This is a genomic window from Pseudomonas lurida, from assembly GCF_013522705.1.
GTDB classification, from domain to species: domain Bacteria; phylum Pseudomonadota; class Gammaproteobacteria; order Pseudomonadales; family Pseudomonadaceae; genus Aquipseudomonas; species Aquipseudomonas quebecensis.
Genome location: NZ_JAAMRE010000009.1, coordinates 57,123 through 113,381 on the forward strand (window position 1 = coordinate 57,123; position 56,259 = coordinate 113,381).

A 56,259-nucleotide genomic window follows, 5' to 3' on the forward strand; every position below is an offset into this window, starting at 1 on the left:
ATGAATGTGCTGCTGGAAGACCTGCTCGACACCTCCAAAATCGAGGCCGGGCGCTATGTGGTCAAGCCGGTGGCGCTGGATGTGAGCCAGATGTTCGAGGAGGCCTACTCCTTGCTTGCGCCGTTGGCCATGGAAAAAGGCATTGACCTGTCGTTCAACGCCGAGCCGGGCCTGCAGATCAATGGCGACCCGGAGCGTTTGTTCCAGGTGCTGTCTAACCTGATCGGCAACGCCATCAAATTCACCCCGCGCCAGGGCAATATCGGCATCAGTGCCATGAGCAACGGCGAGGAAATCGTATTTTCGGTGCGCGACTCCGGCGAAGGCATTGCCCCCGAACAGTTGCCTTATGTGTTCGATCGTTACTGGACACAGACCGAAAACAATCCCACCGGCAGCGGACTGGGGCTGTATATCACCCAGGGCATCGTCCAGGCCCACGGCGGCGAGATCGTGGCTGAAAGCGAAGTGGGGCGTGGCAGCGAGTTCCGGTTTACAGTGCCGAAAGTGATCGGCGATTCGCATACCTGAGCAAGCCAATGCGTGGGTTCAAGGGTGCGCAGTCACACTCTGCCACGAGGCGTTTATATATTTACCGCCTCGTCCCTCTCTAAGTTGGGTCCGGCTTCGCGATCGCGAAGCTCACCCACTGGCAGAAGGAGAGTGACTATGCTCGGCACCATTCATTCCACATTTGGCAACGCTCATTACCCCACCGCGCAGCAAGACGAGGCAGCAGCCCTGCCGCGTAAAAAACGCAGCCTGGATGAGCGCCTATCAACCCTTGTGCCTGAGGCGTGCGACGGCTCCTCACGCACCGCCCGACGCCGCCAGGGCACGCTGGACAGCCTGGGCAAGGGCAACCTGCTCTAAACCGGTGTACGCAGGGCAATATGCGGCCCTGCGTCCCCTCTGCTTTAACAAAACGCTGACATTTCCTGCGCTAACCTTGCCGGTTCAAGCCTGGCTGGAGTGTTTCCCTGGATGCTGCCCCCCGATAACCTGCCCGCCGTGCTCGCCGGCCCTTTACTGCGTCGCCTGGAGCCTCGGCGGCTGGTGCTGTGGCTGGCAGGCAGCCGCATGCTGGACCTGAGCCTGACGCTGCAGTGGGCCGACCAGGTCCTGCACATCCCGCTGGATCAAGGTCAGTGTCAGGTCGTGCCCATAGGGCGCCACGCCTTCGTCCACCTGATCGATGTGCCGCTGGACCAGGCGTTACCCCAGGACGTGGTCATCGACTACGACTTGCTGGTTGACGGCCTCGGCATCGCCCACTGGGCACCGCACCTGGTGTATGGCGAGGCACTATCGCCGAATTTCATCCTGCACAGCCGCCTCCACCAATTGGTGCATGGCTCCTGCCGTAAACCCCACCATCACGCCGACGACGGTTTGCTCTGCGTCGATCGCCTGCTTGCCGATGCGCGCGCACCGGATGAACGCCCGGCCCTGCTCATAATGAGCGGCGACCAGGTGTACGCCGACGACGTGGCCGGGCCAATGCTGCGGGCGATCCATGCCCTGACTGCGCGGCTGGGGTTGTTCGACGAGTATTTGGACGGTGCGGTGGTGGACGACAGCGCCAGCCTCTACGGGCATCGCGCCAGCTACTATCACCGCGCGGACCTGCTGCCGGCACTGGACAGCAACGAGACCCTGCGCGAGCGCTTTTTCGGCGGGGTGAAAAAACCGATTTTCACCAGCAGCAGCGCCGACAACCATCTGGTGACTTTCGCCGAAGTCATGGCCATGTACCTGCTGGTGTGGTCGCCTACGCCCTGGGGCCTGATCGCTTCCCAACCGCCGCAGTTAAGTGCGCACGACCTGGCGCGCTATGCCCGCGAACGCCTGCAGATCGAGCGATTTTGCAATGGCTTGCCTGGGGTTGCGCGGGTCCTCGCGCACTTGTCCACCCTGATGATCTTCGACGACAGTCCGAACGTATATTTGTTTACAGCCTAATCCGAGTACATCACATTATGGACAAGAGAGCGCGGATTCGGGTGAGCTGTGATGAATGGAAAACAGTTCAAGTGCAAAACAGGACAAGGGCGCTACGACTCAAAAGCCCGACGAATCCTCATTCCTGAGTTTCGTCAACTAAAACTCAATTTTCTCGAAACGCATATTGATGCCAACCCGGATGGACTACCAGATTATGGTTTTTCAACGGACTCAGATGGTTATCTTCCCAACTTTCCGATACTCATCCAAGGCAATAGCGAGCCTTGGACGATAGGCAACCATTACCTGACCTCAAAGGTCAAGTACGAAGCTAGGTATGAGTCGAGAACATTCAGAGGAATTGCAGACCACCTGCTGGACTATCTGCGATTTCTTGAAGACGAAGGCTTAGATTATTTGTATTTTCCAAAAAATAATCGCCTTAAGGTGACTTTTAGATACAGGAAACGATTGATTGACTTTGTGACTGATGGAGTTATTTCTATAAGCACAGCCAGCGCAAGGATCAATGCAGTCGTTAATTTCTACCGGTGCATTATGCGCTGGAATCTGATTAACCATGAGCCAATTGAAGGTGTGGCGTATGAAGAAATCACAAAATATATTAATGTAACTTCCGAAATTGGCATAACTCAGAACCTAAAGATCAACTCTCACAATCTCGCTATTTTGTCTCAAAAAAAACAAAGCCACACAGAGTACATCAATGATGGCGGTGATCTGCGCCCGCTAACCTTCAGGGAGCAATCGTGTGTACTGAAGGCGCTACTTGAGTCCTCTCGCGAATATCAGCTTATGTTCTATTTCTCCTTGTTCACAGGAGCTCGAGTTCAAAGTCTCGGGACGCTGCGTATCAAACATCTTCAGGGTGGCCTAGATAGCAACGGTTATCTACGTTTACCAATAGGGGCCGGTACACTGATCGATACGAAGCGTGGCAAACGTATGACGTTACTCGTGCCCGGATGGCTTGTTAAGGATATGCTGACTTATAGCAAAAGTTCGGAAGCAAAAAAGCGAAGAAGCCGTTCGTACTACGGGGAGACTGATGATAATTATTTATTCTTGAGCAAAAATGGCGTGCCGTACTACACCAGCAGAAAGGAGATTCTGGACAGGCAGGACAAACAGATTAGTAAAACTGCAGGGTTAATAGATAGAGTGAAAGACGCTACCATCCAAGATGGAGCCGCCTTAAGAACACATATTAAACAGATACTTTTGCCGCGTATTTACCTTACCAACCCAGACTTCCAAAAATTTACACTCCATGACCTACGGGCAACTTTTGGGATGAATTTGCTTGAAAGCCAGTTACGACACATGGGTGATCAAAATATTACTGCCGCGCTGGAATATGTCCAACAACGCATGGGACATAGTAACAAAGAGACAACCATGCAGTACCTGAACTACAAATCGCGCCTGAAATGGAAGTCATCCATCCAGCATGAATTTGAAGGAAAATTGTTTGAGCATGTAAACACCTCTATGGCAGCGGACAAACTTGTATGAACAATACTTTAATCCGCCGCCAGGTCGTGATTACTGACCTAACAGACACAAATATTGAGATCATTAATCCACAGTTTGCCGTCTTAATGTTTCCTAATCCTACTGACAAAGGCATGCGATATCTGGACATCGGCTCTTTTTGCTATATGCGTCGATCTACAGAAAGTCCTTACAAAGTAATTAGACCAGTTGACCTATCTACACTCGATAATTCACGACTGCGGTTCATCCAAGGTCTTATCGAGCATTTGAGGCAGAAACGCAACACTAGCGCACTGGACGACTTCTCAAAGATAAAGTTGTATTTGGACTGGATCGACGCTCAAAATGAGAACTACCATTTTGACGATACGCAGGCCATGAAGAAAGCCTATAGTGATTATACTAGACATCTGTTACATCGAATGAATAGCACTCGCGTCAATGGCCAGCCCATTAAGAAATCAAGTGCTTCAGTTCTGCAAGCCAGAGCGCGTACAGTGTTAATGTTGGCAACAGGTCTGAGTGAACCGGAGGCAAAAGCTATATCTAGCTACATTCCTAAAAAGGATGTTCAGGTCAGCCACCCAAATTTAAAACTTCCGAGTATAGATATTCAAGCTCGAACATTTGCATCACTGGTCAATTTCATTTACGAAGCACATAGGATTTTGGTGGAGGGTGGTAAATTTCCGTTACATCTAGTCTCTCCAGATGGGGATTCGTATTATCTGTATTCAATGATAGGCGAAAGTGAAAAATCCAAAACCGCTAGAATTAGCCTCGCACGAATGCTTGTTCAACATTCAACATTTCCTTCGTGGAGTCAGGTTAAAGAAAACTTTATGCTTGCAGACAATAGCGCAGCAACGCGAATTGAGAGAGCCAATTACGATGACAACAGGCGGCGCTTTCGCAATAACAATGAGGATATGCGATCATCTCTAAGGCGACAGATAGGAACGTGTGCCGGGGTGGCAGGCATGCTAGCTTTTATTGCTGCGACAGGCTCTAACCTCAGTATTGCTCAACGTCTTGAAGTCGACACTCTAGAGATTTTACCGAGTACGCAGGGAAATCGTTTTTCTGGAACAAAGGCCAGAGCGAATGGGAAAATCGTTTATCCAGAATTTGGTGCTCGCTTCGCTCCAGTATTTAAAAAATATCTCGAGTTGCGCCGGTGGATTCTTAATGGCGTAGAAAATTCCTTAGTCTTTCCGGTCGACGGCGCCAAAAGTAGCGGCGTTTCCCGGATAGGGGCGACATCCATTAATAGCTTAAAAAAGCTCATGGCCAGTGCGTTGCCCAACACTACTTGGGTAACTCCAACGCAATGGCGGAAAAATGTCAGCTACCAGTACGTAAAACACAGTGGCGGCGACATGGCTCTAACAGCAGAAAAGCTGAGCAATACTGAACAGACCGTACGGCAAAATTACAGTAGACCAGCACTGGATGACTTCGCAGCAGAGATGACTGAATTTTTTGATTCTATGCACCAAGCAGCGATTAATCGCACGCGCTCTGTAGAGCACATTTCAGTACGTATTTCGGACGAAAAAAGTCTCAACACCGTTACGGGTACGGGACTGTGTGAAAAAGGGCCTTTAGTCGAACCTAAGCGCGCCGTGGGGTTTACCGAAAGATCACCCATGCCCGCTTGTGGAGACCCGGAAACGTGTCTGTTCTGTGAATTTTATGCCGTCCATGCAGACGAGGAGGATATCCGTCGCCTTTTGTCGTTGCGTTATATAATTCAGGCAACTAAGGCTCAGCTGTCTGTTGAACATTGGGAAATTAAATTTGGCCCAACCAGCCACCGTATTGATGAAGTGCTGTCGGTCATACAAGACACCGACGAAAAAATCGATAAAACTATTAGACAGGTGCGTGAAGAGGTCGAGTTAGGTGCCCTAGATCCATTCTGGTCTATTCACTTTGACACATTGGTCACTGTGGGCGAGGTTTCATGAGTAACATTTCCAGTCTCCTACTCAATCAGTGGCAAGAAAATCAATTGCCCGACACCTACACCAGCGCAACTCAATATCTTGCAACTCATAAAGACTTTATTATTTCCGGCACGACATCAGGGACGGTCGTTTCCCGATACCAAGATGACGAATGGAATATGAAAATGTATGACGCGCAAGGCAGATGTGTCTACAACTTTGTGAGCTGGCTTCCAGATTCATTCCACCCGACAGCAAACACGATTGTCGGTGAGTTAAAAGAGATTCAGTTCGCGCGCCTGTATTGTTACCCCAAGCCCCGCAAGCCTAGCTCGGTCGGATTAATATCTTCTAGGAAGCTAGCTCGCCTGGCACTCAACAATAACATATCTTTACGCGAGTTATTCAATGAAGAAAACCTAAAAAAAGTGCTGTTACAGAGCTATGCAGCAATGCCAACAGGACAAATGTCCGAAATTTTAAAGCTTATAAAAGAACTATTTAGCATACGAGCAAAGCACCCCGACTTTATTTTCGCTCCAAATAATTATGAAATAATAGAGCGCATGCAATCCCTTTATAACCACCCAAATAATCAAAGACATAACTCACAGCAAACCAAAATAATTCCTTCCCGCTTGTACGCAGCGTTCATCACTGCGTTTAACGAGGAGTTAGATGCTTTCAATGCCAACGCGGACGCAATAGTCGAACTGTTTAGACTACGAAAAAACAACATACTATTCGGACTATCTACTTCGAGATTCTCCTCCTACAAAAATTCTGTTTCCTGGACTTATGCAGTTGCACATCAAGGGCTTTGTGCTTTTTTCGAAATACAATCTATTGCCAATTGGGTTGACTTGCGCGGATATATTGGTGAGATTCAATGCGCTGCAAAATACTGGATACATTTATTTTCCGGCATGCGAGACAATGAAGCTAGACTTTTGCCTGCTGACACCTATAAATCGATGAAAACTCGCGATGCGAATATTACGATTTTGCATGGCTATACTTCGAAGCTATCTGGGCAAAACCATACAGCAACATTTTGGATGACAGCCGGAATAATGGAGAAAGGCACTATTGCTGCCTGCCATGTGGGAACAATCGCTGCAATACTGAATGAGTATGATCAATCCGATTTAAGCCAATACCCGCTATTCCCTCCTCTAACGGCAGGTCCGGGGGGACAAGTTCAAGTCTACGAGGGCGCACCGGTTATCAGCACAAGCGGCAATGTTCATTCATTAAAGAGACTAACCGCTCGATGGCCTAAGCTGGTCGTTCAAGAAGAGGATATCCGAGAACTTGAGCAGTTTGACGGCTTTCGAGATTGGCGCAACGATGCCGATGTCAAATTGGGGACGCCGTGGCTGTTGGCGAGTCATCAATGCCGTCGTTCGCTCGCAGTTTATTGTGCCCGATCAGGTCTAGTCTCTATTGGCTCATTGGCGCTTCAATTCAAGCATCTAACCGAAGTAATGACGTCATATTATCGCAGAGGTAATGCCTTTGCTGTTAACTTCCTTCAGTCAGATGATGCTCAGGGATGGCTAGATGAGTTGGAGTACGAGCGTCAGAAAGTTCAGTATATAGAATACGAGAAAAATGTAATAAATACGTCTAGCCGCCTATGGGGAGGTGAGGGCAATCGCATCCAGGTGGCGCGAGACAAAGGCCATCCGCTGATTATAACGACGGATAGATCTGCGACAGAAATAAAGTTCATAAAGGGTGAAATGACCTATAAAACTAGCCCGATTGGTGGTTGTACGAATCTTGATCACTGCGACAAGATTTCCTTCACCAGCATTTTTGCCTGTATCGATTGCGAAAAATCAATTCTTGATGATGATCGCAGTCTAAAGAATATCAAACGAGGTCTAAATAACCTGAAGCGCGAGCAATCCCTATTTGTTGCTAAAAACCCACTACACCAGCAACTGGCGCTAGAGATCAGAGCGATATACGAAAAGCTGGAGAAACGCGGTCTGCTAGAGAAGATGGAGGCGATTTTATGAGTGCTCTTGAGAACTACAGGGCCGCGCTTTTTCGGTTGATTGAGGGAAAGCCGCACAATGTGCCGAAAGGCTCCGCGATCAACAAAGATACCGTTGCCCTTGAAGCAGGTCGCAAGCGAGGATCGATCAAAAAAAGCCGTGAAGAACATGCTGGGCTCATTAAATCAATTGAAGCCGCATCGACAGCACAGCAACAAAAATCAAAGCGACCTTTCACCCACGATGCCGAAAAGCAAAAGGCACTAAAGAAGGCCGCTCAGGAGCAGTTTGAAACCATTAAAGAAGATTACCATTTAGCTCTCACAAAGATCGTTTCATTAGTGCATGAGAACCACATTCTTAAAGAACGAATCAAGGAGTTTGCGCAAGCCAAGGAGCGAACAAATAAAATTTTTGCGATGGAAAGGCCGACGAAAGTTTGAACAGCTAACTTATCATTGGCAAATGTAGTAAGTGGGCTAAGCGGCACTCCGAAGCAACGTGCCGCTATATGTAAGTAATGGATGAAACCGGATATACCCAGACGCTGTCGGCACCATTTCTTTGACCCGTGAGTCGCGTTACGAATATAGTTCAAGCCATTCGAAATTGTATTTTCGTCTTTTTATTAAAGGCGCCGCTACTTTTCTCGGAATAAATTAAGAAAAAACAACACAAGCCTCAGCAGCCCAAAAAATTAATTATACCTATCGCACGTTGAGCGAGAGTAATTTTAGATCTACATCCTTGGGTCTTCGAATGGGATTTCATCGACGGAAAATTCGATTCCACCATGAAGACCTTTTATGTCCAGATCATACTCTTCGTTAATCAGTTCGCCGCCGTCATCTTCAAAGAACAAGTCCATTTCGACTGAAAACTCTTTTTCTTGCTCTTCTTCCCGCTCTATCGAATCAAATGTATAAAGTCTATCGTCTTCTCGGTCGTAATAGCTATTTTCGAAGTCCGGCCCCGATGCATCGACCTTAAACTTAACAACCATATCGAATTTTATACTGCAGCTTTCATCGTTGATTTTGATGATTTCAGGCTCGAAAGCCCCTATTTCAACAACTTCAAAACTATCTACTTCCGCATCTTCCCATGTTGAATAATTATAAGCTTCAGCCTCATTTAACTGTGCCTGCAGATTGAGCCTAATTTCATCTCTCTTGCTCTCAAGGAATTGCTCAACGAATTTTGCCCGTTTGTCATGCCTATTATAGATATCAAGCATTGCACTGAGGGTATCTACGCTTATGAACTTCTCATTTGCCGCGCAGAAAGCTTTGTGGTCAGGATCAGAAGACACAACATATGTCTTCTCATCAACCTTTAAGTGCTGACGGATAGATAAAAGAGTAAAGGCGTCTCTAAACTCGTTTGGTTTACTGGAGCTGAATGGTGTCACATGATCGAAAAACATGTTTATAATTTCATTACCATCAACACCAGACATATCCAAAACGGTCGCATTTGATTTAGTAATAAACCCTTCAAAAGTCCGCAATGCCATTGCTTCAACGTCAGGTTCATGAATCTCAGTAAAAAGGTTCTGGACGTTTTGATCGTGATACTCTTTCAGCACTGCCGCTTTGCGCTGAAAATTTTTAATCCCTTTTAGCGCTTCACGAATCTGACTGACAATTTTTCGCTGAACTTCTTTTACCACAATCGTGCTTGTGATGTGGTTCAGTTCGAGTCTTTGGCAAAGATCTTCAAAAGCTCGAATTGTCGTGGAATTGAAATCCAAATTTGCTTTGACAAAAAACTCTGTATCAATGAATACATTTCGTGTTTCAAGCGGCATTCCCTTTACCCCATTACGAATTTTGTTTTGCCCAAGATGTTTTTATAAACCAAATCATAAATTCTTTGCGCAATTTGTTTATCATACTCAATTCTAAAACCGACGATTGTTACCCCTTCCACCGACCAGCTACCGCCGTCCGAGGCATCAGAGTAAATCCACCAAATAGTCTTTCCCTTCTCTACCGCAAACCAGTTTGCGAAGCCGGATGGGAGCTTTTCGCACAGCAAGCCCATAGCTTCGCTCTCGCCAGCCTTAGCCCACGTGCGGAATCGTTCGACCTTTTCGCCGGTCTCGCGAATCAAATTCTGAATGCTGTTGCGGCTCTGCATTGCTACTCCTGCCGACTAATGATCAAGGCGTGAGAGTGACCTGCATTTCTTTATATTCCAATATGGGCGTGCCTAATTGAGGTAACGCTCAATTAAGGGAAAGGCGTAAAATCACCGGAATTAGAGCAATAATGGATACTATCCAGAATAAAAGGTAGTACCATATACTTGAAAAAAACCATACAACTCTAACTTTTCTTTCCTGACATGAGCTAATATTTTTGCTTATGAATTCCGGAGCCAACCTGCGTTCAGCAAGAAACAGCTGATCATCTAATGGAGCGTGGTTAACGTCATAGCGACTTTGGATTGCTTCATATTCATCTGATAGCTCACCGCATGCACTCCAGTTGCCTGGCACATCGTCCAACTTGAAAATCTCACGTTGAAGCCTACGCTGTAGGGCATTCAGTTCCTCAGCATTTTTGTGCAGCGCGTCCGCATTAGATCCATTTCGTGCTCCCCACTCCATCAGGGAAATAGCTAGCAAGAAAATGCCGGACAAAATCGAAAGAGCTGTCAGGTAATTATCAAGACTGGGAGATCGCAAAATCTCGGATGAGTATATTTTCTGGATTACGGCAAGGCATATCGTAATCACGGAGAAAAAAGTCAAACTAACTGTAGAGAATAGTTCTTTTCTTTTAAGGCGTCGCGCGGCGTTGTAACGAGCCCCGGCAGTTCGCCATATTGTAGTTCGTAGCTCAGCGAGATAGTCCTTCATCATGAAATCCTATAAAAAAGAGGGGAGTGCCTGAGTTTTCAGTCAGATCCACTTCCCACGCGACTGCCAAGACAGCCCGTGTGAAGGTATAACACCAGGTGTCACGCCTGTTTTAAGAGGCCCGGAGCACTTCCGCTTTCGCATAATCGCGAAAGGTACCGCATAGCGGTAGGCACTCCCCAAAGTCAATATACACAACCTGCTAATAAATTTCGCCTTCATCTTCATGCATGCGGGCTAAGCTCATCCGCACGTAATGCTCATAGCGCTCATTGATCTGAGCATCCGTCAATGCTATCTCTGGATCGACTCTGCCTCTATCTGCCAGAAAACTGAGCCTGTGTGCCGTAGTATCTATTACATCGTAGTCTCGTACGTACCCACCTCTGGGATTGAATTTCATCTCAAAGTAGGACTTGCTGAGCTTCTTCAGCCTAGGCACTCCCGAATCCACTAATTCTGGCACGCGGGAAAGCATCCCGAGAACAGCGTTATCCATTTTATGGAGCAGTTTTTCGTCATTTATCTCATTGAAGTAGGCAATCCATCCGTATCGTTTATTTTGGCTAATCGCTCCTGTGATTTTCTCATTAAGTTCAAGATAGAAAATCTGAATCAGACGAGCGTCGTCTAGGTATTTGAACTTTTCCAATCTCTTGGACCGATTGTGCTTGAAGTCACTTATTTTTGCTGCAATAGATTGCAAAAAGCGCTCCACCGTGGACTGTCTAACAGTGATAAGCGGTAGTTCAAAAATATAGCCCAAATAAGAAAAATTTTCGTTAATTAATCCAAATTTTGTTTTATCTGAACTCAGTCCATGGAGCTGCAAGCCTCGCCTTGATAGTCGGCCTTTAACAGATTTGAAAGCGGCTGAAACGATGCTTTTTTCACCATACATCAAAACATCATCCACGTATCTGTAGTAATGTAAACCCGAAATCTCCATCATGGATTTATCTACATCTGCCATATAAATTGCGGCAATTATATTAGATATTGCTAATCCTTGAGGCACCCCAGAGTCTTGCTGATACTGAGCATGTTTTTTGCGAGGCGTGTTTTTTGGTACTGTTGGTGTTCGCATAGCGTGCGCAACTAGATTTACAACTTTTTTCGATATTATTTTTCGGCTAAGCAGCGTCACCACACGTCGCTGATTGATTGAGTCATAAAACGTCTTAATATCTGTGCTGCACACCCATACAGAATTTCGATCCAAGTAACTGATATCTTCAGCCACTTCGCGGACATAGGTGCTCGCAACGTTTCTCGGTACTTGGTCGGGAAATACCAAAGCCAAATATTTTTGCAGCTGATGGAGCACTACCCTGTCTCTGACAATAGGTATGCTAATTACCCGTGGAGCTTTTCCTCGCCCTTTAAGCTTCAGCTTTTCAAGAAATGGTGCGAAACGGAAGGTACCGTCCATGCATTTTGCGGAAACAACTGCCAATTCGGCACCGGATCTGTCGGAAAACTGGAACCCATTTATCCTATCTATACCTTTGGCCAACGATGAATTGAACCGCTCCCTGAACACCCACTCTAGGGCATGTGCTGAGAACATTCTGCGGAACAGCTCGTCAGCTGTGATCCATCCTGCCTGAAACAATAACGCATCGTGTCCTTGAGTCATGGAGTTCTCCCTCGTGTTCGCAGGATTTTATCTGAAATCAGATCAGATGATCTGTCCAGGTCGAACGCTCATAAGGATCAGTTCCACTGCAATGTAATGCATGGAGCTACAGCGACAAGTGCTCACTCAGGTCTCAATTTTCAAGGGGTATTTATGCCATTGAAATACGGACATGGATGCACCGATGTCCACATCCAAGCCTTGTCCATATGGATTTTTTCGAAAACGTCTGAAGATCCCGTGAATCAAGGGTTAGAGGCGTTGTCCACACCTCTTTACAACTCGACGGCCTTGGTCACGACATCACCGACGACTGGAACCTCAGTGCCCAGTGGGAAGAGACCGCCTACGGGCACCCGTTTTCCAAGCGCATCATCGGCAATGCGCTGCTCGCTTACCTGCTGTGCCAGGGCTGGGGCAACCACCCGGATGCCTTCGCCGGCCTGTTGCAGCAAACCCGGAGCCTCGCCGCTGCGGTGCACGACAACCACCTCGATGCCACCGCGCAGGATGCCTTGCTCGCGCAGTTGTTCAACTTCCAACAATGGCATTACGTACTGCCCACCACGCCCGCCCTGATTGTGCTCGACACCCGCACCCGGCGTTGGCGCAGCGAGTTCACCCTCAAACAACCCTCCGGCCTGCTGGATTGGGAAGCCTTGAGCGAGCTGCAACAGGCATTGCTGGACCATCCCTCGGCGATCATCGTCTCGCCCGCGCCGATCTTCGGTGTGAAGTTGATCGAGACGGTGCAGAAAGTCTTCAGTTGGTGCGGCCACCCCTTGCTGGTGGACGCGGAAAACTGGATGGCACATCGGGGCGCGGCCCAAGTGATCCTCAATATTTTCCGCCACTCGCGCACGCCGGGTAACTACGTGATTCTGTCGGGCGATGTGCACTATTCGTTCGTGTATTCGGTGTTGATCCGTCATCGCAACGCCGGCCCGCGCATCTGGCAGATCACCAGCAGCGGCATCAAGAATGAATTTCCACCGCGCCTGCTGGAATGGTTCGACCGTCTCAACCGCTGGCTATACTCACCCCGCTCGCCGCTCAACGGGTTCACTCGTCGGCGCACCATGCAGGTGGTGCCCTATATTCCGGAACATGCCGAGGCCGGCGAACGGTTATGGAATTCGGCGGGCATAGGGCAGGTATTTTTCAACGAACAGGGCCAACCGGACGCGATCTTTCAACACAACGCGAACGGTAAGCCTCGCACCAGGATGGTGGCGCCTGAGCAGTAGCGCGCGGCCCCAGGCAAGGAGCAGCACGTGGACGACAGGTCAGGCGGCAACCCCCAGCATCAGGATTTCTCACACCTCAACGCCGATATGCTGCACACCATTCTGGAACTGGTCAGCGACGGGATATGGGACTGGAATGCCAACACCGGGTTCGTCTACCGCAGCCCAGGCTGGTACGAAATGCTCGGTCACCCACGCAACGCCTTGGAAAATACGCTGTTCACGTGGGAAAACGTGATCCACCCGGATGATTACGCCCAGGTGATGACCCTGTTCGATGACTACATCAACCGCCGGGCTCCCTACTATCAGGCCGAATACCGCTGCCGTCGAAAAGATGGCAGCTACCTGTGGATCGAGGACCGCGGCTATGTCATCGCCCGTAACGACGACGGCTCGGTGGCGCGGATGATCGGGGCGCATCGCGACATTCAGGCACGCAAGTATTCAGTCGTTCAACTGCAACAGCGCAACCAGTCTCTGGAAGCGCTGGTGGCCGAGCGCACGCAGGAGCTGTCGCGGGTCAATCAGCAACTGCAATTGCAGTTGGATGAAAACCGCGCCCTGGCCGAACGCGATGCCCTGACCCTGGTCGCCAACCGCTATCGCCTGGAAAAAACCCTGCTGCGCGAATGCGAGCGCGCCCAGCGTTTTCGCCGGCCGCTGTGCCTGATCGCAATGGACATCGACGGTTTCAAACCGATCAACGATCGCTATGGCCACAGCGTGGGCGACCAGACGCTGGTGCGCGTAGCTCAATGCCTGGAACGCTGCACCCGCCCCGGCGACCTGCTGGCTCGCTGGGGCGGCGATGAGTTCATGATGACCCTGCCCGACAGCACGCTGGTCACCGCCACGGCACAGGCCGAGCAGATCCGCCGCCAGGTGCGTGCGATCACGGCACCCGCCGACTTCGTCATCACCCTGAGCCTGGGCGTGGCCGAGCGTCAGCTGGATGAGTCGCCTGCGGCGCTGATGGAGCGTGCCGACCAGGCGTTGTATCGCGCCAAGGCGGCAGGGAAGGACGGGGTATCGACCTAACGCCGCCGCGCGGCAGGGCTCCTTCCGATTTGGAATGACCCGAAGACTTTATTTCGTTTGCGACAGACCCGGGCTGGCGGCTTAGATAAAAAACACCCGCCTTTGTCGAGTCCCGGATTCATGAGCCACGCCAGCATCAGCCAGTCGATTTCCATCGTCCACCCCATCAGCCTCAGCCACGGCAGGAACGCCGAAGTGTGGGACACCACGGGCAAACGCTATATCGACTTTGTCGGCGGTATCGGCGTGCTTAACCTCGGCCATTGCCACCCGCACGTGGTGGAGGCGATTCGCGAGCAGGCGACCAGACTCACGCACTACGCCTTCAACGCCGCGCCGCACACGCCTTACATTGAACTGATGGCGCGCCTGAGTGAGTTCATCCCGGTGAGCTACCCGGTCAGCGGCATGCTCACCAACAGCGGTGCGGAAGCTGCGGAGAACGCCTTGAAGATCGTGCGCGGAGCCACCGGCCGCAGCGCCGTGATCGCATTCGACGGGGCATTCCACGGCCGCACGCTGGCGACTTTGAACCTCAATGGCAAGGTGGCGCCCTACAAGCAAAAAGTCGGCGTATTGCCTGGCCCTGTGTATCACCTGCCCTACCCCAGCGCCGACAACGGCGTGACCTGCGCCGAAGCGCTGAAGGCCATGGACCGCCTGTTCAGCGTGGAAATCGACGTGGATGATGTCGCCTGTTTCATCATCGAGCCGGTGCAGGGCGAGGGTGGTTTCCTGGCTCTGGACCGCGAGTTCGCCCAGGCCCTGCGACGTTTCTGCGATGAGAAGCGGATTCTGTTGATCGCTGACGAAATCCAATCCGGGTTTGGCCGCACCGGCCAGCGCTTTGCCTTTACGCGCCTGGGCATCGAACCGGACCTGATCCTGCTGGGTAAAAGCATCGCCGGTGGCGTGCCGCTGGGGGCGGTGGTCGGGCGCAAGGCACTGATGGACAACCTGCCCAAGGGCGGCCTGGGCGGCACGTACTCCGGCAACCCCATCGCCTGCGCGGCGGCGCTCGCCACCCTGGAGGTGATGACGGACGCACATCTGCAGGCCTGGGGCGCGCAGCAGGAGGCGGCGATTGTGAGCCGCTACAGCGCCTGGCGTGCGCAAGCGCTGTCGCCCTACCTCGGGCGCCTGACCGGCATCGGCGCCATGCGCGGTATCGAACTGGCCAACGTCGACGGCACGCCGGCGCCCCGGCAATTGACGCAACTGCTCGGCCTGGCGCGGGACGCCGGGCTGCTGCTGATGCCCAGCGGCAAAGCGCGGCACATCATCCGCCTGCTGGCACCGCTGACCACTGAGCCGCACGTGCTGGAGGAAGGGCTGACTGTCCTTGAAGCCTGCTTCAAGCAATTGGATTGATCCCACACGGTCGGCAGCCTTTCGTCGCGATAACGGCGTTGTGCTGCCTTGACCTGACTCCCTCACCCCTTGAAAATGCGCGACGCTTTTTTGTCCTCGTTTATTGAAGTAGTGAAATTTTAATGTCCGATTCCTACACCGCAGAATCCGTGGCCGCCTTGGCCTCCAAAGCTGAATACGAAAACGCCATCAATCTTTCACAGCATGTGCCAGCGGCCAAATCCATCAGCGAGATGGTGCTGGATGCGTTCCACACCTCCAAGGAGAGCGACCAGATCCGCGAACTGCGCGTCGCCATCCGCCAGGCCCACGACGCGTTCGACGACGACAAGGCCTACGACCTGATGGGCCAGCTCAAGCAACTCAAGGACGCCGAAGCCGCCGACAACCTGGCCTTGGAAGACTTGAGCAGCAAGTTCTCCATCAGCCGCATCCTGTCCAGCTTCAAGGACGATCCCGAGTTCCAGGAGCTGGTCTACGGCCTGGCCCTCAAGGTGTTGAACCAGACGCACCAGGCCATCAGCAACCCGAGCGCCGGCAAGGGCAAGGCGGCACGCGCCAAGAAAGACGCCGACGTGTTCGTGATCAGCAAGGATGGCGCCAGCGTCACCCTGCCACTGCGAACGCCGCGCTCCAGGCTGAACGTGGACCGTGAAGCGTTCGAGTTCCTGGGGTTCAGCTTTGTGGGGGAAGGGGACGAGGCCGAGCTGCAAAGCGAGTCGTTCACCGACAACAACGGCGCCGAGTTGCCGGTCACCCGCAAAAACGTGGTGAGCGCCCTGCAGCAGAAGACGGCATTTGATGGGTACAGCATCGCGCAGCAATAACCCTTCACCTCAGTGAGGGAAGGAGCACCGCCCTTCCCTCGTGGGGCTTGCGCTAGACCCGCGCGGCAAACACCTCGCGAAAGCGCGCCATCTCCTGCTTGCTCCCCACCGTCACCCGCACCCATTGCGGCCAGTTCTGCCACACCCGGCCGATCAGCACGCCCTCGGCGGCGAGCTTTTCGATCACCTGCTGCGCGGGCTGCCTGACGTCGATCATGAAGCAGTTGCTCTGCGAGGCGGTGCAGGTGTAGCCACGGCCCTTGAGCCAAGCCACGGTTTCATCGCGCAACCGCGCATTGAGCGCCTTGCGCTGGGGCAGCACTTTGACGTCTTCCAGGCTGGCAAGGCCGCCAAGCAGCGAGGGACCCGCCGGCACATTGTCGCCGCCAAACACCGCCAGCCGCTCCAGCAGCGCCGGGTGGCCGATGGCCAGGCCCAGGCGTGCGCCGGCCATGCCGTAGATCTTCGAGAAGGTGCGCAGCACCAGCAGGTCGTCGTGGTCCTTGACCCAGCTGACCACGCTGGGGGCGTCGGCGAAGTCGATATAGGCTTCGTCCACTACCAGCACGCTGCCTTTGGGTTTATTCGCCAACGCGTCGCGGATGGCCTGGGTCGGGGTGAGGGTGCCGGTAGGGTTGTTGGGGTTGCACAGATAAAGCATGCCGGCCTGAGGGTCGGCGGCGAGCATGGCGCGGATATCGTGGGCATGATGGGCGTCGAGGTTCACCTCCCGCACCGGCGCCTTGTGCGCTTCGGCGGCCTGGCGTGGTACTTCATAGGACGGCGTGGCCATCACCAACCCACGGGTATCGCCGGTGAACGCCAGCACCGCATAACGCAACGCCGCCATGGAACCTGAGAACACCGCCACCTGTTCTTCGGCAATGCCCTGCTGCCGTGCGAACAGCGCCGCCAGGGCGTACATGTGGTTGTAGGGGTAGCGCCCGGTAGTGGCGATGCCACGCTGCATGGCTTCGCGGGCGGCCAGGGCCGGACCGTAGGGGCTTTCGTTGTAGTTGAGCCGGACCTTATCGGCCTTGGCCTGCGGCGTCGCGGCGAGCGCCCAGTCCAGGCGCCCCAGCAATGGCAGGGCGGCGCTCAAGGCGAGAAGGGATCGACGACTCACGCTGACCATGGTGACTACTCCTTGTAGGCGGGTGATGGATTCGCACAGTGCGTACAGAGGGGTATGACGAGATAAGCGTGGGCAGATTTAACCCGGCGCGCGATAACCGCGCATCACTGGGGGGGGGGCGCCGGTCGAGGGAGCCGTGGGCGCCCTCTCCCGCAACGGAGCCGGATCGGGCCTATTGGAGCTGTAACTTGTGCTTGAGGCTGTGCATGACCTGCGCCTTGTTCTGCAGGTAGTCATTCAAGCCCCTGGCGCGCAGATTGCAGGCATCACATTGGCCGCAGCCAGTGCCGATCACGCCGTTGTAGCAGGTCAGCGTCTGTTCGCGCACCAGCTCGAGTTGGTGGTGGTAATCGGCCAGGGCCCAGGTTTCGGCTTTGTTCAGCCACATCAGCGGGGTGTCCAGGCGTACGTCGTACTCCATGCCCAGCTTGAGCGCCTGATTCAGGGCTTTGACGAACTCATCGCGGCAGTCGGGGTAGCCCGAGAAGTCGGTTTCGCACACCCCGGTAATGACGGTCTCGGCCTTGACCTGATACGCGTAAATCGCCGCCAAAGTCAGGAACAGAATATTGCGCCCCGGCACAAAAGTGCTCGGCAGGCCATCGCCGGAGCTGTTCACGCTGGGCACCGGAATGTTGTCGCGGGTCAGGCTGCTGATGGCCAACTCGTTGAGCAAGGACACATCCATCACTTTGTGCACCGTGGCGCCCAATTGCGTGGCGAGCTGGCGGGCCACTTCGATTTCGGCGACATGGCGCTGGCCATAATCGAACGTAATGCAGTGCACTTCGTCATACAGCGCCATTGCCTGGATCAGGCAGGTCGTCGAGTCCTGCCCGCCGCTGAACACCATTACGGCTTTTTTACTCATCGCTGTGCTTCCTGGATGCGTGGAATGGGGGATAGTTTAAAGGCCATGCCATAAAAAACCCCGCGCTTCTTGCGAAGGCGGGGCCTTTTACTGCTCGGACCACTCAGTGGGCGTAGGTCAGCAACAGCTCTTTCGGCACTTGGAAATCCAGGGACATCATCACGCTCAGCGCGGTGATGGTGAAGATCGAGAACACGAACAGCTTGCGCGCCCAGACGGTGTCATCCACCGCCTTGTAGCCGGTCCAGGCCATGTACAACCAGTACATGCCCATGGCGGCGGCGACGGCGAGGTAGCTCATGCCGGCGTAGCCACTGAAGGTCAACATCAAGGTCGCCACAAGGAAGGCCAGGATGTAGAGCAGGATGTGTTTCTTGGCCACCTGGATGCCGCGTTTTACCGGCAGGACCGGAATCGACGCAGCCAGGTAGTCATTGAAGCGGAAAATCGCGATGGCGTAGGAATGCGGCATCTGCCACAGGCTGAACATCACCAGCAGCACCAGCGCGGCCATGTCGAAGCTATTGGTTACAGCCACATAACCAATCACCGGCGGCATCGCCCCCGATAGACTGCCCACCAGCGTGCCGTGAACCGACTTGCGCTTGAGGTACAGGCTGTAGAGGCCGACGTAGATGACAAAGCCGATCACGGCAAACAGCGCCGCCAACGGGTTGGCCACCTTGTACAGCAACACCACGCCCGCAACACCCAGGACGGTCGCGAAAATCAGCGCCAGCTTCAGGGAGATAAGGCCCTGGACCAGCACGCGATTCTTGGTGCGTTCCATCTTGATATCGATGTCACGGTCGATGCAGTTGTTGAACACACAACCGGAAGCTACCACCAGGGACGTGCCGATCATTGCAGCCAGGAAGATGGCCAGATCGACATGTCCCTTGGAGGCCAGGAAGAAACCGCCCGCCACAGAAAGCACGTTACCGAAAATGATCCCCGGTTTGGTGATTTGGATAAAGTGCTTAAGCGACATCGGGTCTTACCTCACTTCGCCATCATGTAGGTGTGGATGCTGAACATGATCCACAGCGACAGGCCAACCAGCAGAACGATCACCAGGCCGGCGAACACGAACGCAATCACGTTCTCGCGCTGGGCTTCGGAGCGGTCCAGGTGCAGGAAGTACACCAGGTGCACCAGCACCTGGATAACCGCGAACGCCAGGACAATCATCAACGTGATCGACTTCGGCAGGGTGGGGTACATCACCAGGCCGAACGGGATCAGGGTCAGGATGACCGACAGGATGAAGCCGATCGCGTAAGACTTTACGCTGCCGTGGCTTGCATCGTGGCTGTCATGGGAGTGTGCATTAGCCATTACAGAGTCCCCATCAAGTAGACGACGGTGAATACGCAGATCCAGACCACATCCAGGAAGTGCCAGAACAGGCTCAGGCAGCTCAGGCGAGTCTTGTTGGTGTTGGTCAGGCCGTGCTTATTGACCTGATACATCATCACCGCCATCCACAGCAGACCGGCCGAGACGTGCAGACCGTGGGTGCCGACCAGCGTGAAGAACGCCGACAGGAAACCGCTGCGGTGCGGACCGTAGCCTTCGGAGATCAGCAGGTGGAACTCGTTGATCTCCATGCCGATAAAGCCCAGGCCGAACAGGAAGGTCAGGGCCAACCAGCTCAGTACGCCTTTCTTGTTGCCCTTGTAGAAGGCCAACATGGCGAAGCCGTAGGTGATCGAACTGAACAACAGCAAGGCGGTTTCGCCGAGCACGTAAGGCAGTTCGAAGATGTCGTGGCCCGACGGGCCACCCGCTACGTTGTTTACCAGTACCGCGTACACCGCGAAGATCGACGCAAACAAGATGCAGTCGGTCATCAGGTAGAGCCAGAAACCGAAGACGGTCATTGGCCCCGAGTCGTGGTGATGGTCATCGTGCCCATGGTCATCGACATGGGCGTGTCCAGCATTGGTCACTAAGTTCGACATGGTTTAAGCCTGTTCCAACGAGGTTTCTACACGGTTGGCCGGGATTTTCTTCTCGGCGACCAGGCGAGCGTGCTGCTCGGCTTCGATGCGTTCGATCGTTTCGACCGGCACCATGTAGCCTTGATCATCACGTGCGGCGTGGACGATGAAGTAACCGATGGTACCCACCAGGCTCACGATCGCCAGCCACCAGATGTGCCAGATCATCGCGAAACCGAATACGGTCAACAGCCCACCCATCACCACGCCAGTGGCGGTGTTGCTTGGCATGTGGATCGGTTCGTAGTGCTTAGGCTTCTGGTACGCAGTACCGTCTTCCTTGGCTTCGGTGAACGCATCGATGGTGTTCGCAGTCGGGATCACGGCGAAGTTGTAGAACGGTGGTGGCGACGAGGTCGACCATTCCAGGGTGTGGCCGTTCCATGGGTCGCCGGATTCGCACATGTTCTGCTTGCGATCACGCACGCTGACATACAGCTGGATCAGCTGGCAGGCGATACCCACCGCAATCATCACCGCACCGAACATGGCGACGTACAGGTACGGCACCCACTCAGGGTTGGTGGTGGCGTTCAGACGACGGGTCATGCCCATGAAGCCCAGTGCATAGAGCGGCATGAACGCGACGAAGAAGCCCGAGATCCAGAACCAGAATGCAGCCTTGCCCCAACCTTCGTGCAGCTTGAAGCCGAACGCTTTCGGGAAGTAGAAGCTGAAACCGGCGATGTAACCGAATACCGCACCACCGATGATCACGTTGTGGAAGTGCGCGATCACGAACAGGCTGTTGTGCAGCACGAAGTCAGCACCCGGGATGGCCAGCAGTACGCCGGTCATGCCGCCGATGGCGAAGGTCACCATAAAGCCCAGGGTCCACAGAACCTGGCTGGTCATGCGCAGACGACCGTGGTAGATGGTGAACAGCCAGTTGAATAGCTTCACCCCCGTCGGGATGGAAATCAGCATCGTCGCCAGGCCGAAGAAGGCATTGACGCTGGCCCCCGAACCCATGGTGAAGAAGTGGTGCAGCCACACCATGAAGCCCAGTACCGAAATTGCGCCCGATGCGTAGACCATCGAGTGGTGACCGAACAGGCGCTTGCCGGTAAAGGTCGAGATCACTTCGGAGAAGATACCGAACGCCGGCAGGATCAGGATGTACACCTCAGGGTGGCCCCATGCCCAGAACAGGTTCACGTACATCATTGGATTGCCACCAAGTTCATTGGTGAAAATGTGGAAATCCAGGTAACGGTCAAGCGACAGCAGCGCCATGGTAGCGGCCAGGATCGGGAACGAAGCCACGATCAGGACGTTGGCCCAGGTGCAAGTCCAGGTGAAGATCGGCATGTCCATCAGTTTCATGCCAGGGGCGCGCATTTTCAGGACGGTGGCCAGGAAGTTGACCCCCGTCAGCGTCGTCCCGAGCCCTGATAACTGTAGCGCCCAGATGTAGTAGTCCACCCCCACGCCAGGGCTGTACTGAATGCCCGACAGCGGCGGATACGCAACCCAACCGGTCTTGGCGAATTCGCCGACGCCCAGGGACACGTTGATCAGCACCACGCCGGAAACCAGCAGCCAGAAGCTCAGGGAGTTCAGGAACGGGTAGGCCACGTCACGCGCGCCGATCTGCAGCGGCACTGCCAGGTTCATCAGGCCGGTGAAGAATGGCATCGCCATGAAGATGATCATGATCACACCGTGGGCGGTGAAGATCTGGTCATAGTGTTCAGGTGGCAGGTAGCCAGGCGAACCCTCGGTGGCCATGGCCAACTGGGTACGCATCATGATGGCGTCGGCAAAACCGCGCAGCAGCATGACCATGGCGACGATGATGTACATCACGCCGATTTTCTTGTGGTCGACCGAGGTCAACCACTCGGTCCACAGGTAGGTCCACTTCTTGAAGTAAGTGATACCCGCGAACAGTGCCAGACCACCCAGCGCGATCATGGCGATGGTCACCATTACGATCGGCTCGTGGAACGGGACCGCATCCCAACTTAATTTACCAAACATCGTTTACTCCTCTGCCCCAGCAGTTGAATGCGCGCCCGTCTCAGAACCTTCAACCACGGCCACTTCTTTCTTCTCGTGCTTGACCGGCTTGCCTGGCTTCATACCTTCGTACTTGTCGACGATTTTCTGAAACAGGTTCGGCTCGTACGAGGAGTACAGCGCGACAGGGTTGTTCTGGCTTGGTTTGGCCAGGGCGTCGTATTCAGCTTGATCAAGCTGTTTAGGTGCGGCCTTGACTTCGGCTACCCAGGCGTTGAAGTCTTCCTGGCTCGTCGAGATCGCTTTGAATTTCATGCCGGTAAAGCCAGCGCCGCTGTAGTTGGCGGAGATGCCTTCCATTTCAGCTTTCTGGTTGGCGATCAGGTGCAGCTTGGTCTGCATGCCTGCCATCGCGTAGATCTGGCCGCCCAGGGCTGGGATGAAGAACGAGTTCATCACGGCGTCGGAGGTGATCTTGAAGTTCAGCGGAGTGTGCTCCGGGAAGCGGATCTGGTTAACCGTGGCGATACCCAGGTCCGGGTAGATGAACAGCCACTTCCAGTCCAGCGCGACCACTTCGATATTGATCGGCTTGGCATCCGATTCCAGCGGACGGTACGGGTCCAGCGCGTGGGTGGACTTGTAGGTCACATAACCCAGGGCAATGATGATGAGGATCGGAACCAGCCACACCGCGATTTCGATCTTGGTGGAGTGCGACCACTTCGGCGCGTAGGTGGCGCTGGTGTTCGACGCGCGGTATTTCCAGGCGAAGGCGAAGGTCATGATGATCACAGGGACCACGACCAGCAGCATCAGCAGGGTGGCGGTGATGATCAGGTTTCGTTCATCCAGACCGACCTGTCCTTTTGGGTCGAGCAAGGTCCACTTGCAGCCTCCCAGCATTAACATCATGCCAAGCAGCGGCAAAAAGCCTAGTAATCGGGGGTACCTGTTTTTACTCATCTCACGACCTCTAAAGCAGCTTGCGCAATGCAGTTGGGTTTTGATCGCCAACACTTCACCCTGCCAAGGGTTGGCATTTCTCTTCGATTGAATAAGAGCCTGCTCGCACGCCATCACTGGACAATTTGCGAACCTGCGGTGAGTTCTTATTCGATTTCGTGGCTAAAGGCCTTGTTACAGACCAATTCCATTTGGTGCGGATAGTTGAAAGGCTGCCGGAACCTGGGGTCGCACAGAGCCATCCATCTGCCCCTCGACCGCTCCAATGCTCAAATATTGAACAGCACCGGACATTCAGTGCGGGCGATTGTAGTTAGCTAGCGATGTATAAACCATGTCTTATAAAGAAATAATTTTTATCGAAAGCAGCAATAATCCTTCACCAAAATTGCAAAGGTCGGGGATCTTATCGCGTTCAATTCGCCACAAAAACCACAAAAATTGCCGTGTTATAGGGCAAACCGCCATAGCCCTGACCCTGTGCAAGGGCTTGGTAAACCGTTGCAAGTCCCCATAAAACAAGGCATTCGGACATCATCCAATGCTGCGCGCCGCGCGTGATTCGTGGCGTCGGCCAAACGATGAAGTGACAGCACATTTTGGCCGTTTGGTGCAAATTTAAGCGAGGCTGTGGCGGGTCAGAAACGTCCTGCGGCGACTTCCGTGTGACAACATGTCGCACACTGTGCGCACCTAAAATTGTCCGACGTCACGTCGTCTTCACAAAAGGCCAGCTGCAAAAAAAGCCCCGGCCTTCGGTGAAGAAGAACGGGGCGTTTTCAACCATCGGTTCAGGCGTTGCGTCGACGATTGCGATAGATGCCCAGCGGCACCAGGATCACGGTCAGCACAAATGCCACCAGCGCCCATTGGGCCAGGGACAGACCCAGGATCGGCGGGTAAGGCGTGCTGCAGAAGCCATCGACCTGGAAGCCCAAGGGGAAAACCTTGGCCAGCGGCAGATCGTCGACAATCGGTTGCAGCACATCGACGCCGCAACTGACCTGCGGGAAGAACTGGGTGTACACATGATGCCCGGCGGCGGCCACCCCGCCCAAGGCGCTGAGGACCACCAGGCCTTCGAAAAACGTGATGGCGCCCTTGGTGCGCATGGCGGCGCCGATAAAGGCAAAGATCGCGATCAACAGCAAAGCGTAGCGCTGCAGAATGCACAGTGGGCACGGCGCCTCGCCGAGCACCACCTGCATGTACAGCGCCCCGCCGATCAACGCCAGGCAGATGATGCCCAGCAACACCAGAAAGCGCCGCTCCCTGCCTAAACGCAATTCGTCACTCATCCCGGTTTTCCCTTTGTTTGGTTGTGGCTCTGGCCGCAAGTTTACACACAGGGAGTGGTTTAAACAGAGACGGGTTAACGGCGGATTAATCGCGCGAAATGGAAAACCAAATGTGGGAAGGGGGCTGGCCCCGATGAGGGTGTGTCAGCTGGCTGATGCACCGCTATCGGGCGCAGAGGTATCGGCAGAGATATCTTCACATCTTCGCTGTAAACAGAAAGTGACGTTCTTGTAGTGAGCGGGCTTGCCCCGCGCTGGGGCGCGAAGCGGCCCCACTCCAGGCGATGTAATTTCACCTGACACACCGAGGTGCCTGGGTTTGGGGCCGCTTCGCAGCCCAGCGCGGGGCAAGCCCGCTCACCACGGCAGGCCCCTCCCACACTGTTGACCTTTAGGTCCTACTCCAAGGCAGCGGCCGGGCCGAAGAATTCGTAGCGGCTTTGTTTTTCGGGCACACCCAGGGCCTTGAGGTGACGCTTGATCGCGGCCATGAAGCCTTTCGGGCCGAGGAAGTAGGCGTCGATATCACGTTGCTCGGGCAACCACGCCGCCAGTTGGTCCTGACTGAGCAGGCCAACGTTGTCCGCTGCCGGGCTCACGCCGTCGTCTTCGGCATAGCAATAGAAGCGCTTGAGCTGCGGGTGCCTGGCCGCCAGGGCATCCACCCACTCGCGAAACGCGTGCACGCCGCCGTTGCGCGCGCAGTGAATGAAGTGCACCGGGCGCTCGGTGGCCAGGGCCGCTTCGAGCATCGGCAAGGTCGGCGTGATACCGACGCCGCCGCTGATCAGCACCAGCGGCTTGGCGCTGGCGGCCAGGGTGAACTCGCCCGCCGGCGGGAACAGGTCGATGGTGGCACCCACCTGCAATTGATCGTGCAGGTAATTGGACACCCGGCCGCCGGCTTCGCGCTTGACACTGATGCGGTACTGGCCGCCATCGCTCAGTGCCGAAAGGGAATAGTTGCGGCGTACCTCTTCGCCGTCCAGCACCAGCGTCATACCGATGTATTGGCCGGGCGCCGCCGCCAGGATCGGGCCGTTATCCACCGGGGCGAAATAAAAGGACGTAATCTCGGCGCTCTCCTCCGCCCGCTTGACCAGCGTGAACGGCCGCGCACCGCGCCAGCCGCCAGGGGCCTGGGCTTTCTCGTCATAGATGGCCGCTTCGGCGCCGATCAGGATATCCGCCAGTTGGCCGTAGGCCGCGCCCCAGGCATTCATCACCTGTGGCGTGGCGATCTCACTGCCCAGCACTTCGGAAATCGCCCGCAACAGGCAGGCGCCTACGATCGGGTAATGCTCCGGCAGGATCTGCAAGGCCACGTGTTTATTGATGATCCTGGCCACCAGATCGCCCAGTTGATCCAACTGGTCGATATGCCGCGCGTACATCAATACCCCATTGGCCAGGGCACGCGGCTGATCGCCGCTGGCCTGGTGGGCCTGGTTGAACAACGGGCGAACTTCCGGGTATTCGGACAGCATCATGCGGTAGAAATGGGTGATCAGCGCTTCACCGCCACTTTCCAGCAGGGGCACGGTGGATTTGACGATGGCACGGTCTTGGGCGCTAAGCATGAGAGCCTCCAGGGCTTCTTTAAAGTTAGCCTTGGACAGTCAGCATTCATGCCAACTTTAAAATCTTTAATTTTCAATGATTTAAAACTCAAGTAGTCAGTATGACTTCTTACAGGATAAAGTCACAAGGACTACAAGGAGTCATTATGACTGCACACTCGCTGCTCACCACCCTCCTGCCCCTGGTGGCCGATCTGTCCCGCGATCTGCCCGAGGGCGAGCGCTACCGGCGCCTGCTGCAAGCCATGCGCGCCCTGCTGCCCTGCGACGCCGCCGCCTTATTGCGCCTGGACGGTGAAGCGCTGGTGCCGCTGGCGGTGGACGGCCTGAGCACCGACACCCTGGGCCGACGTTTCAAGGTCAGCGAACACCCGCGTTTCGCGGCGCTGCTCGCCAGCCCCGGCCCGACCCGCTTCGACAGTGACAGCGAGTTGCCCGACCCTTACGACGGCCTGGTGGAAGGTCTGCACGGGCACCTGCAGGTGCATGACTGCATGGGCTGCCCGTTGTTTGTCGACGACCGCCCCTGGGGCCTGTTGACCCTTGACGCGCTGGACACCGAGCGCTTCGAACGCGTCGAACTGGACGCTCTGCAAGCCTTCGCCAGCCTGGCCGCTGCCACGGTCAACGTGGCCGAACGTATCGAACGCCTGGCCCTGCGCGCCGAAGACGCACACCAGCGCGCCGAAATCTATCGCCAGGCCAGCGGCCAGCAGCACAAGGAAATGATCGGCCAGAGCAAAAGCCACAAGCGTCTGGTGGAAGAAATCAAGCTGGTGGGCGGCAGCGACCTGACGGTGCTGATCACCGGCGAAACCGGGGTGGGCAAGGAATTGGTGGCCCAGGCGATTCACGCCGCCTCGCCGCGCGCCGACAAACCGCTGATCAGCCTCAACTGCGCGGCCCTGCCGGAAACGCTGGTGGAAAGCGAGCTGTTCGGCCACATACGCGGCGCCTTCACCGGCGCGCTGAACGAGCGCCGGGGCAAGTTCGAGCTGGCCGACGGCGGCACCTTGTTTCTCGATGAAGTGGGCGAACTGTCGCTGACGGTGCAGGCCAAACTGCTGCGCGTGCTGCAAAGCGGCCAGTTGCAGCGCCTGGGGTCGGACAAGGAACACCAAGTGGATGTGCGCCTGATCGCCGCTACTAACCGCGACCTCGCCGATGAGGTGCGCAACGGCCGCTACCGCGCCGACTTCTACCATCGACTGAGCGTTTACCCGTTGCAAGTGCCGGCGTTACGCGAGCGCGGCCGCGATGTACTGCTGCTGGCCGGTTTCTTCCTTGAACAGAACCGGTCACGCATGGGCCTGGGCAGCCTGCGCCTGACCAGCGATGCCCAGGCGGCCCTGCTGGCCTATAACTGGCCAGGCAACGTACGGGAGCTGGAACATTTGATCGGACGCAGCGCACTGAAAGCGCTTGGAAACTGTCGCGAGCGTCCGAAAATTCTCAGCCTGAGTGCCACCGACCTCGACCTGCCCACCGTCAGCGCACCACCGATTGAAACCCCGCCCGCACTGGCGCCCCTGACCGGCGACCTGCGCCACGCCACCGAAGACTATCAACGCCACCTCATCAGCGCCTGCCTGGAACGCCACCAGCACAACTGGGCCAGCACCGCCCGCGAACTGGGCCTCAACCGCGCCAACCTCGCCCGCCTGGCCAAGCGCCTTGGAATAAAATAACTCGGTGAAATGAGGGGGCAAGTCTTGATGCCAGTCAGATCCACCCCAGGCAATGACTATCAAATGTGGGAGGGGGCAAGCCCCCTCCCACATTTTGGTCCCGTCCAGGGCAGAAATTCACTCACTGATTCCTTCACTGATGGGCATTAGGACTTGCCGCCTGCCACCTGGTCAGACTGTTCTCGCCTTCAAGACCGGGCTTACACCCTTAGGCTTACGAAACACCAACACATTCCCCGCCATCACCAAGCCCAACCCCACCAACGCCGGCGCGGTCCACTGATAGCCCTCGGCAAACGCCGACACATTCAACGCCACCACCGGAAACAGCACCGTGCAATACGCCGCGCGCTCCGGCCCCATACGCCCCACCAACGTCAAATACGCCGTAAACCCAATCACCGACCCCGGAATCACCAGGTAAACCAAGGCACCGATATATCGCGCACTCCAGTCCATCTCGAACGGAACCCCTCGGACTACGCACCAGGTCGCCAGCATCGCCGCGCCATACGCCATGCCCCAGGCGTTAGTCGTCAGCGGCCTGAGACCGGCCTTCTGCTGCAGGCTCGACAACAGATTGCCGGCCGAGAAACACATCGTCCCCAGCAAGGCCAACCCCAAGCCCAGCAGGGTCTGCGGGCTGGCGGTGTGCCCCACCAGCTCCGGCCAGAACAATAACCCCAAACCCGCCAACCCAAGGCCACCGCCCATCAGCACATTGCGCGCCACGCGCTGGCCGAAAAATACCCGCGCGTTCAACGCGTTCCACAGCGTCGCCGTGGAAAACACCACCGCCACCAGCCCGCTGGGGATCCATTGGCTGGCCGTGAGAAAGCACATGAAGTTGACGCAAAACAGGCACAGCCCCTGGGCCAGGCAGATCAAGTGCCCGCGCCGGTTCATCACCTGCAGCTTGCGGCTGAGCAGCAGCAACGCAAACAACACCAACGCCGCCAGGCCGAAGCGATAAACGATGGACACGGGAATCGCTACCACGCCCAGTTGCCATTTGAGGGCGATCCAGGTGGTACCCCAGATCAGCACGGTGAGTAAATACAGAAAAAGGTTCATAACAGGCTCCATCGATTGAGCCTCAGTGTCCTCCCCAAACCACGCTGCGCTCTTGCACATTCTTGCGCTTTTGTCGGGCGAGCCGCGCACAGCACCGGCATCGCGGAGTACGATGCAGGGCGTCGGAGAGTACACGCCATGCCGGATCTGCAATCGCTGCAAGTCTTCCAAGCCCTTCACCGTTCGCCCCACGCGCGCCTGGAGGCCTGCGCCGAGCTGGGTGACGGCCTTGCCGCGGCCTTGTGGAGCAACCACCACGATTCCCAGGATTACCAGGCGCCAGGCCATCACACCCTGTCGTGCTATGTGGGCGGCGGCACCGGCACGTTTCGGCGCGACCGACCCGACACCAAGGGCGGCCCGGACAAGCTGTGCATCCTGCCCGCCGAGCATCAGTCCGGGTGGGTGATCAACGGCGAGATCCGCCTGGCCCATGTGTACTTCAGCCCGGAACAATTCGCCCTCGGCTGCGTGACCCTGCTCGACCGCGAACCGCGCACCTTGCAGTTGCAGGAGGGGACGTTCCTGGAGGACCCCAGCCAGGCGCGCCGCTTCCACCAGTTGATCGCTCTCGATTGGCAGGAGCCCGCCGAGCGTCTGCTGACCAGCAGCCTGGCCCATGAGCTGCTCAGCCACACTTTGCTCAACCAAGTGGGCCTGCGCGACGGTCTGCGCTTGAAAGGTGGGCTGGCGCCGCATCAGCGCCGCTTGTTGGTGGACTACATCGACTACCACCTGGAGGCGCCGCTGAGCCTGGGGCAATTGGCCGGGCTGTGTGCACTGTCGGAATACCACTTCGCGCGAATGTTCCGCCAAAGCTTCGGTCTGCCGCCCCATCAATACCTGCTGGCGCGCCGCCTGGCCCGAGCGCAAAGCCTGTTGCGTGGGGGCACCCTGCCCCTCGGCGAGATTGCACTGATGTGCGGTTTCTGCAGCGCCAGCCATTTTACCCGCCGCTTCGGCCAGGCCATGGGCGCCACGCCTGGAGAGTATCGTCAGGCCTTCTGCACCTAAGTCATCAACCCCAGGGTTTTGGCCTTGGCCACGGCCTGGGTGCGCCGCTCCACCCCGAGCTTGCTGTGGATGCGTCGCGCGTGGGTCTTGACGGTGTGCAGGGAGATAAACAGGCGATCGGCGATTTCCAGGTTGGAATTGCCCAGGGCTATCAACTGCAGCACTTCCAACTCGCGCTGGCTGAGCGGGTTTTGCACCGTGCCCGGCGTCGACGCCTGCGGCTCCAACCCCAACTCGCTCAGCAGCCCCGGCGAACGCAGGCGCAGTTCGCGAATGGCTTGCTGCACCTGGCAGCGCGCGGCCAGTTCCAATCCGGTCTGCAGTGAACGACGCGCCAGCCCGGCGTCGCCCAGTTGCCAGGCGACTTCACCCAGCACCAAGTGCAACTCGGTTTCCAGGCACAGCATGCCGCGCTGATGGGTGGCCTCCAGCAGCGCTTGCAGGCGCGCCAGCGGCTGTTCGGCGCAACCCAGTTTCACCTCGGCCAACACCAACAGATATTCAAGACGCGGGATCAGTTCCAGGGTGGCCGGCGGCGCTTGTTTGGCCTGGGGCCCGCGGAAGTGACGCAACACGCGGCGCAGCGCTTCGACGGTCAACTCGGCACGCCCCTGCTGCAACCAGAAATGCCCGCTGACCAGCAGCAACACTGCGCGGTACACGGTGTCCGGCACCTGGCGTTGCTGCATCAGCCGTTCCGCCTCGCGCAGTTGAATGAACGCCTGGGCGTAATCGCCACGGTTGGCCGCCAGCAGCGCCAGGCCCAGAAACCCATAAAGCACGCGCTTGTCCTGACTGTGCAGGCACATCGGCAAGCCTGTCTCGAAACACTCGGCGGCCAGCGCGTCCTGCCCCTGCCGCAGCGCCAGGTGCCCGCGCCGCAGGGCAATGCGCCCGACCAGCGGGCCGGCCTTGAGCCGCTGCTTGAGCAGCATCGCCTGCATATGTTCGAGCAGGCTCTGGGCCCGGTGCGGCGCGCCGCGCTGTTCGAGCAATTGGGCGTGATCCAGTTCCAGCAGCGCCTCCAGCAGCAATGAGCCATGGGCACGCGCCAGGCACAATGCTTCGCGGTTCAGGGTTTGCGCCACGTTCAGCTCACCACGCAACAGGGCTTGCTGGGTGAGCCCTGACAAGCACATCAGGCGCGAAGTCCAGGCACTGTCGGGCAAGGCTTGTAACGCTTCGAGGAAATGCGCGCGCGAACGCTCGGCGTCCCCTCCCAAGTGCAGCAACCAGCCCCATTGGGCCTGCCAGCGTGCCAACAAGTGCCGCTGCCGGGCCGCCGTCGGTTGCGGAGCGAAGCGTGCGAGTTGGTCGATGCACACGGCGGCCTGCTCGAAGCGCCCGGCAAACAGCAGGGCCGCCGTCACCAGCCCCACCAACTGGGCCGAACCGAGCATCAGGTCATCGCCATGCTCCGCGTGCAGGCGCAACAGCAGCAACGCGTTCTGCTGGCGGAACAGATCTTCGAAGCTGAAGTGCTGCAACAGGCTGACCGCCACCTCATATTCTTCGGCCAACAGCGCCTGTTCGAAGGCGGCTTGCCAGTCCTGCTCGGCGGTGAACCATTGGCAGGCGCGACGGTGCCACGAGCGCTTGGTCGGCCAGGGTTCGTCGCGCATCAGACGCGCCAGGGGCGGAAAAACCTGCAGCCAGTCGGTGTCTTCCCACGGCTGGATAAAGGCGCCAAGGGCCAGCAGATCGCGCAGGTACTGATCGCCGTCGCCGGCCCCGAACAGGTGTTCGCACAGCCCTGTATTGAAGCGCGGCAGATGGGCCAGCACGCGCCAGGCGTCGGCCAGTTCGGGCGGCAGCACGCTGAACAGTTCGTGTTGCAGGTAGTCGAGCAGGGTTTTGTCGGGGTGCCCGTCGCCCAGCAGCGCGATGCGTACACCGGCGCACCAGCCGGCGCTGAACTGCAGCACGTCCTCGACGGACTGCCCTGGCGCATGGCAGAGCAGCGCCTGGATTTCCCCGGCGCGCAACGCCAGTTCCGCACCGCATTCGAGCAATTCATCGTCGAGCAGCAACCGCGGCCAGTTGCACGCCGGCCGCCGCCGCGCGCCCAGCCACCAGGTCAGCGCCGGGCTGCCGGCGGTGAGCAGGCGGTCGAGCAAGGCATCGGTCTCGGGCATGGGCCAGCGGCAGAAATCATCAAGGAACAACCACGCCGGAGCCTGCCAGCGGCTCAAGTCCTGCAGCAGTGTGGCTTCATCGGTAAAGGGCATGCCAAGGGTATGCGCCAGGCGCTGGCACAATTGGAAGGGGCTGAGGGCCACGCCATTGAGGGGCAACCAGTACACCTGACACCCCACGGGCGCCTGCAACGCACATTCGGCGAGCAACGCGCTCTTGCCGCTGCCGCCAGGCGCACACAACAACCTGACCCGCGCCACAGACGCCAGCAACGGCTCGGCCAGGCGTGGGCGCAGCAGATGATGGGCGGACAGCCGAGGCATGAATCCAGGACGGTCCAGGCAGCGAGTCATGGCGGTCATTGCTGCATCCTGCGTTTTTATTGTTATGCAACCTGACGCTTACCCTAGACCTGTGACGGGCGATAGTTGAAGAAGTATTCAGCAGGGTGATTGAAGGCCATGCACAAAACCCAATGTGGGAGGGGGCTAGCCTCCTCCCACCTTTGATCAGGGATCAGCGCACGCCTTCCGCCCGCAACGCCGCCGGCGTGTAGTCCGCCGCCTTGGCCGCAAACCCGAACACGAAGCTGCTCTTCTCCTCGTTTTTCATCCCCAGCGCGATATAACGCCCGGCGATCAAGTCATACAGGGTCTCCACGGTGTACGCCGGCACCTGATGGTCGTAGTAGAACTGTGAATGGCCTTCGGCGACCCGCCACAGTTGGCCACGACCGTCATAGTGATCCACCAGCGCGACTTGCCAGCTGTCCTCGTCGATGTACATGTGGCGCTTGGCATAGATGTGCCGCTCGCTCGGTTTGACCGTGCCGACCACTTCCCACACGCGGTGCAGCTCGTAGCGGGTCAAATCCTGATTAATGTGGCCGGCCTTGATGATGTCGTCGTACTTGAGCGACGGCGAGTCGAGCTTGTAGCTGTTATAGGGGATGTACATCTCTTTCTTGCCCACCAGCTTCCAGTCATAACGGTCGGGCGCACCGGAGAACATGTCGAAGTTGTCGGTGGTGCGCAGGCCGTCCGACGCGGTGCCCGGCCCGTCATAGGACACCTGCGGGGCACGCCGTACGCGGCGCTGACCGGCGTTGTAGATCCACGCCAGGCGCGGCTCCTTCACCTGGTCGAGGGTTTCGTGCACCAGCAGCACGTTGCCCGCCAGGCGCGCCGGCGCGGTGACCGATTGCTTGAAGTAACTCAACACGTTGGCCGCCTTGGCCGGGTCAATATCCGGGATGGCCTGGGGCACCGCCACTTCTTCCTCGAAGCGGATCGGCGTGTAGCTGCCGTTGGTCTGTGGGGTGGCCTGGGTGATGATGCGGCGCAGGTTGCCGCCGTGGTAGCGGGTGATGTGGTTCCACAGCACTTCCACGCCGTTCTTGGGAATCGGGAATGCGTAGTAGCGATTGCCGGTGAAGTTCTCCAGGCCATTGCCGTCGTTGATCGCCTTGACGTTCAGCGCGCTGCGCTTGATTGACTCGTAGATATCCGGCGGCAGGTTGACCGTACGGTGGCTGGGGTAGACCGGGATCTTGTAGGTCTCGGGGTAGCGCTTGAACATCGCCACCTGGCCGTCGGAGAGTTTGTCCTTGTACTTGTCCACCGTGGCGGCGGTGATCACGAACAGCGGTTTTTCACTGGCGAATGGGTCGGCGAGGAAGCCTTTGCTGTCCACCGCGCCGGCGTTTTTAGGGATGCCGCCGGTCCAGGCGGGGATAGAGCCATCGGCGTTACCGGCCTTCTCGGCACCCACCGGGGTGAGGGTGGTACCAAGCTTGGCGGCCTCTTCCGGGGAAACCGCTGCCCATACGTTGGCGGCCAACAGGCTGAGGGCCAACACTGCAATTGTCTTACGCATACGTTCTTGTCCTTCTTTAAGCCAAATCAGAAGTTCACGCCGAAGCTGAGGGCGAGGAAGTCACGGTCGGTCAGGGTGTTGTAGTCGCCGCCGAAGAAGTCGGTGTAACTGAGGCTGGCGGTGTAGGTGCTGCGGTAGTCGGCATCGACGCCCACGCTGATGGCCTTGGCGCCTTTGTTGAACAGCCCGTTGGGGCCGTAGCCGGCAACGTCATGGGACCAGGACAGGTTGGGCTTGAGGTTCACCCCGGCGATCGCGTTGTTGTAGTCCAGGATTGCCCGCGCGCGGTACCCCCAGGACGTGGATGTAACGAAACCGTCGGTATCGCCCTGGAATCCGTAAGCGCCGTACACCGAGTCGCGGCCGTAACGCAGCTTGGATTTATCTTCCAGGCCGGCCACGTGGACAACAGCGGCTTCGCCCACTACGGTCAGCCGTTCGGCGCCCAGCACCTGGTCGAAGAACTGGGTCATGGAGCTCTGGATCTGGGTGATTTCCTTGCGACGGTAGCCGGTATTGTCATCCCCGAAGTTGCTGCGTATCGGCGAGGCCGCTTGCCCGGCGACCGGGTTGATCAAGGCCAGGGTCAGGTCGGTGGTGTTCAGTTGCACCGGCGCATTCGGTCGGTAGCTGATTTCCCCGGTCCAGGCCGTGCCGGTGGGCAAGGTCGTGGAGAAACTGGCACCGAACAGGCGGATGTCTTCCGGGTAGTCGAGGTAGTACTGGCCACGACCGAGCATCACGCTCTGCACCAGGCCTGCGCCTGAGCCGGGAGCCAGGCGATTGGCGGCGCCGGCGATGGCACCGAGGGTGGCCAGGCTGGTGTTGTTGGTGATAGTGCCCACGGTCGGCGTACGACTGTGGTAGTTCATGAAGTACAGGCCGTACTCGGTGTCGTCGCCCAGCCAGCGCAACGCGGCGCCGAACTGGCCGGAATCCCGCGCATCGCGGTCGCCGGCACGCCGCACGATCACGCCTTCGTTGACCACGCCAAAGCCTTGCCCGAACGCCGCCGCAACAGGTTGCAACGGGCGAATGGCGGGGTTGCCGACGGTGTAATTATTGGTGCAACCGTCCGCCGCCACGTCGCCGCCGAAGAAAGTGCCGCAGTTATCCAGCACGGTCTGGTCCCATTCCAGCTGATAGAAGCCTTCCACCGTGAGTTGATTGGTCAGGCTCTGGGAAGCGAACAGCATATTCACCGGGATCAGGCCTTCCTTGATCTCGGCGCCCGGCCGACGGAATGCCGAGACGTCGATCGGGTTGATGCTGTTGATGGAGTTGCCGATGAAAGTGCTTTCGCCCCAGCTGACCACCTGCTTGCCGGCGCGCACGGTACCCGGCAGGTCGCCCAGGGAATAGTTGTGGTAGACGAACGCGTCGAGGATCTCTGCGCCGCTGGATTTGGCGCCTTCCTTACGGTTGTGGTCGCTGATTGGCTTGAATTCGCGGTCTTCGTCCTTGAGCTCGAAGTCATACCAGTACTTGCCGCGCACGAACACGCCGGTATCGCCGTACTTCAGTTCGAGGTCGTGCAGCCCTTTGAAGATTTTGGAGAAGGTCTCGCCCTTCTTGAAATTGAGGCGTCCGTCATCCCCCGTGGAAGCCTGGCCCGTACCGCCGTTGACGGTGCCGACCAGTTTCTTGTCGGCGTCGCGCATACCCCAGCTCGACCCCACCGACAACGACGAATCGAATTGCCCTTCGATCTCGCCAATGTTGAACGAAACAGCCTGCGCGTGGGCACAGCAACCCAACGCAACCGCAGCGGCCAGCGCCTGTGGCGTGAAGATGGCGCGCATTGTTGTTTTTGTCATGCGTCTTCCCCGGTGAGTGACAGAAGGCCCCACCCTACTGCCGCGCGTCAGGAGCGATAAGCGCACCAAGGAGGGATTCGTGCTGTCGCTCGAAAGGATGACAGGCCGCTCTGGCTGGGGTGCGGGCGGGGGCATGCGCAGGGTGGATGGAGGGTTATCAAAAGCATGGATGGCGCCATGGACTGTTGCCGGATCGGTAACAGTCCTTGTCCTGAAGCGCTATTACTCATCTTGTTACAACCAGCTATTCTTGTCGGGCTTTCAGGGCAAACCGCCCGCTTCCAAGTTTGGAAGACAAGCTGAGCTTCAATGGATTGATGTGTTTTTTCAATCCGTTACCGGTGTTCACTGACGTTGATTTGTTGCTCCTTGATCAAACGTCTTACTTCGGCCGCTGCCTTTGCAGCGGCCTTTTTTATGCCTGAAATAAAACGGGGCGCCATCAGCGCCCCGTAGGATTGACCCGCGTTCAGACAACGATCACAGGCTGTATTTCTGCAAGTTAGCCATCATCTCCTTCAACGCCTCGATAGTGTCCTTGGGGTGGGCGGCGCCTTCGAAGTCGCAGATCTGCGCCCAATGCGCCGCCACGTCGTCCGGCGAAAACCCGACCTCGGGGTCGAAGCCCACGCCCAGGCTGCGCTCCCAGCGGGTCTTGCCGATCCAGCCGCCGCCGACTTCGAACAGCCCCGAGGTTTCCTGGCAGGCTTCACTGCCCAGGTACACCACCAGCGGACTGACCAGCTCCGGCTTGAGGCGCTCGAACACTTGCGGCGGAATCAGGCCTTCGGTCATGCGTGTGGCGCCAGTGGGGGCGATGGCGTTGACCAGGATGTTGTTCTTGCGGCCTTCCAGCGCCAGGGTGCGGGTCAGGCCGTAGAGGCCAAGCTTGGCCATGCCGTAGTTGGACTGACCGAAATTGCCGTAGATGCCCGAGGTGGACGCGGTGAAGATCACCCGGCCATAACTTTGCTCACGCAGATGAGGCCAGGCGGCGCGGGTGACTTTGTAGGCACCTTCGACATGCACCCGGTAAACCATGTCCCAGTCGCTGTCGTCCATTTTATGAAAGGTCTTGTCCCGCAGGATGCCGGCGTTGTTGACCACCACGTCGATACGGCCGAACGCATCGAGAGCGTTGTGCACGATCTTGTCACCGTCGGTGACAGAATCATGGTTGGCCTCGGCGATTCCGCCGGCCGCCCGGATCTCGGCCACTACGCGGTCAGCGGCCGACGCGCTGGCGCCCTCGCCCTGGGTGGAGCCGCCGAGATCGTTGACCAGCACCTTGGCGCCATGCCGGGCGAATAACAGCGCATGGGCACGGCCCAAGCCGCCGCCGGCACCGGTGACGATCACGACCTTATCCTGGAACTGCACTGACTCACTCATACCGAACTCCTAGGGCGACAATGGGAATGGCTGGAGTGTCAGGCACAGGGCCTTTGGTCACAATAACTACGGTCGCGGCTGAATGGTGCGCGATAAGGCACGGGGATAATCGCCGCGCGCCTGCGGCAACAAGCGATGCCGCTCAGGAATAAGCCACCTGCGACGCCGGCCGCCCGATTCGATCGCGAAACGCCAGGTAGTGCTTGAGCACCTGCACCGGCGCTTCGATCTGCGGGTAATGGCCGATATTGGCCAGCAGCACCGTGTCGGCATTCGGCACCAACTGCTGGTAGCGCGCCACCATATGGGCCCCGGAAATCGGGTCGATCTCGCCATCGATCACCCGCAGCGGCACGTCACCGCCCTGCATGGCCTGCACCCAGCGCTCGCGCAGGCGTCGGCGCTGGGGGATGTAGGAAATCAACTTGTGCAGGATGCGCGGGCCGTCGTTGCAACTGATCAGGCTCCAGAAGTCATCCAGGGCGCTTTCGCTGGGGCGGGTAGCGGGCCCGAAAATCTGGCTGAAGCTTTTGGACAAGGCATTGCGCCCGAAGGCCCGCCCGATCATCCAGCCCAGGGGGCTGAGCAACAGTTTTTGCACCAGCGCCGGGCGATGGGTTTCCGGGAACAGGCCGCCGTTGAGAAACACACAGCTGGCCATCTGGAACCGGCCTTCATAGTGCCGCGCCAACAATTCCTGAGCGACGCTGTCGCCATAGTCGTGGGCCAACACATGCACCGGCGGCTGCACACGCAGGTGTTCAAGCAGGGCCTGCTGCAAGTCCGCCTGTTCCAGCAGGCAGTAGCCATGGTCCAGGGGCTTGGCCGAATCGCCGAAACCGAGCATGTCGCAGGCAATCACCAGATAGCGCTGGGTCAGGGCTTGCCACAGGTAATGCCAGTCCCAGCTGGCCGTGGGAAAACCGTGGAGCAGCAACAGCGGTTCACCCTGGCCCGCTACCCAGTAACGGATGGTGTGGCCATGAAAGTCGAAATCCTGGCCACGCTTGCGCCAGGCTCGAAGCGGGATCTCGGCGATTGGCATCAGGTTTCATACCCAGGGTTTTGGTGGTCCAACTTACGCAGCAACGCCGGCCAGGCCAGCGCGCCGCCCATGCCTTGGGCACTTTTGGTAACAGCCGCGCCCATGGCCTTGGCTCCGGCGAGAATCTGCGGCTCGATGCTGATCAACTCGGCACCGCCGGTTTGCGCCAGCACCTGGATTTCACAGGCGCGCTGGAAGATAAACATCATCAGAAAAGTGTCGGCGATGCTGGCACCGCAGGTGAGCAGGCCATGGTTGTGCAGCAGGAGGAACTGGTTGTCGCCCAGGTCGGCCTGCAGGCGGGCCTTTTCCTCGTGGTTCAGCGCGACGCCCTCGTAAGCGTGGCAGGCCAGGCTGGAGAGCACAAAGATCGATTGCTGGCTGATGGGCAGCACGCCCTGCTTCTGCGCGGCCACCGCGACCCCGGCGGCAGTGTGAGTGTGCAGCACGCAGGTCACATCATGGCGCACTTCATGGATGGCGCTGTGGATGGTGTAGCCGGCCGGGTTGATCTCATGGGGGCTGTCCATCAGTTTGTTGCCGGCCTGGTCGACCTTGACCAGGCTCGACGCGGTGATCTCATGGAACATCAGGCCGTAGGGGTTGATCAGGAAATCGTCGGTGCCGGGCACTTTGGCTGAGATATGGGTGAAGATCAGATCGTCCCATCCATGCATCGCCACCAGGCGATAGCACGCGGCGAGGTCGACGCGTGCCTGCCACTCGGCAGCGCTGACCTGGGCCTGGACATTCTGTGGGGATACAACCGGGGCTAGGCTCACGGTGATGACCTCCTGGACGCACGTTCTTATTGTTCTAAGGGTTGGGCCAGTCTAGTCAGACACCCTGGCCGGCGGAGTCGCCTTGGCAGCCAGCTTGATGACTGTACGAGTCACGTACTGAGAATAGTAGAAATCCATACAAGCGCCCCCGGAACGATGGGCGCTTGGGTGTCGACCCGATCAACCGCGCAGGGCAGCGACCAACTCGGCCAGCCAGGGTTCGGCGTCGCTTTCGGGCGTCACGCTTTCGCTGGCGTCCAGGCGCAGCATCGGCAGCACTTCGCGCACGCCCAGCTCGACGAACAACTCACGCATCTGCTCGCCACCGGCGCAGAAGGTATCGCCGTAGCTGGCGTCGCCCAGGGCGATGACCGCGCCGGGCAAACCGCGCAAGGCGCCGGGCAGTTGCTCGCGCAGCGCGCAATACAGGGGCTGGAGGTTGTCGGGCAGTTCTCCCATGCCGGTGGTGGACGTTACCGCCACCAGTGCGTCAGGTGCATAAGCCTGCACGTCCGCCAGGGTGGCGCGAGGGTTGTGCCAGGCTTGTAAACCTGCGGCCTCGAGGATGACGACAGCGTGGCGAGCCACTTCTTCTGCGGTGCCGTACACCGAGCCGGAAAGGATGGCGACTTTCATCAATCTGATCCTGTAGTTGAGCGAAAGCGTGGGATATTAACAGCTGACGCAACTATTTCGCGGCGCCTGGTGCAAGATTCAACGGGTGCCATACACTCCTCTTTCCCACCACAAGCCATGGACCGCTCAATGATTAATGCCAAGCTGATGCAACTGGTGATCAACGCTTCCAACGACGGCATCGTCGTCGCCGAACGCGAAGGCAAGGACAAGCCGCTGATCTACGTCAACCCGGCGTTCGAACGGCTGACCGGCTACACGCCGGATGAAATCCTCTATCAGGACTGCCGTTTCCTGCAATCCGGCGACCGCGACCAGCCGGCGCTGATGGCCATTCGCGACGCTCTGGAAAGCGGCGGGGTGTGCCGTGAGATCCTGCGCAATTACCGCAAGGACGGCAGCCATTTCTGGAATGAATTATCGCTGTCGACGGTGTACAACGAGGCTGACCGGCAGACCTATTTTGTCGGCGTGCAAAAAGATGTGACCCTGCAGGTCAAGGCCCAGCAGCGCGTGGCCCAACTGGAGGCCGAACTGGCTGAGGTCAAGGCCGAACTTGCGACGCTTCGCGCGACAAGTGGCTCAAACAAAATTTAGAAACATCGGTCACTAAGGGGGATAATGGCCTTTTAGCACTTCTACTGAGCAAACGGCGATGCCACGCAACGCGCTTCTGACCCAGGATGAACTGGACTTCATTCAGAACATGCAGCACAACCCGCAGTTGAACCTGCGGGACGCTTCGTCGAGCCTGACGGTCAACGGCGGTGCGCAGATCCGCGACTTGCTCACCCGACTCGCCGCCCACGACCATGTCACCATCCAGGCCCAGTTCGACAACCAGCAACTGACGTTTCCCCTGCACTTGGTGGAGGACGAGTTCAACGCGGTGCATCTGCGCCTGGGGGTGCCGAGCATTTTCGAAGACGGCCCCATGATCCGCCCGTGGCGCCTGGTGCTGGAGACGCCGGTGGCCTTGGAAAATATCCGAGGCAACCCCGGCGCGCTGTGGGTGCATGAAGTGTCGTTCAAGGGTGTGCTGGTCGAGGGTCGTGGCCGCTTCAAGCCGCCGAAAACCTTCGCGCTGTGGTTCAGCCCTTCGGGCTACGAACGCATCGCCTTGCGTGGCACGTTGCAGCGGGTAACGGCGCGGGGCCTGTTTGCGTATCGCTTGAGCCAGAGCGATGCGGACGAAACCGAGCGACTGCGCCATTTCATCCTGCATCAGCACCGCCTGGCGCATCCGCACGTTCACGCTTGAGGTCAGGTATCGAGCGTGCCGCTCAGATACTGCTGCAAGCGGCGTTGCATCACGGGCCCGTCATTGCCCAGGCAACCGATGGAGGAGCCTGCCAGGTCGTGCTCGGCCAGGTCCGACGCAGCGCCGGCGATGAACAACGGGCAATCCAGGGTCTGCGCGAGACGATTCAAACGCACCGCCAGGTCTTGGTTATGTGAGTGGTTGGAGAACAGCACCAGCGCCTGGGGACGGGTCTTCTGGCACACCAGCGTCAACTCATCGAACGGCTGGCCCATGCCCAGCACCTTTACGACCAGGTCATCGCGCGCCAACAGGGCGGCCGCCACCAGCAGCTCCAACTTACGGCACTCGCCCGGCAACGCCGCCATCAAGACACGGGGAGCCGCGCCAAGGCTTGCCAACTGCAGGCGCTGCAGCACATGGGTCCTAAGGAATACATCGAAGAACAGCCATTCGCTGGCCTGGCCGAAGCGGCCCTGATGGCGCAACAGTTCGTTCCACAGCGGCATGCAGATGTCCTGGAACGCCACACTGATCGGATAGGTGGCTAGCACCTGGCCGTACAGGCTTTCCAGTTGCCGATCATCGAAGGCACTGACCGCTTGCCTCAGGCGCGCCTGCAATTGTGACCACTCAAAGGCCTGCAGCGCATCGCCCTCGGCACGCACTGCATCGGCCTGCTGCTGTTCGCGGGCGAGGATCCTGCCCACTTTGCTGACGGCCACCCCGCGCTCGATCCACTCGAGGATGCGACTGACCGTCTGGATATCGTCGCGGGTGTACAGCCGATGCCCACTTTCGGTGCGCTTGGGCTCGATCAAACCGTAGCGTCGCTCCCAGGCACGCAGGGTGACCGGGTTGATACCTGTCATTCTGGACACTTCACGGATCGGAAACAGCTCGTTGAAATCTATCGAGTCTGGTTGCGAAACACTATCAACGGGAGCATGGATCACGGGCATTGACGACCATAAAACCAACGGTAATTGAACGCGCATTTAACGCCTTTAAAGCTGTCCTTTTCAAGGTCCGCGATTTTCGGACCAATGCCGCTGGTGTATTCGGTGGATTCGGGAATAATCCTTGCCTGTTTTTTCTACGTCGCTGCCTCACCCCGCAGCCTCGTCTGCGCGCCGCCTACCCGGCCAACCGCGCCCGTTCATTTGGAGATACACAATGTCTACCTCCCCCGTTACCCTGATGGTTGCGCGCCGCGTGGCCAAGGGACGCTATGAAGAACTGATGGCCTGGCTGCGCGAAGGCGAGCAATTGGCCACCGATTTTCCCGGTTACCTGGGCTCCGGCGTACTGGCGCCGCCGCCCAATGACGATGAGTTCCAGATCATTTTCCGCTTTGCCGATGAGCAAACCCTGCACGCCTGGGAGTTTTCCGCCTCGCGCAGTGCCTGGCTGGGCCGCGGCAGCGAGCTGTTTGCCGACCCGTCGGAGCATCGCGTGCGCGGCATCGACGGCTGGTTCGGCGCAGCAGGTGCGCGCCCACCGCGCTGGAAGCAGGCAGTGGCTATCTGGCTGGCGTTTTTTCCGGTGTCGCTGTTGTTCAACTTTGGCCTGGGGCCGCTGCTCAACGAGCTGGCCCTGGTGCCGCGCGTGCTGGTCAGTACCCTGGCACTCACGCCCTTGATGGTTTACCTGTTCATTCCCTTGTCGACCCACCTGCTGGCGAACTGGCTGCACCCCAGCCCACCGCCGGGCAAGCCTACCGAAGCGGCGGCGTAGGTACAGGGGCGCCGCGTCGCTGGTATGATTCGAGCCTGCCAGCGACGCGAGCCTCCCATGTCTGCAACGAACGCCCCGATCCTGATCACCGGTGCCGGCCAGCGTGTCGGCCTGCATTGTGCCCATCGCCTGCTGGACGAGGGCCAGCCGGTGATATTCAGTTACCGCAGCGAACGCCCCGGCGTTCAAGCCCTTCGTGACCGCGGTGCGATCGGCCTGTTCGCTGATTTCTCCAGCGAGGCCGGGGTGCTGGCGTTTATCGCGCAGGTGAACACCCACACCCAAAGCCTGCGCGCGATCATTCACAACGCCTCGGCCTGGGTCGCCGAGACGCCGGGTGACGAGAGCCGCGCGTTTATCGACATGTTCAACGTGCACATGCTTGCGCCGTACTTGATCAACCTGCATTGTTCACCTTTGCTGCAACGTTCTTCACCGGCCGATATCGTGCATATCAGCGATGATGTGGTGCGCAAGGGCAGCCGCCAGCATATCGCCTATTGCGCCACCAAGGCCGGGCTCGACAGCCTCACGCTGTCGTTCGCCGCGCAGTTCGCGCCGCTGATCAAGGTCAACGGCATTGCGCCGGCGATGGTCATGTTCAACGAAGGTGACGATGCGGCCTACCGTGCCAGGGTGCTCGCCAAGTCGGCGCTGGGCATCGAACCCGGCCCCGACGTGATCTACCAGAGCGTGCGTTACCTGCTGGATAACCCTTATGTCACCGGTACCACCCTGACCGTCAACGGCGGGCGGCATATCAAGTAAGCCGTTTTGAGGATGTTGTATGACCTTTTCCCTGCCCCACCATTACCGCGAGATCCTCAAGGGCCTGGGCGAAGACCCGGAGCGCGAAGGCTTGCTCGACACCCCCAAGCGCGCCGCCAAAGCCATGCAATACCTGTGTCATGGCTACGAGCAGAACCTGGAAGAAATCGTCAACGGCGCGCTCTTCGCCTCCGACAACGACGAAATGGTGATCCTCAAGGACATCGAATTGTATTCGCTGTGCGAGCATCACCTGCTGCCCTTTATCGGTAAGGCCCATGTGGCGTATATCCCGACCGGCCGGGTGCTGGGCCTGTCAAAGCTGGCGCGCATCGTCGACATGTTCGCCCGGCGCCTGCAGATCCAGGAAAACCTCACGCGGCAAATCGCCGATGCGATCCAGGAGGTAACCCAGGCCGCCGGCGTGGCCGTGGTGATCGAGGCCAAGCATATGTGCATGATGATGCGCGGCGTGGAAAAACAGAATTCAACCATGAACACCTCGGTGATGCTCGGCGCGTTCCGCGAGTCGAACACCACGCGCACGGAGTTCCTGCAACTGATTGGACGGAGCAAGTAGCAATGCCACAACTTCAACCAGGCATGGCGCGCATCCGGGTCAAGGACCTGTGCCTGCGCACCTATATCGGCATCAATGAGGACGAAATCCTCAACAAGCAGGACGTGCTGATCAACCTGACCATCCTGTATGCGGCCCAGGAAGCGGTGCGCGACAATGACATCGACCATGCCTTGAACTACCGCACCATCACCAAGGCAATCATTGCCCACGTCGAGGGCAACCGCTTTGCCCTGCTCGAGCGCCTGACCCAGGAACTGCTGGACCTGGTGATGAGCAACGAATCGGTGTTGTACGCCGAGGTCGAAGTGGACAAGCCCCATGCGCTGCGCTTTGCCGAATCGGTGTCGATAACATTAGCTGCAAGCCGCTAGCTACAAGCTGCAGGCTAAAAGGCCAACCCTATTCCAACTTGCAGCTTGAAGCTTACCCGCTTGAAGCTGCCTCGAAGAGCCCCCTATGAACGATCAACAACGCCTCGAACTCGAAGCCGCCGCCTTCCGCCGCTTGGTAGCGCACCTGGACAGCCGCAAGGATGTGCAGAATATCGACCTGATGAACCTCGCCGGCTTCTGCCGCAACTGCCTGTCCAAGTGGTACAAGGCCGAGGCCGATGAGCGCCAGATCGAGCTGAGCCTCGATGACGCCCGTGAAGTGGTGTACGGCATGCCGTACGCCGAGTGGAAAGCTCAATACCAGAAAGAAGCCAGCGCCGAACAACAGGCGGCGTTCGCCAAAGGAAACTCACATGACTGATCTCAATACCCTGCGCGCCAGCTTGAACAGCGGCGAGCACGTTTTTGCCGATACCCTGGCGTTCGTCGCGGCCGGTTACGATTACCAGCCGCAGGCCTTCAACAATGGCGGGGTAGAAAATGCCGCCGGGCAGAACGAAGGCTCGTGCAAAACCTTGGGTTTGGCATTGCTGGAAGGCTTGAGCGACCAGCAAGCGCTGCTGGCGTTTGGGGAGCACTACCGCTCGGTGCTGGCGACGCCTGAGGGCAGTGACCATGCCAATATTCGCGCGTTGATTACCCATGGGTTGGCAGGCGTGAAATTTGCCGCACACCCCCTGACCCGCAAATCCTGAGTCAGTTGCAGGTGAAAATGAGTTAGCTTGCCCCCGATAGCGGTATGTCTGTCACCGATGCATTGACCGAACCACTGCCCTTGGGGCAAGTCTCTCCCACCTCTAAATGGCATCCATAAAAAAACCGGCCTCGCAGCCGGTTTTCTTATTTCAACGGTTTAGAACGCAGCATCCTTCAAACCGTCGAGGTAACGCTCGGCATCCAGAGCCGCCATGCAACCGGCGCCGGCCGAGGTGATGGCCTGGCGGTACACGTGGTCGGCCACATCGCCGGCAGCAAAGATGCCTTCGATGTTGGTGGCGGTGGCATTGCCTTCACGACCGCCCTTCACCACCAGGTAACCGTCCTTGGCTTCCAGCACGCCTTCGAACAGCGAGGTGTTCGGGGTGTGGCCGATAGCGATGAACACACCGTCGACTTTCAGCTCATCGAAGCTGCCGTCGTTGTTTTTCAAGCGAGCACCGGTCACGCCCATGTTGTCGCCCAGGACTTCGTCCAGGGTGGCGTTGAGCTTGAGGATGATCTTGCCTTCGGCGACACGGGCGTGCAGCTTGTCGATCAGGATCTTCTCGGCGCGGAACGTCTCACGGCGGTGGACCAGGGTCACAGTGCTGGCGATGTTGGCCAGGTACAGCGCCTCCTCCACGGCAGTGTTGCCGCCACCGACCACGGCGACCGGCTTGTTGCGGTAGAAGAAACCGTCGCAGGTGGCGCAGGCGGACACGCCTTTGCCCATGAACGCTTCTTCCGACGGCAGGCCCAGGTAGCGGGCGCTGGCGCCGGTAGCAATGATCAGCGCGTCACAGGTGTACACGCCGCTGTCGCCGGTCAGGCTGTAAGGTTTCTTGGAGAAGTCGACCTTGTTGATGTGATCAAACACGATCTCGGTTTCAAAGCGCTCGGCGTGCTCTTTCATACGTTCCATCAACGCCGGGCCGGTCAGACCGTGGACATCGCCAGGCCAGTTGTCGACTTCGGTGGTGGTGGTCAGCTGACCGCCCGCCTGCATGCCGGTGATCAGCAACGGCTTGAGGTTGGCACGGGCGGCATAGACGGCAGCGCTGTAACCGGCAGGGCCGGAACCGAGAATAATCACTCGCGAATGACGGGTATCAGACATGACTCGCTCCTATCGACCGCCCGGACAACAAGACGGCTGGAATAAAAAAGGACCGCGAAGCACTTGGGGAAGGCTTGAACTCGCGGATCCTGAAAAATAATGGGTGCAGCGTATAGAGGGGGGCAAGATTAAGGAAATACGCAATAACAATCCAGCTCATAGGCGGTCTCTATGCAGTCGACACCCTTGATCGACGCCTTTGTTACCTTTGATGTCGTCACACTGACCGTGCTTTCGCCATGCCGGCAAAGCCGGTAAGGTCGGCGCGTTCGTCATTCTGCTCGGAGTACCTCATGCCCGCCCCTGCTCTTTCCGGCCCGCAATACCTGCGAGAAGGCCTCAAACTGGTGCTGAGCCCCGGCCTGCGGCTGTTTGTGCTGCTGCCGCTGGCGATCAACCTCGTGCTGTTCGTCGGGCTGATTTATTTTGCCGGCCATCAGTTCAGCCTGTGGGTCGACCAGTTGATGCCGACCCTGCCCGGCTGGCTGAGTTTTCTCAATTACCTGCTGTGGCCGCTGTTTGTGGTGCTGGTTGTGCTGATGGTGTTTTTCACCTTCACCCTGCTCGCCAACATCATCGCAGCGCCGTTCAATGGTTTCCTGGCGGAAAAGGTCGAAGTGGTGGTGCGTGGCACCGATGACTTCCCGCCGTTCAGCTGGAGCGAGCTGGTCGCCATGATCCCCCGCACCCTGGCCCGGGAAATGCGCAAGCTGGGCTACTTCCTGCCACGCGCCATCGGCCTGTTTATTCTGTCGTTTATCCCGGTGGTCAACTTGATTGCCGCGCCGCTGTGGCTGTTGTTCGGCGTGTGGATGATGGCGATCCAGTACATCGACTACCCGGCGGACAACCACAAACTGGGCTGGAACGAAATGCTCGCCTGGCTGCGTCAGAAGCGCTGGCAGAGCTTGAGCTTCGGCGGCGTCGTCTACCTGGTGCTGCTGGTGCCGGTGGTCAATTTGCTGATGATGCCGGCGGCGGTGGCCGGCGCCACGTTATTCTGGGTGCGTGAACAAGGCGCCGAAACGATGGTGCGCCAAGCAAAAGTGACCCGGTCATAAATCCATCATACCGATGACACATTGACGACATGGCCCACAGCGAGACTGGGGGTCATGACGACAGCTTCGCTTCACATCACCCTGATTACCGAAACCTTCCCGCCAGAGATCAACGGGGTGGCCAATACCCTTGGCCGCCTGTGTGATGGCTTGCGCGCCCGCGGCCATCTAATCGAGCTGGTGCGTCCGCGACAGGGCGTTGATCAGAGCCGTCCCAGCGACGACCAATTGCTGCTGTGCCGCGGCTGGCCTCTGCCCGGCTATCCGGGTTTGCAGTGGGGTCAGTCGTCGATGCACAAGTTGCTGCGACGCTGGACGCGCCAACGCCCTGATGTGCTGTACATCGCCACGGAAGGCCCGCTGGGGCTGTCGGCGCTGCGGGCCGCGCGGCGCCTGGGGATCAGTGTGGTGAGCGGCTTCCACACCAATTTCCAGCAGTACTCGAACCAGTACGGTCTGAGCCTGTTGAGCCGGATGGTCACGCACTACCTGCGCTGGTTTCATAACCGCTCCGACTTGACGCTGGTGCCCAGTGCCAGCCAACGCCTGGAGCTGGAGCGCCGGCATTTCGAACGCCTGGGCATGTTGTCGCGCGGGGTCGACAGCCAGCTGTTCCACCCGGCCAAGCGCGACAATGCCCTGCGGGAAAGCTGGGGGCTGGCCAATGATGACGTGGCGGTGCTGCACGTCGGTCGGTTGGCCCAGGAAAAAAACCTGGGCCTGCTCAAGCGCTGTTTTGAGTCATTGCGCGCGACTTATCCACAGCGCCGACTGAAATTGATCATCGTCGGCGATGGCCCGCAACGGGCCCAGTTGGAGCGCGATCTTCCCGACGCGATCTTTTGCGGCAGCCAGCGCGGAGAAAGCCTGGCACAGCATTACGCGTGCGGCGACCTGTTCCTGTTTCCCAGCCTGACCGAAACCTTCGGCAATGTGGTGCTGGAGGCCATGGCCTCTGGCTTGGGCGTAGTGGCATACGACCAGGCGGCCGCAACCCAGCACATTCGCCACGGTTACAGCGGCGCATTGGCGATGCCAGGGGATGAAGATGCCTTTTGCGACGCGGCCAACTGGCTGCTTGAAGAAAGCGAACACTTGCGCAGGGCGCGTCTGAATGCACGCCAGCATGCCAGCCGCCAAGGCTGGCCGGCGATCATCGAGCAATTCGAGAACCAGTTACGCGATGTGTGCGGGGAGCATTTGACGGTGCCAACGCTGCCCTACGTTCGTTGAACGCTCCGCAAATGACGTAAGCCCGTTCGCCCTCCTGCCTCTGCTGCGCCTGGGTTCTGGCCTCTGCGCGGGGAATCTCGCCTTGAGGCCGCACGAATCGGCGCACCACAACAGGATATTTCTGGAACGGTGTGCGAATCAGCGCCACCTAGATGACACCTGCCATCCGATGGTGTTTCCCAGCGGAACACGCTCGAACCAGGCAGGCCATCGATACTGGACATTGATAGAGAGCGCTATGTCGACACTGATAAATGGGTCATTCACGCTGCATCCTCAGCCCTCCCACACTCAAGGGGAGTTGCAGATACGCCCGTCCCCGAACGGTTCGAACCCTTCCCACGGCGCAAGCCATGGCTGGAACCGCCCGCAACCGCAACGCCCCGCCAATGCTTGGCAAACTGCGCATGACGACAGGCAACGCCCGCCCCACAACGGTGGCTATCGCCCCTACACCGTGCGCCCTGAAAACACCTGGCAACCAGAGCACAACGGCGGGCAACGCCCACCTCATAACGGCGGCTATCGCCCCTACGCCGTGCGCCCTGAAAACACCTGGCACCCCGAGCACAACGGCGGGCAACGCCCACCTCACAACGGTGGCTATCGCCCCTATGCCGTGCGCCCTGAAAACACCTGGCAACCTGAGCACAACGGCGGGCAACGCCCACCCCACAACGGCGGCTATCGCCCCTATGCCGTGCGCCCTGAAAACACCTGGCAACCTGAGCATAACGGCGGACAACGCCCACCCTACGACGGTGGCTATCACTTGCGGCAAGCTGACAGACCTTCACTGCATGACCACACGCCTTACTATCAAAGGGCGTATTCCAACCAACCCGACGACATTTATTGGGCTTAACCAATAAAGGCTTAACACAAGACCTTAGGCCGCAAGGCCAGTCGGCCTGACGAGAAGCGGGGGGCGGATATTCAATACCCGCCCCCCGTTTAAGACTGCCACTGACGTGATCCTCAAGCGCAGCTCTGTTGAGTCCCTACACCAGTGTCGTCAACGCCTCACGACTGAACGGCAGGATGTCGCCTTCGCGCCCTTCACGCACTTTCGACGCCCAGTCCGGATCCACCAACAGTGCGCGACCCACGGCGACCAAGTCGAATTCATCGTTATTCAGACGCTCCAGCAATTTTTCCAGGCTTGCAGGTTGAGCGACCTTATCGGTATTGACCATAAACTGCAGGAACTCGCCATCCAGGCCGACGCTGCCTACGGTGATAGTCGGTTTACCGGTGAGCTGACGGGTCCAGCCGGCCAGGTTGAGATCTGAACCTTCAAACTCCGGCTCCCAGAAACGCCGAGTGGAGCAGTGGAAAATATCCACACCCGCGTCCGACAAAGGCTTGAGAAATTCACCCAATGCTTCAGGGGTGTGCACCAGCCGCGCGGTGTAGTCCTGCTGTTTCCATTGCGAAAAACGGAAGATGATCGGAAAGTCCGGGCCGACGGCTGCGCGCGTGGCCTGGATCAGTTCGATGGCAAAACGCGAGCGGTTGGCCAGGCTGCCGCCATATTCGTCGGTGCGCTGGTTGCTGCCGTCCCAGAAGAACTGGTCCACTAAATAGCCGTGGGCACCGTGGATTTCCACGCCGTCCATGCCGATGCGCCGGGCATCTTTGGCCGCTTGGGCGAAGGCACCGATCACCTCCTTGATGTCCTGGACGGTCATGCCGTGGACAACCACATTGCCATCCTTAAGTTTTTCCATCGGCCCGTAGGCCGGCACGCTGGCGTCAGGTTCGGTGCCAAGGCGACGCACGCTGCCCACATGCCATAACTGCGGAACGATCTTGCCGCCCTCGGCGTGCACTGCATCGACCACGGTCTTCCAGCCGGCCAGGGCGGCTTCGCCGTAGAAGTGTGGGACGTTGGGGTAGCCATTGGACGCTTGATGCCCGACCACTGTGCCCTCGGTGATGATCAGGCCCACACCGGCGGCCGCGCGTCGACGGTAGTACTCGACGACCTTGGCATTGGGCACACCACCGGGCGAGAACGAACGGGTCATTGGCGCCATGACCACGCGGGTCGACAGTTGCAGTGCACCGAGCTGGAAAGGTTTGAACAAGGCTTGGGCAGGCATGGGAGCACTCCACGAAGGTCTGAATTATGACGTGGATAATATGGGCGGCGTTGCGCGCTGAGTAGCACTATTGATCTGGGTGATTAAAGCTTAGAAATGACGGACACCTGCAGGAGCGCATTGGCGCCTGCAGGTCAGGGAATCAGGCCAAGGCTTTTTCGATGGCCTGAACGACGCTGGGATCATCCGGTGCCGTGCGCGGCGAGAAGCGCGCAAGCACGCGACCATCCTTGCCCAACAGGAATTTCTCGAAGTTCCAGGTGATATCGCCCGGAAACTCAGCGCCCTCCCCCGCGAGGATACGGTACAGCTGGTGACGCTCCGGGCCATTGGCTTCAATCTTGCTGGCCAGTGGGAAAGTCACCCCATAGTTCAGGCTGCAGAAGTCCTGGATTTCCCGTTCGGTGCCCGGCTCCTGGCCCGCAAACTGGTTGCAAGGCAGGCCGAGCACGGTGAACCCCTTGGCCTTGTATTGCTGATAAAGGTTTTCCAACGCCGCGTATTGCGGGGTTAAACCGCACTTGGATGCGACGTTGACCACCAGCACAACTTGCCCCTTGAAACGCGCCAGCGGCAGCTCTTGCCCGTCCAGAGCTTTGAGTTTCAGGTCGTGGAAAACACTCATGACGAACTCCAGATATCCCATATTCTTTGCATTGCGGCGTTTCGAGATTACAGACCGCAAGCTTGGAATCATAGACGCCGATGACAAAACTCGCCCGCCGGTTACTGAGCGGTCGGCCACGGCAAAATCGGAATGGCCGTCACCGCGTTCTGCGGGCTGCCTTCGATCAGGCGGTCGCTGTAGACCAGGTACACCAGGGTATTGCGCTTCTTGTCGAGGAAGCGCACCACCTGCATGGTTTTGAACACCAGCGAGGTGCGTTCCTTGAAGACTTCGTCGCCGTCCTTGAGTTCGCCCTTGAAGCGAATCGGCCCTACCTGGCGGCAGGCGATAGAGGCTTCGGCGCGGTCTTCGGCCAGGCCCAGCCCGCCCTTCACGCCGCCGGTCTTGGCGCGCGAGAGGTAGCAGGTCACACCGTCGACCTTGGGGTCATCGAACGCTTCGACCACGATTCGATCGTTGGGGCCGACAAACTTGAACACTGTCGACACTTGGCCGATTTCTTCGGCCGAGGCCAGCAGGGGCATGGCCACCAGCAGGCCGAGCAATCCTTTCAGTACGCGCATTGTGTATTCCTTTGGTTAAACCAGGATCAGGTTATCGCGGTGCACCAGTTCCGGTTCCGCCATGTAACCCAATAGACCGACAATCGCGTCGGACGGCTGCCCGATGATCTTCTGCGCTTCCAGGGCACTGTAATTGGCCAGACCACGGGCGATCTCGCGACCATCCGGCGCCACGCACACCACCATCTCGCCACGGCGGAAACTGCCCTGCACCAACTTGACGCCGACCGGCAGCAGGCTTTTGTTGCCTTGGGACAACGCCGAAACCGCGCCGTCGTCCAGCACCAGGGTGCCACGGGTTTGCAGATGCCCCGCCAGCCACTGCTTGCGTGCCGCCAGCATGCCGCGCTCCGGCGACAGCAGCGTGCCGATGCGTTCGCCGGCCTTGAGACGGTCCAGCACGCGCTCCAGGCGCCCACCGACAATGATCGTGTGCGCGCCGGAACGGGCGGCCAGGCGCGCGGCACGCAGCTTGGTCTGCATGCCACCGCGGCCCAGGGCGCCGCCGACGCTGCCGGCCACGGCATCGAGCGCCGGGTCGTCGGCACGCGCTTCATAAATGAGCTGCGCATCGGGGTTGTTGCGCGGGTCGGCGTCGAACATGCCGTCGCGGTCGGTGAGGATCACCAGCAGGTCGGCTTCCACCAGGTTGGCCACCAGCGCGGCCAGGGTGTCGTTGTCGCCGAAGCGGATTTCGTCGGTGACCACCGTGTCGTTCTCGTTGATCACCGGGATCACCTTAAGCTCCACCAGCGCGCGCAAGGTGCTGCGGGCATTGAGGTAGCGCTTGCGGTCGGACAGGTCGTCGTGGGTCAGCAGGATCTGCGCGGTGTGGCGACCATGCTCGGCAAAGCTCGATTCCCAGGCCTGCACCAGGCCCATCTGACCGATGGCGGCCGCGGCCTGCAGCTCGTGCATCGCGCTGGGTCGCGCGGTCCAGCCGAGGCGGCTCATCCCGGCGGCAACCGCTCCGGACGACACCAGCACCAACTCCACGCCCGCTTCATGCAAGGCCACCATTTGCTCGACCCAGACGCTCATGGCTGCGCGATCCAGACCCTTGCCATCGGCCGTCAGCAACGCACTGCCGATCTTTACGACCCAGCGCTGCGCACCTGTCACTTTGCTCCGCATCATCTTCAACCTTAGAGTGAGGGCCGCGCGACCCAGCGCCGCCCATAACGTTATTCGTGACTGCTTTAAAGACTACAGATACCAAAACGCCGCTCGAGTGAGCGGCGCTTAAGTTTACTGCAACGAATCAGTCGCGCACGTAAATGATTTCCGGACCGTCTTCGTCATCCACGTCTTCTTCGTCCCAATCATCGTCACCGATGTCATGAACCGACTTCACGCCGCTGCGACGCAGGGCACGCTGGTCGTCCAGGGCCTGCAGCTGGGCGCGGGCCTCGTCTTCGATGCGCTGGTCGAGTTCGGCCAGTTCGGCTTTGAACACCGGATCGGCGGCCAGGCGGTCGGCACGGTCTTCCAGGTAGCGCATGATGTCGCGCGTCAGGCGCTCGGTGCCTTCTTTGGCAATGGCCGAGATCACGTAGACCGGACCTTCCCACTCCAGGCGGTCGACAATTTCCTTGACGCGCTCTTCATGCTCTTCTTCGAGAATCTGGTCGCACTTGTTCAGTACCAGCCAACGATCACGCTCGGCCAGCGACGGGCTGAATTTGGTCAGCTCGCTGACGATCACTTCGGCGGCGTCCGGTGCGCTGGTGTCATCCAGCGGCGCCATGTCGACGAGGTGCAGCAGCAAACGGGTGCGGGACAAGTGCTTGAGGAAGCGGATACCCAGGCCCGCACCGTCGGAAGCGCCTTCGATCAAGCCGGGAATGTCGGCGATTACGAAGCTTTTCCAGCGATCGACGCTGACCACGCCCAGGTTGGGTACCAGGGTGGTGAACGGATAGTCGGCAACTTTCGGCTTGGCGGCCGATACCGAACGGATAAAGGTGCTCTTGCCGGCGTTCGGCAGGCCCAGCAGGCCCACATCCGCCAGCACTTTCATTTCCAGCTTGAGGTCGCGCTGCTCGCCCGGCTTGCCCGGCGTGGTCTGGCGCGGCGCACGGTTGGTACTGGACTTGAATCGGGTGTTCCCCAGACCGTGCCAGCCGCCCTGCACGACCATCAGCTTCTGGCCGGCCTTGGTCAGGTCGCCGATCACTTCCTGGGTCGCGGAATCGATGATCGTGGTGCCGACCGGTACCCGCAGGACCAGATCTTCACCTTTCTTACCGGTGCAGTCAGTGCTGCCACCGTTGGAGCCGCGCTCGGCATCGAAGTGCCGGGTGTAGCGGTAGTCGACCAGGGTGTTGAGGTTTTCGTCGGCCATCATGTAGATGGAACCGCCGTCACCGCCGTCGCCACCGTTGGGGCCACCGTTTTCGATGAATTTTTCGCGACGGAAACTCATGCAACCGTTACCGCCGTCGCCTGCTTTTACTCGGATGGAAACTTCATCAACGAACTTCATAACAAAACGCCTCTCGTCGCATGGACGAGCTTAAGAAACCAAGACATAAGACTCTTGCAAAAATGAGCGCAGCGACCTCAAGCAACATCCGCAAAATCCGCTGCTTTTGCCCATCACAAACAGCTTTGCAAGAGACTCATTCCACAAACGAAAAAGCCCCGTCGCAAGACAGGGCTTTTCCAGCGATCGCGCAATTAAGCGGCGACAACGCTCACGTAACGGCGGTTGAACGCGCCTTTTACTTCAAACTTGATCACGCCTTCGATTTTCGCGAAGAGGGTGTGATCTTTACCCATGCCAACACCGTAACCGGCGTGGAATTGGGTGCCGCGCTGACGCACGATGATGTTGCCCGGAATGATTTTCTGGCCGCCATACATCTTCACGCCAAGGCGTTTGGCTTCTGAGTCGCGACCGTTACGGGTACTACCACCAGCTTTTTTGTGTGCCATGAGTCAATTCTCCTAGTGAGGAATTAGGCTGAAATTAAGCCTGAATACCGGTGATTTTGATCTCGGTGTACCACTGGCGGTGGCCCATACGCTTCATGTGGTGCTTACGACGACGGAACTTGATGATGCGGACTTTATCGTGACGACCTTGGGAGATCACTTCAGCCACAACGGTAGCGCCAGCAACAACTGGAGCGCCAATGTTCACGTCATCGCCATTGGCGACCAACAGAACGCGATCAAAGGTAACGGATTCGCCGGTAGCGATTTCCAGTTTTTCGATCTTCAGGTATTCACCTGGGGCGACCTTGTATTGCTTGCCACCAGTAACAATTACTGCGTACGACATGGTATTTCTCCGATAATCCTGCTCACCCAGCGCTTTATAAGAAGAGGTATTGGCTGGCATGGCTGCATGGGATGGACGTCCCGAATGCAATTGCGTAAGGCAGGTGCTGCCCAGGAAGTTCAGGGTGCGCGATTGTACGCAAGGTAAATAGCTGTTGCAAGTGGCCGTCCATCGCGCCTTGACACTCGGGGGCCTGGGTCCTAGCATGCCGCGCAACCCTTCTGGAGCGACTGTCGCTGATGCAACCCCAAGCTTTCTACCGCGCGGTCGCGGACGATTTTAGCGCCGTCGACGGCATCATCAAGCAGCAGCTCACATCTAAAGTGCCGCTGGTCTCCAAAATTGGCGACTACATTACGTCGGCGGGTGGCAAACGCCTGCGTCCTTTATTAGTGTTGCTGTGCGGCAAGGCCCTGGGCCGCGAAGGCGACGATCTGCGCCTGCTGGCTGCCACGATTGAATTCCTGCATACCGCGACCCTGCTGCATGACGACGTGGTCGACATGTCCGGCATGCGCCGTGGCCGCGAAACCGCCAATGCCATGTGGGGCAACGCGCCCAGTGTGCTGGTGGGTGATTTCCTGTATTCGCGCTCGTTCGAAATGATGGTCGAGCTGGGCTCGATGCCGGTCATGAAGATCCTGTCGCAAGCCACGCGCATCATCGCCGAAGGCGAAGTGCTGCAGTTGTCCAAGGTACGTGACGCCAGCACCACCGAAGAAACCTATATGGAAGTGATTCGCGGCAAAACCGCGATGCTCTTCGAAGCCTCCACCCATAGTGCCGCCGCGCTGTGTGGCGCGACCGCCGAACAGGCCGAAGCCCTGCGCACCTTCGGTGATCACCTGGGCGTGGCATTCCAATTGGTGGACGACCTGCTCGACTACCGTGGCGACGCCGAAACCCTGGGCAAGAACGTCGGCGACGACCTGGCCGAAGGCAAGCCGACCCTGCCGCTGATCTACACCATGCGCGAAGGCACGCCGGAACAGGCTGCGCTGGTGCGCAAGGCGATTCAGAAAGGTGGGATCGAAGACCTGGAAAGCATCCGTGCGGCCGTCGAGGCCTCGGGCTCGCTGGACTACACCGCGCAACTGGCCCGTGACTACGTGGCCCGTGCAATCAAATGCCTGGAAGCCCTCCC

At 58.2% G+C, this 56,259-nt stretch carries 54 protein-coding genes and 3 pseudogenes (2 of these 57 running past the window's edge); 27 read left to right on the forward strand and 30 right to left on the reverse strand.

What is annotated here, in order from left to right:
* From G7025_RS10240 to G7025_RS10270, 7 genes and pseudogenes are all read left to right on the forward strand, one after another.
* On the forward strand, positions 1 to 531 hold the 3' end of the coding sequence (locus tag G7025_RS10240) for an ATP-binding protein (RefSeq protein ID WP_181078698.1). 1,713 nt of this gene lie to the left of the window's left edge; 531 of the gene's 2,244 nt are visible here — the last part of the coding sequence; its start codon lies off the left edge, out of view; the stop codon is at positions 529 to 531.
* A gap of 138 nt (positions 532 to 669) precedes the next feature.
* Complete coding sequence (locus tag G7025_RS10245) at positions 670 to 873, forward strand: hypothetical protein (RefSeq protein WP_181078699.1); 204 nt, start codon at positions 670 to 672, stop codon at positions 871 to 873.
* A gap of 111 nt (positions 874 to 984) precedes the next feature.
* Positions 985 to 1,932 (forward strand): annotated as a pseudogene (locus G7025_RS10250) (alkaline phosphatase family protein); the annotation flags it as partial.
* 81 nt (positions 1,933 to 2,013) lie between these two features.
* A complete protein-coding gene (locus tag G7025_RS10255) occupies positions 2,014 to 3,480 on the forward strand; it encodes a tyrosine-type recombinase/integrase (RefSeq protein ID WP_181078701.1) in 1,467 nt (488 codons plus the stop codon).
* Positions 3,477 to 5,432 carry a hypothetical protein gene (locus G7025_RS10260; protein ID WP_181078703.1) on the forward strand — a complete coding sequence of 652 codons (1,956 nt, stop codon included), beginning with the start codon at positions 3,477 to 3,479 and terminating at the stop codon, positions 5,430 to 5,432. The genes G7025_RS10255 and G7025_RS10260 overlap by 4 nt, the downstream gene beginning before the upstream one ends.
* Positions 5,429 to 7,438, forward strand: a complete 2,010-nt coding sequence (locus tag G7025_RS10265) for a hypothetical protein (RefSeq protein WP_181078704.1) — start codon at positions 5,429 to 5,431, stop codon at positions 7,436 to 7,438. Before G7025_RS10260 ends, G7025_RS10265 begins: the two co-directional genes overlap by 4 nt.
* A complete protein-coding gene (locus G7025_RS10270; protein WP_181078706.1) occupies positions 7,435 to 7,860 on the forward strand; it encodes a hypothetical protein in 426 nt (141 codons plus the stop codon). Before G7025_RS10265 ends, G7025_RS10270 begins: the two co-directional genes overlap by 4 nt.
* Before the next feature lie 296 nt (positions 7,861 to 8,156).
* On the opposite strand, the gene G7025_RS10275 is transcribed toward G7025_RS10270, so the two are convergent.
* From G7025_RS10275 to G7025_RS10290, 4 genes are all read right to left on the reverse strand, one after another.
* The gene (locus G7025_RS10275) at positions 8,157 to 9,227 is read right to left on the reverse strand and encodes a PIN domain-containing protein (protein WP_181078720.1); all 1,071 of its coding nucleotides are present in this window, start codon (positions 9,225 to 9,227) and stop codon (positions 8,157 to 8,159) included.
* A gap of 5 nt (positions 9,228 to 9,232) precedes the next feature.
* A complete protein-coding gene (locus G7025_RS10280) occupies positions 9,233 to 9,559 on the reverse strand; it encodes a hypothetical protein (RefSeq protein ID WP_181078722.1) in 327 nt (108 codons plus the stop codon).
* A gap of 88 nt (positions 9,560 to 9,647) precedes the next feature.
* Positions 9,648 to 10,283, reverse strand: a complete 636-nt coding sequence (locus G7025_RS10285) for an SLATT domain-containing protein (protein WP_181078724.1) — start codon at positions 10,281 to 10,283, stop codon at positions 9,648 to 9,650.
* A 202-nt stretch (positions 10,284 to 10,485) separates the two neighbouring features.
* Positions 10,486 to 11,922 carry an RNA-directed DNA polymerase gene (locus G7025_RS10290; RefSeq protein WP_181078726.1) on the reverse strand — a complete coding sequence of 479 codons (1,437 nt, stop codon included), beginning with the start codon at positions 11,920 to 11,922 and terminating at the stop codon, positions 10,486 to 10,488.
* 293 nt (positions 11,923 to 12,215) lie between these two features.
* On the opposite strand from G7025_RS10290, the pseudogene G7025_RS10295 reads away from it, so the two are divergent.
* The 4 genes and pseudogenes from G7025_RS10295 to G7025_RS10310 form a co-directional block, all read left to right on the forward strand.
* Positions 12,216 to 13,169, forward strand: a pseudogene (locus G7025_RS10295) (alkaline phosphatase family protein); the annotation flags it as partial.
* Between the two features lie 27 nt (positions 13,170 to 13,196).
* The gene (locus tag G7025_RS10300) at positions 13,197 to 14,210 is read left to right on the forward strand and encodes a sensor domain-containing diguanylate cyclase (protein ID WP_277527603.1); all 1,014 of its coding nucleotides are present in this window, start codon (positions 13,197 to 13,199) and stop codon (positions 14,208 to 14,210) included.
* A gap of 120 nt (positions 14,211 to 14,330) precedes the next feature.
* The gene (locus G7025_RS10305) at positions 14,331 to 15,581 is read left to right on the forward strand and encodes a 2-aminoadipate transaminase (protein WP_181078728.1); all 1,251 of its coding nucleotides are present in this window, start codon (positions 14,331 to 14,333) and stop codon (positions 15,579 to 15,581) included.
* Between the two features lie 122 nt (positions 15,582 to 15,703).
* Positions 15,704 to 16,408, forward strand: coding sequence for a hypothetical protein (locus G7025_RS10310; protein ID WP_181078730.1), 705 nt, complete (start codon positions 15,704 to 15,706; stop codon positions 16,406 to 16,408).
* A 52-nt stretch (positions 16,409 to 16,460) separates the two neighbouring features.
* Here G7025_RS10310 and ptaA read toward each other — a convergent pair whose 3' ends face one another.
* From ptaA to cyoA, 7 genes are all read right to left on the reverse strand, one after another.
* The gene (gene ptaA, locus G7025_RS10315; RefSeq protein WP_181078732.1) at positions 16,461 to 17,543 is read right to left on the reverse strand and encodes a pyoverdine biosynthesis transaminase PtaA; all 1,083 of its coding nucleotides are present in this window, start codon (positions 17,541 to 17,543) and stop codon (positions 16,461 to 16,463) included.
* A 172-nt stretch (positions 17,544 to 17,715) separates the two neighbouring features.
* Entirely contained in the window at positions 17,716 to 18,414 is a 699-nt protein-coding gene (gene queC, locus G7025_RS10320; RefSeq protein ID WP_181078734.1) for a 7-cyano-7-deazaguanine synthase QueC, read from the reverse strand.
* Between the two features lie 103 nt (positions 18,415 to 18,517).
* Positions 18,518 to 19,405, reverse strand: a complete 888-nt coding sequence (gene cyoE / locus G7025_RS10325) for a heme o synthase (RefSeq protein ID WP_003176002.1) — start codon at positions 19,403 to 19,405, stop codon at positions 18,518 to 18,520.
* An 11-nt stretch (positions 19,406 to 19,416) separates the two neighbouring features.
* The gene (gene cyoD / locus G7025_RS10330; RefSeq protein ID WP_003176003.1) at positions 19,417 to 19,752 is read right to left on the reverse strand and encodes a cytochrome o ubiquinol oxidase subunit IV; all 336 of its coding nucleotides are present in this window, start codon (positions 19,750 to 19,752) and stop codon (positions 19,417 to 19,419) included.
* Positions 19,752 to 20,378 (reverse strand): cytochrome o ubiquinol oxidase subunit III, encoded by a 627-nt coding sequence (locus G7025_RS10335; RefSeq protein WP_024077337.1) that lies wholly within the window; start codon positions 20,376 to 20,378, stop codon positions 19,752 to 19,754. Before G7025_RS10335 ends, cyoD begins: the two co-directional genes overlap by 1 nt.
* 3 nt (positions 20,379 to 20,381) lie before the next feature.
* Positions 20,382 to 22,400 carry a cytochrome o ubiquinol oxidase subunit I gene (gene cyoB, locus G7025_RS10340; RefSeq protein WP_181078735.1) on the reverse strand — a complete coding sequence of 673 codons (2,019 nt, stop codon included), beginning with the start codon at positions 22,398 to 22,400 and terminating at the stop codon, positions 20,382 to 20,384.
* Between the two features lie 3 nt (positions 22,401 to 22,403).
* Positions 22,404 to 23,345: a ubiquinol oxidase subunit II gene (gene cyoA, locus G7025_RS10345; RefSeq protein ID WP_181078737.1), complete on the reverse strand. Its 942-nt coding sequence runs from the start codon at positions 23,343 to 23,345 to the stop codon at positions 22,404 to 22,406.
* 27 nt (positions 23,346 to 23,372) lie between these two features.
* On the opposite strand from cyoA, the pseudogene G7025_RS26930 reads away from it, so the two are divergent.
* Positions 23,373 to 23,662 (forward strand): annotated as a pseudogene (locus G7025_RS26930) (hypothetical protein).
* 474 nt (positions 23,663 to 24,136) lie between these two features.
* Here the strand turns inward: G7025_RS26930 and G7025_RS10350 are convergent.
* A complete protein-coding gene (locus G7025_RS10350) occupies positions 24,137 to 24,643 on the reverse strand; it encodes a disulfide bond formation protein B (protein ID WP_181078739.1) in 507 nt (168 codons plus the stop codon).
* A gap of 398 nt (positions 24,644 to 25,041) precedes the next feature.
* Positions 25,042 to 26,223 (reverse strand): NO-inducible flavohemoprotein, encoded by a 1,182-nt coding sequence (hmpA, locus tag G7025_RS10355; RefSeq protein WP_181078741.1) that lies wholly within the window; start codon positions 26,221 to 26,223, stop codon positions 25,042 to 25,044.
* Positions 26,224 to 26,369: 146 nt separating this feature from the next.
* Here hmpA and norR point away from each other — a divergent pair, with 146 nt between their 5' ends.
* A complete protein-coding gene (gene norR / locus G7025_RS10360; protein ID WP_181078743.1) occupies positions 26,370 to 27,911 on the forward strand; it encodes a nitric oxide reductase transcriptional regulator NorR in 1,542 nt (513 codons plus the stop codon).
* A gap of 171 nt (positions 27,912 to 28,082) precedes the next feature.
* Here norR and G7025_RS10365 read toward each other — a convergent pair whose 3' ends face one another.
* A complete protein-coding gene (locus tag G7025_RS10365; RefSeq protein WP_181078745.1) occupies positions 28,083 to 28,985 on the reverse strand; it encodes a DMT family transporter in 903 nt (300 codons plus the stop codon).
* Positions 28,986 to 29,123: 138 nt separating this feature from the next.
* Here G7025_RS10365 and G7025_RS10370 point away from each other — a divergent pair, with 138 nt between their 5' ends.
* On the forward strand, positions 29,124 to 29,999 hold the full coding sequence (locus G7025_RS10370) for an AraC family transcriptional regulator (RefSeq protein WP_181078747.1): 876 nt from the start codon (positions 29,124 to 29,126) through the stop codon (positions 29,997 to 29,999).
* Here G7025_RS10370 and G7025_RS10375 read toward each other — a convergent pair.
* The 3 genes from G7025_RS10375 to G7025_RS10385 form a co-directional block, all read right to left on the reverse strand.
* Entirely contained in the window at positions 29,996 to 32,497 is a 2,502-nt protein-coding gene (locus G7025_RS10375) for a helix-turn-helix transcriptional regulator (protein WP_181078749.1), read from the reverse strand. The genes G7025_RS10370 and G7025_RS10375 overlap by 4 nt on opposite strands.
* Positions 32,498 to 32,651: 154 nt before the next feature.
* Positions 32,652 to 34,010 carry a DUF1329 domain-containing protein gene (locus G7025_RS10380; protein ID WP_181078751.1) on the reverse strand — a complete coding sequence of 453 codons (1,359 nt, stop codon included), beginning with the start codon at positions 34,008 to 34,010 and terminating at the stop codon, positions 32,652 to 32,654.
* Positions 34,011 to 34,036: 26 nt separating this feature from the next.
* Positions 34,037 to 35,827 carry a DUF1302 domain-containing protein gene (locus tag G7025_RS10385; protein WP_181078754.1) on the reverse strand — a complete coding sequence of 597 codons (1,791 nt, stop codon included), beginning with the start codon at positions 35,825 to 35,827 and terminating at the stop codon, positions 34,037 to 34,039.
* A 79-nt stretch (positions 35,828 to 35,906) separates the two neighbouring features.
* Here G7025_RS10385 and G7025_RS10390 point away from each other — a divergent pair, with 79 nt between their 5' ends.
* A complete protein-coding gene (locus G7025_RS10390; protein ID WP_181078756.1) occupies positions 35,907 to 36,179 on the forward strand; it encodes a hypothetical protein in 273 nt (90 codons plus the stop codon).
* Between the two features lie 128 nt (positions 36,180 to 36,307).
* On the opposite strand, the gene G7025_RS10395 is transcribed toward G7025_RS10390, so the two are convergent.
* The 4 genes from G7025_RS10395 to G7025_RS10410 form a co-directional block, all read right to left on the reverse strand.
* Complete coding sequence (locus tag G7025_RS10395; protein ID WP_181078758.1) at positions 36,308 to 37,219, reverse strand: SDR family oxidoreductase; 912 nt, start codon at positions 37,217 to 37,219, stop codon at positions 36,308 to 36,310.
* 142 nt (positions 37,220 to 37,361) lie between these two features.
* Complete coding sequence (locus G7025_RS10400; RefSeq protein WP_181078759.1) at positions 37,362 to 38,264, reverse strand: alpha/beta fold hydrolase; 903 nt, start codon at positions 38,262 to 38,264, stop codon at positions 37,362 to 37,364.
* Positions 38,264 to 39,046, reverse strand: a complete 783-nt coding sequence (locus G7025_RS10405; RefSeq protein WP_181078761.1) for a class II aldolase/adducin family protein — start codon at positions 39,044 to 39,046, stop codon at positions 38,264 to 38,266. The genes G7025_RS10400 and G7025_RS10405 overlap by 1 nt, the downstream gene beginning before the upstream one ends.
* A gap of 180 nt (positions 39,047 to 39,226) precedes the next feature.
* On the reverse strand, positions 39,227 to 39,682 hold the full coding sequence (locus tag G7025_RS10410; protein ID WP_181078763.1) for a flavodoxin: 456 nt from the start codon (positions 39,680 to 39,682) through the stop codon (positions 39,227 to 39,229).
* A 129-nt stretch (positions 39,683 to 39,811) separates the two neighbouring features.
* Here G7025_RS10410 and G7025_RS10415 point away from each other — a divergent pair, with 129 nt between their 5' ends.
* A complete protein-coding gene (locus G7025_RS10415; RefSeq protein WP_181078765.1) occupies positions 39,812 to 40,279 on the forward strand; it encodes a PAS domain-containing protein in 468 nt (155 codons plus the stop codon).
* A 58-nt stretch (positions 40,280 to 40,337) separates the two neighbouring features.
* Complete coding sequence (locus G7025_RS10420; RefSeq protein WP_181078767.1) at positions 40,338 to 40,943, forward strand: hypothetical protein; 606 nt, start codon at positions 40,338 to 40,340, stop codon at positions 40,941 to 40,943.
* Positions 40,944 to 40,945: 2 nt separating this feature from the next.
* Here G7025_RS10420 and G7025_RS10425 read toward each other — a convergent pair whose 3' ends face one another.
* Positions 40,946 to 41,905, reverse strand: a complete 960-nt coding sequence (locus G7025_RS10425) for a MerR family transcriptional regulator (RefSeq protein ID WP_181078769.1) — start codon at positions 41,903 to 41,905, stop codon at positions 40,946 to 40,948.
* Between the two features lie 214 nt (positions 41,906 to 42,119).
* Here G7025_RS10425 and G7025_RS10430 point away from each other — a divergent pair, with 214 nt between their 5' ends.
* The 6 genes from G7025_RS10430 (at position 42,120) to G7025_RS10455 (ending at position 45,118) form a co-directional block, all read left to right on the forward strand.
* Positions 42,120 to 42,680, forward strand: a complete 561-nt coding sequence (locus G7025_RS10430) for an antibiotic biosynthesis monooxygenase (RefSeq protein ID WP_181078771.1) — start codon at positions 42,120 to 42,122, stop codon at positions 42,678 to 42,680.
* Positions 42,681 to 42,737: 57 nt separating this feature from the next.
* Positions 42,738 to 43,448, forward strand: a complete 711-nt coding sequence (folM, locus tag G7025_RS10435; protein ID WP_181078773.1) for a dihydromonapterin reductase — start codon at positions 42,738 to 42,740, stop codon at positions 43,446 to 43,448.
* Between the two features lie 19 nt (positions 43,449 to 43,467).
* Positions 43,468 to 44,028, forward strand: coding sequence for a GTP cyclohydrolase I FolE (folE, locus tag G7025_RS10440; RefSeq protein ID WP_181078775.1), 561 nt, complete (start codon positions 43,468 to 43,470; stop codon positions 44,026 to 44,028).
* Between the two features lie 2 nt (positions 44,029 to 44,030).
* The gene (gene folX / locus G7025_RS10445; protein WP_003176029.1) at positions 44,031 to 44,402 is read left to right on the forward strand and encodes a dihydroneopterin triphosphate 2'-epimerase; all 372 of its coding nucleotides are present in this window, start codon (positions 44,031 to 44,033) and stop codon (positions 44,400 to 44,402) included.
* A gap of 85 nt (positions 44,403 to 44,487) precedes the next feature.
* Positions 44,488 to 44,784 (forward strand): DUF1244 domain-containing protein, encoded by a 297-nt coding sequence (locus G7025_RS10450; RefSeq protein ID WP_181078777.1) that lies wholly within the window; start codon positions 44,488 to 44,490, stop codon positions 44,782 to 44,784.
* The gene (locus G7025_RS10455) at positions 44,777 to 45,118 is read left to right on the forward strand and encodes a HopJ type III effector protein (RefSeq protein ID WP_181078779.1); all 342 of its coding nucleotides are present in this window, start codon (positions 44,777 to 44,779) and stop codon (positions 45,116 to 45,118) included. The genes G7025_RS10450 and G7025_RS10455 overlap by 8 nt, the downstream gene beginning before the upstream one ends.
* Positions 45,119 to 45,276: 158 nt before the next feature.
* Here G7025_RS10455 and trxB read toward each other — a convergent pair whose 3' ends face one another.
* Complete coding sequence (trxB, locus tag G7025_RS10460) at positions 45,277 to 46,239, reverse strand: thioredoxin-disulfide reductase (RefSeq protein ID WP_181078780.1); 963 nt, start codon at positions 46,237 to 46,239, stop codon at positions 45,277 to 45,279.
* Between the two features lie 293 nt (positions 46,240 to 46,532).
* Between trxB and cysZ the strand changes: the two genes are divergently transcribed.
* The 3 genes from cysZ (at position 46,533) to G7025_RS10475 (ending at position 49,398) form a co-directional block, all read left to right on the forward strand.
* Entirely contained in the window at positions 46,533 to 47,300 is a 768-nt protein-coding gene (gene cysZ, locus G7025_RS10465) for a sulfate transporter CysZ (RefSeq protein ID WP_181078782.1), read from the forward strand.
* Positions 47,301 to 47,354: 54 nt separating this feature from the next.
* Complete coding sequence (locus G7025_RS10470) at positions 47,355 to 48,533, forward strand: glycosyltransferase family 4 protein (protein WP_181078784.1); 1,179 nt, start codon at positions 47,355 to 47,357, stop codon at positions 48,531 to 48,533.
* Between the two features lie 238 nt (positions 48,534 to 48,771).
* Entirely contained in the window at positions 48,772 to 49,398 is a 627-nt protein-coding gene (locus tag G7025_RS10475) for a hypothetical protein (protein ID WP_181078786.1), read from the forward strand.
* Between the two features lie 136 nt (positions 49,399 to 49,534).
* Here G7025_RS10475 and G7025_RS10480 read toward each other — a convergent pair whose 3' ends face one another.
* The 7 genes from G7025_RS10480 to rplU form a co-directional block, all read right to left on the reverse strand.
* On the reverse strand, positions 49,535 to 50,638 hold the full coding sequence (locus G7025_RS10480; RefSeq protein ID WP_181078788.1) for an NADH:flavin oxidoreductase: 1,104 nt from the start codon (positions 50,636 to 50,638) through the stop codon (positions 49,535 to 49,537).
* A 142-nt stretch (positions 50,639 to 50,780) separates the two neighbouring features.
* Positions 50,781 to 51,263: a glutathione peroxidase gene (locus G7025_RS10485; RefSeq protein WP_181078790.1), complete on the reverse strand. Its 483-nt coding sequence runs from the start codon at positions 51,261 to 51,263 to the stop codon at positions 50,781 to 50,783.
* A gap of 101 nt (positions 51,264 to 51,364) precedes the next feature.
* A complete protein-coding gene (locus tag G7025_RS10490) occupies positions 51,365 to 51,829 on the reverse strand; it encodes a CreA family protein (protein ID WP_181078792.1) in 465 nt (154 codons plus the stop codon).
* A gap of 15 nt (positions 51,830 to 51,844) precedes the next feature.
* On the reverse strand, positions 51,845 to 52,963 hold the full coding sequence (proB, locus tag G7025_RS10495) for a glutamate 5-kinase (RefSeq protein WP_181078868.1): 1,119 nt from the start codon (positions 52,961 to 52,963) through the stop codon (positions 51,845 to 51,847).
* 127 nt (positions 52,964 to 53,090) lie between these two features.
* Complete coding sequence (cgtA, locus tag G7025_RS10500) at positions 53,091 to 54,314, reverse strand: Obg family GTPase CgtA (RefSeq protein ID WP_010206489.1); 1,224 nt, start codon at positions 54,312 to 54,314, stop codon at positions 53,091 to 53,093.
* A 194-nt stretch (positions 54,315 to 54,508) separates the two neighbouring features.
* Entirely contained in the window at positions 54,509 to 54,766 is a 258-nt protein-coding gene (gene rpmA / locus G7025_RS10505) for a 50S ribosomal protein L27 (RefSeq protein ID WP_003176049.1), read from the reverse strand.
* 34 nt (positions 54,767 to 54,800) lie between these two features.
* Positions 54,801 to 55,115 (reverse strand): 50S ribosomal protein L21, encoded by a 315-nt coding sequence (gene rplU / locus G7025_RS10510; protein ID WP_003176051.1) that lies wholly within the window; start codon positions 55,113 to 55,115, stop codon positions 54,801 to 54,803.
* A gap of 239 nt (positions 55,116 to 55,354) precedes the next feature.
* Here rplU and G7025_RS10515 point away from each other — a divergent pair, with 239 nt between their 5' ends.
* Positions 55,355 to 56,259 carry the 5' portion of a polyprenyl synthetase family protein gene (locus tag G7025_RS10515; RefSeq protein ID WP_032885595.1) on the forward strand. It continues 64 nt past the right edge of the window, so only the first 905 of its 969 coding nucleotides appear in the window; its start codon is at positions 55,355 to 55,357; the stop codon falls past the right edge of the window.

What these genes read in the sequence shown, in the direction of transcription:
- G7025_RS10245 (WP_181078699.1), top strand. Translation starts at nt 670, where the DNA reads ATGCTCGGCACCATTCATTCCACATTTGGCAACGCTCATTACCCCACC.
- G7025_RS10255 (WP_181078701.1), top strand. Translation starts at nt 2,014, where the DNA reads ATGAATGGAAAACAGTTCAAGTGCAAAACAGGACAAGGGCGCTACGAC.
- G7025_RS10260 (WP_181078703.1), top strand. Translation starts at nt 3,477, where the DNA reads ATGAACAATACTTTAATCCGCCGCCAGGTCGTGATTACTGACCTAACA.
- G7025_RS10265 (WP_181078704.1), top strand. Translation starts at nt 5,429, where the DNA reads ATGAGTAACATTTCCAGTCTCCTACTCAATCAGTGGCAAGAAAATCAA.
- G7025_RS10270 (WP_181078706.1), top strand. Translation starts at nt 7,435, where the DNA reads ATGAGTGCTCTTGAGAACTACAGGGCCGCGCTTTTTCGGTTGATTGAG.
- G7025_RS10275 (WP_181078720.1), bottom strand. Translation starts at nt 9,227, where the DNA reads ATGCCGCTTGAAACACGAAATGTATTCATTGATACAGAGTTTTTTGTC.
- G7025_RS10280 (WP_181078722.1), bottom strand. Translation starts at nt 9,559, where the DNA reads ATGCAGAGCCGCAACAGCATTCAGAATTTGATTCGCGAGACCGGCGAA.
- G7025_RS10285 (WP_181078724.1), bottom strand. Translation starts at nt 10,283, where the DNA reads ATGAAGGACTATCTCGCTGAGCTACGAACTACAATATGGCGAACTGCC.
- G7025_RS10290 (WP_181078726.1), bottom strand. Translation starts at nt 11,922, where the DNA reads ATGACTCAAGGACACGATGCGTTATTGTTTCAGGCAGGATGGATCACA.
- G7025_RS10305 (WP_181078728.1), top strand. Translation starts at nt 14,331, where the DNA reads ATGAGCCACGCCAGCATCAGCCAGTCGATTTCCATCGTCCACCCCATC.
- G7025_RS10310 (WP_181078730.1), top strand. Translation starts at nt 15,704, where the DNA reads ATGTCCGATTCCTACACCGCAGAATCCGTGGCCGCCTTGGCCTCCAAA.
- ptaA (WP_181078732.1), bottom strand. Translation starts at nt 17,543, where the DNA reads ATGGTCAGCGTGAGTCGTCGATCCCTTCTCGCCTTGAGCGCCGCCCTG.
- queC (WP_181078734.1), bottom strand. Translation starts at nt 18,414, where the DNA reads ATGAGTAAAAAAGCCGTAATGGTGTTCAGCGGCGGGCAGGACTCGACG.
- cyoE (WP_003176002.1), bottom strand. Translation starts at nt 19,405, where the DNA reads ATGTCGCTTAAGCACTTTATCCAAATCACCAAACCGGGGATCATTTTC.
- cyoD (WP_003176003.1), bottom strand. Translation starts at nt 19,752, where the DNA reads ATGGCTAATGCACACTCCCATGACAGCCACGATGCAAGCCACGGCAGC.
- G7025_RS10335 (WP_024077337.1), bottom strand. Translation starts at nt 20,378, where the DNA reads ATGTCGAACTTAGTGACCAATGCTGGACACGCCCATGTCGATGACCAT.
- cyoB (WP_181078735.1), bottom strand. Translation starts at nt 22,400, where the DNA reads ATGTTTGGTAAATTAAGTTGGGATGCGGTCCCGTTCCACGAGCCGATC.
- cyoA (WP_181078737.1), bottom strand. Translation starts at nt 23,345, where the DNA reads ATGAGTAAAAACAGGTACCCCCGATTACTAGGCTTTTTGCCGCTGCTT.
- G7025_RS10350 (WP_181078739.1), bottom strand. Translation starts at nt 24,643, where the DNA reads ATGAGTGACGAATTGCGTTTAGGCAGGGAGCGGCGCTTTCTGGTGTTG.
- hmpA (WP_181078741.1), bottom strand. Translation starts at nt 26,223, where the DNA reads ATGCTTAGCGCCCAAGACCGTGCCATCGTCAAATCCACCGTGCCCCTG.
- norR (WP_181078743.1), top strand. Translation starts at nt 26,370, where the DNA reads ATGACTGCACACTCGCTGCTCACCACCCTCCTGCCCCTGGTGGCCGAT.
- G7025_RS10365 (WP_181078745.1), bottom strand. Translation starts at nt 28,985, where the DNA reads ATGAACCTTTTTCTGTATTTACTCACCGTGCTGATCTGGGGTACCACC.
- G7025_RS10370 (WP_181078747.1), top strand. Translation starts at nt 29,124, where the DNA reads ATGCCGGATCTGCAATCGCTGCAAGTCTTCCAAGCCCTTCACCGTTCG.
- G7025_RS10375 (WP_181078749.1), bottom strand. Translation starts at nt 32,497, where the DNA reads ATGACCGCCATGACTCGCTGCCTGGACCGTCCTGGATTCATGCCTCGG.
- G7025_RS10380 (WP_181078751.1), bottom strand. Translation starts at nt 34,010, where the DNA reads ATGCGTAAGACAATTGCAGTGTTGGCCCTCAGCCTGTTGGCCGCCAAC.
- G7025_RS10385 (WP_181078754.1), bottom strand. Translation starts at nt 35,827, where the DNA reads ATGACAAAAACAACAATGCGCGCCATCTTCACGCCACAGGCGCTGGCC.
- G7025_RS10395 (WP_181078758.1), bottom strand. Translation starts at nt 37,219, where the DNA reads ATGAGTGAGTCAGTGCAGTTCCAGGATAAGGTCGTGATCGTCACCGGT.
- G7025_RS10400 (WP_181078759.1), bottom strand. Translation starts at nt 38,264, where the DNA reads ATGCCAATCGCCGAGATCCCGCTTCGAGCCTGGCGCAAGCGTGGCCAG.
- G7025_RS10410 (WP_181078763.1), bottom strand. Translation starts at nt 39,682, where the DNA reads ATGAAAGTCGCCATCCTTTCCGGCTCGGTGTACGGCACCGCAGAAGAA.
- G7025_RS10415 (WP_181078765.1), top strand. Translation starts at nt 39,812, where the DNA reads ATGATTAATGCCAAGCTGATGCAACTGGTGATCAACGCTTCCAACGAC.
- G7025_RS10420 (WP_181078767.1), top strand. Translation starts at nt 40,338, where the DNA reads ATGCCACGCAACGCGCTTCTGACCCAGGATGAACTGGACTTCATTCAG.
- G7025_RS10425 (WP_181078769.1), bottom strand. Translation starts at nt 41,905, where the DNA reads ATGCCCGTGATCCATGCTCCCGTTGATAGTGTTTCGCAACCAGACTCG.
- G7025_RS10430 (WP_181078771.1), top strand. Translation starts at nt 42,120, where the DNA reads ATGTCTACCTCCCCCGTTACCCTGATGGTTGCGCGCCGCGTGGCCAAG.
- folM (WP_181078773.1), top strand. Translation starts at nt 42,738, where the DNA reads ATGTCTGCAACGAACGCCCCGATCCTGATCACCGGTGCCGGCCAGCGT.
- folE (WP_181078775.1), top strand. Translation starts at nt 43,468, where the DNA reads ATGACCTTTTCCCTGCCCCACCATTACCGCGAGATCCTCAAGGGCCTG.
- folX (WP_003176029.1), top strand. Translation starts at nt 44,031, where the DNA reads ATGCCACAACTTCAACCAGGCATGGCGCGCATCCGGGTCAAGGACCTG.
- G7025_RS10450 (WP_181078777.1), top strand. Translation starts at nt 44,488, where the DNA reads ATGAACGATCAACAACGCCTCGAACTCGAAGCCGCCGCCTTCCGCCGC.
- G7025_RS10455 (WP_181078779.1), top strand. Translation starts at nt 44,777, where the DNA reads ATGACTGATCTCAATACCCTGCGCGCCAGCTTGAACAGCGGCGAGCAC.
- trxB (WP_181078780.1), bottom strand. Translation starts at nt 46,239, where the DNA reads ATGTCTGATACCCGTCATTCGCGAGTGATTATTCTCGGTTCCGGCCCT.
- cysZ (WP_181078782.1), top strand. Translation starts at nt 46,533, where the DNA reads ATGCCCGCCCCTGCTCTTTCCGGCCCGCAATACCTGCGAGAAGGCCTC.
- G7025_RS10470 (WP_181078784.1), top strand. Translation starts at nt 47,355, where the DNA reads ATGACGACAGCTTCGCTTCACATCACCCTGATTACCGAAACCTTCCCG.
- G7025_RS10475 (WP_181078786.1), top strand. Translation starts at nt 48,772, where the DNA reads ATGTCGACACTGATAAATGGGTCATTCACGCTGCATCCTCAGCCCTCC.
- G7025_RS10480 (WP_181078788.1), bottom strand. Translation starts at nt 50,638, where the DNA reads ATGCCTGCCCAAGCCTTGTTCAAACCTTTCCAGCTCGGTGCACTGCAA.
- G7025_RS10485 (WP_181078790.1), bottom strand. Translation starts at nt 51,263, where the DNA reads ATGAGTGTTTTCCACGACCTGAAACTCAAAGCTCTGGACGGGCAAGAG.
- G7025_RS10490 (WP_181078792.1), bottom strand. Translation starts at nt 51,829, where the DNA reads ATGCGCGTACTGAAAGGATTGCTCGGCCTGCTGGTGGCCATGCCCCTG.
- proB (WP_181078868.1), bottom strand. Translation starts at nt 52,963, where the DNA reads ATGCGGAGCAAAGTGACAGGTGCGCAGCGCTGGGTCGTAAAGATCGGC.
- cgtA (WP_010206489.1), bottom strand. Translation starts at nt 54,314, where the DNA reads ATGAAGTTCGTTGATGAAGTTTCCATCCGAGTAAAAGCAGGCGACGGC.
- rpmA (WP_003176049.1), bottom strand. Translation starts at nt 54,766, where the DNA reads ATGGCACACAAAAAAGCTGGTGGTAGTACCCGTAACGGTCGCGACTCA.
- rplU (WP_003176051.1), bottom strand. Translation starts at nt 55,115, where the DNA reads ATGTCGTACGCAGTAATTGTTACTGGTGGCAAGCAATACAAGGTCGCC.